Raw genomic sequence first — 56,558 nt, 5'->3', positions numbered from 1 at the left:
GCCTGCAGCGGTTCCTTCACCCCCGCACGGGGCAAAGTGTTCGCTGCCGTCGATGGTGACATGGGTCGGGTCCAGACCGATGATTCGGTCGTACGCGGCCAGTGCTTGCTCGAGCAGTTGATCGAACACCCCGGCGTCGATCCACTCGTCGCGACGGGACCGCAGGGTGGTGTCGGACACGGTGTAGCCCATCAAGAACTCGACGGTCTCCCACGATGCGCCCGTCACGAGACGAATCAACAGACCCCGCAAACAAACCAGGTCGTCGATACGGGGCCGATGACAACCCAACGGATGTTCGGGCCGGTCCGGGAGCAAGCCTCGGATCGTTTCGAACACCGCATCGTGGACTTCAGAATCGAGCGCGCGCATCATGTGGGTGACCTCCCCGGTCGGTTAGTTGGGTCGCACTCGGTATGAAAACCGAGCCAACCCACCGACCGGTGGATGGTCACCTATCCGCGCGACCTCCTGACACAAACCGTTACGGGTCGGCGAGTTCCCGGTCGATCTGGGCGGCTGCGGCACGGCCGTGCACGATCGTCCATCCCCAGAAGGCGACGAACGCGAGCACGCCGATGCCGACGCGCAGCTCGGTGGGCCACGGTCGCCCGGTGACGAAACCCTCGATCAGCCCCGCGACCAAGAACGCGATCACCAACCCGATCACGACGTTGCCGACCGCTCGGCCCTGCGCGGTGACGGCGTCCCAGCGCGACAGATCGCCCGGCGCGATGACCGACCAGCCGAGGCGGAGTCCCGCGGCGCCCGCCACGATCACCGCCGAGATCTCGAGGAGTCCGTGCGGAAGGATGAGGCCCCAGAACCGCTCCCATTCGCCGACGTGGGTGAACAGGCCGCCGGCGACGCCGACGTTCGCTCCGTTGTAGATCAGGATGAACACGGTGAACACACACAGCAGGATCCCGGCAGCGAAGGCCAGCACGGCGACGCGTACGTTGTTCAAGAAGACCTGGCTGGCGAAGTTCTGCGCTGGCTGACTCGAGTAGTACGCCTCGAAGTCGTTCTGGATGTACGCCTCGGTCACCGCTGGCTCGGCGGTGAGTTCGAAAGCCGTGGGCGAGACGCCGATCCACACCTGGAACACGAGCCAGGGAGCCAGCATGAAGAACGCTGACACCGCGATGAACCAGCGGATCTGCCAGGTCGCCGCCGGAAACGTGGTCGTGACGAACCGGAGCACGGCGCGTACGGGATCGGTTTCGCGGCGCCCGTGCAGCACGCCGTGTGCATCGGCCACGAGTGATGTGAGCCGACCGACGATGGCCTGGTCGCGGCCGTAGGTGATCCGTGCGTGCGCCAGGTGGCTGCCGGTGCGCTGGTACAGCCCGACCAACTCGTCGAGTTCGTTCGGCGACACCCGCTTGATGCGCCGAGCGCGTTCGGTCAGTTCCCCGAGGCGGGCCCAGGAATCCTGGTGCGTCGCGACGAACGCATCGATGTCCATCCGCCGCCTACGGTAGTGGGCTGATGAGCACCGCCGCCGAGCACACCGGGATCATCACCCCCGACGCCGTCGTGCTCGACATCGAGACGGCCGGGTTCGCGTCGCGGATCCTCGCCGGCGTGCTCGACACGCTCCTCATGTTGCTCATCTTGATCGTGTCGATCACGGTGGGGTCCGTCGCCGCCGGGTCGACGATCGGTGGCGGCGAATCGACCACGACGACGGTGATCGCGTTCGCATCGTTCTCGGTGATCTTCGGCTACCCGATCCTGTTCGAGACGCTCCGGCGTGGTCGCACGCCGGGCAAATCGGCACTCGGATTGCGCGTCGTCACGCTCGACGGCGCCCCGATCCGCTTCCGCGAGGCGACCCTGCGTGCGATGGGAGGCATCGTCGACCGCTTCCTCCCTCCCGGTGGCATCACCGGCGCCGTCTTCGTCACGATCACACCGAAGAACCAGCGCGTCGGCGACCTGATCGCCGGCACGATCGTGATTCGCGATCCGGCCAAGTTCGCTCCGAGCCCTGCGCTGTGGTTCAGCGCGCCTGCGGGGCTCGAGGCGTTCGCCGAGACGATCGACCCGACGGCCATCACCGTCGACCAGTACACCGTGATCCGGTCGTTCCTCACCCGTGGAGCGAGCCTCTCGCCGACGATTCGCCACGCGCTCGGCGTCGATCTCGCAGCGCGACTCGCTGCCACCGTCCGTCATCCGAATCACACCGCCGTCGCGCCGGAACACTTCTTGATCTGTGCGATGGCGCGCTACCAGCGTCGCAACGGCCCAGGCCGGCACGCGTCGCAGGGATGGGTCTCGGCGTAACGTTGACCTCATGAGCGTCACGTACCTCGATCACGCCGCCTCGACGCCGATGCGGCCCGAAGCCGTTGCCGCGATGCTGCCCTTCTACGACCAGGTGTACGCCAATCCGTCGGGGTCGCACCGCTTCGCCCGTCAGGCTCGCAAGGCGATCGACGAAGCGCGTGACCGGGTGGCCGAGGTGCTCGGCTGCCGCCCCAACGAAGTGGTGTTCACCGGCTGTGGTACCGAGAGCGACAACATGGCGATCACCGGTGCCCTCGCTCGGTCGGGCGGTGTGGCGATGTGTCCGGCGGTCGAGCACCACGCAGTGCTCGAAGTCGTCGAACGCAGCGGCGGGGTGATCGTCGGCGTCGACGGATCGGGTCGCGTGGACCTCGACGGACTCGCGTCTGCACTCGACGCCGTCGCCGCGGATTCCGGACACGTGTCGATCGTCAGCGTGATGGCGGTCAACAACGAGGTGGGCACGGTCACCGACATCGCCGAGGTCGCACGCGTCGTGCGTCGCCATGCGCCCGACGCACTGCTGCACACCGACGCGGTCCAGGCCGCGAGTTGGCTCGACCTGCGCGACGTGACTCCGCACGTCGACCTGCTCGCGCTCAGCGCCCACAAGTTCGGTGGACCGAAAGGCGTGGGCATCCTCGTCGAGCGGGGCGGCCCCAAGGTCGACCCGCTGATCGTCGGGGGCGGACAGGAGCGTGAGCGTCGCAGCGGCACCCACAACGTGGCGGGCATCGTCGCCGCCGCGGAGGCGCTCGTGTTGACCGACGCCGAGCGAGCCGACGAGCAGCCGCGCGTCGAAGCGTTGCGCAACCGTCTCGTCGACGGGCTGCTGGCCGAACTCGACGGCGTGATCGAGACGGTGCCCCGCGCCGACAAGGTGGCCGGCTCCGCCCACGTCTGCATCGCCGGGATCGAGTCGGAGGCACTGCTGTTCGTGCTCGACGAAGCCGACGTGTGTGCATCTGCTGCGTCGGCGTGCGCGAGCGGTGCGATGGAGCCGTCGCACGTGCTCGCGGCGATGGGTGTCAGCCGCGACGTGGCGCTCGGATCGCTGCGCCTCAGCCTCGGGCACACGACCACCGACGCCGACGTCGACCGCGGTCTCGACGTGATCTCGGCGGCGGTGCGCCGACTGCGCCGGTGAGCACCCCTAGCCTGGTCGTGTGAGGAACCGGCCATGAAGGTGATGTGCGCGATGAGCGGCGGCGTCGATTCGTCCGTTGCCGCGCTCCTCCTCAAGCGGGCCGGCCACGAGGTCGTCGGCGTCACGATGAAGCTCTGGGGTGGCGACAGCGACACCGGGTGCTGCTCGGTGTCGGATGTCGACGACGCTCGACGCGTCGCGCAACAACTCGACATCGATCATCTCGTGTTCAACTTCGGCGACGACTTCGACGAGCACGTCGTCGAGCCGTACGTGCAGGCGCACGCGCAGGGCATCACGCCCAACCCGTGCATCGAGTGCAACCGCTCGGTCAAGTTCGCCCGGCTCGCCGAGCGCGCCGATCTGCTCGGCTTCGACGCGATCGCGACCGGACATCATGCCAACGTCGGCCAGACCGCCGACGGCGTGTTCACGCTCGAACGCGGGCACGACATGAACAAGGACCAGAGCTACGTCGTCCACATGCTCGACCAAGCGCGACTCGCCACCACGATGTTCCCCGTCGGCGGCCTCGACAAGTCGGAGGTTCGCGCGCTGGCGGCCGAGATCGATCTGCGAACCGCGGACAAGCCCGACAGCCAGGACGTCTGCTTCATCACCTCCACCGGAGGTCGCACAGCGTTCCTCGGCGAGCGAATCCCGTTCCGCTCGGGCACGGTCGTCGACACCGGCGGCACCACCGTCGGCCACGTCGAGTCGGTCGAGATGGTCACGGTCGGCCAGCGCAAAGGGCTCGGGTTGCCCGGTGGCGGCCCGAAGCGCTACGTCGTCGATGTCGACGTCGCGAACCAACGGGTCACTGTCGGCGACGATGCCGACCTGCTCCGGCCGGGCATCGAGGTCGCCGCAACCACGTGGATCCATCAGCCCGTGTCGGGTCGGGTTCGAGTGCAGTGCAGCGCGCATGGCGAGACCCGCATCGCCGACATCGCACCCGGATCGGCGCCCGACTCGGTCGATGTGATCTGGACCGAACCGCAGCGCCGGATCGCGCCGGGTCAGAGCGTCGTGTTCTACGACCTCGACGATCGCTGCGTGCTCGGCGGCGGCATCTGCTGCTGACCCGCCGACGGCGCCGGCAGCTCAGGTGACCGGGAGGCCGCGTTCGGCGGCTCGACGCAAAGCTGCGCCAGGCCGACTGGGAGCGACCAGGAAGCTCGTCATGTGAATGGCTCGACCGTTGGGCTCCTTGGGCGTGAAGGCAAAGACCGTGGTGACTGTCTCGTTGGTCATCACCTCGACGGCGTAGCCACTCGCCGGGCCGGTGAGATCGGCCGCTTCGGTGTCGACGCGGGCGAGGCCGATGCCGATGAGCTGGTGGGATCTGACCATCACCGTGTCGGCGAGGACGACCGGGTCGTGGACGACGAGGCCGGCTGGCACGAGCACCAGCCAACGCTGTGCCATCCGGAACCAGCGGGGGCCGACGTACACCGACGCGGCGACGGCCACGATGGTGAGCGGGAGACCTGCGAGCAGGTTGCCGGCCGCGAGCGCCAGCGGGCCGATCAACAGCGACGATGACCACACCAACCACGTGACGACCGCAGCGGTGCCCGCCGGAACGGGGGTCCGCAGCGGCAGACGATCCTCGTCGCCGTAGGCCGACGCCTGCACCATCCAGCGGCCGACCTCGGGGGTGAACAGGGCACCGACGGCGACGAGCGATGGCATCGCGAGCAGAGCGACGTCGACGGCGTCAGCGCCGCCAACGATCGACGCGACGACAGCGACGAGTGAGAGCGGTGCAACCACGCGAGCCCAGGTCAGTGACAGCGTCGACGGGATGAGGAGCGCGACCAACACGGTGCCCCACACCGTCCACCCGCCGATGCCGACGAGCCAACGAACCGGATCGGAGCGCCCGTCGACGGCAGCTTCGAGGGCCGCGCCACCGGCGACCACAGCGAGCCAGGCGAGTCGTGCGATCCATGGCAACACACGAGTGATGGTCGATGTCGTCATCTCCCTCAGTATCGCCCGATGCCGTGCAATTTGTGGCAGAGGTGGTGAACCGGGCAACGTGACACGATGGAGATGTCCAGTCGGCCATTCTCCGATGGTCGCGTCGTCGGCATCGGGAGTCTGCCGCATCGCGACGCGGACGCCGCTGCGGCATTCGCGATCGGTGAGTTCGACATCGCCACGATCCCGACGCTGCCGAAGCGATCTCCCGCGGAGACCATGGTCGCACAGGCGATCGTCGGCCTGCCCGGTGTGTCGCTCGGGCAGTACGGCAGCCTGGCGGTCGATCCGACCCACCTCGCCGACGACGTCCCGATCGTCACCGACCTCGACGGCGATGCGTTCGTCGGTCTGCGGGCGTTCCTCGATCTCGCCCGCAAGGTCCGACTCGACGGCCAGGCGATCAAGTGGCAGTTCGTCGGTCCGGTGACGCTCGGCGTCGCGTTGCAGCGTGCCGGATTGCGGTCGGTGTCGGCGTTCACGATCGCCGCCGAAGCGGTGCGCCAGCATCTGGTCAACATCTCCGATCTCGTCACGTCGGTGCTGCCGTCGAGTCCGCAACTCGTGCTGCTCGACGAGCCGTGGCTGGTCGAACTCATGTCGGACGGGTTTCCCGTGCCACCTGGCGAGGCGGTCGATCTGATCTCGACGGCCATGGCGGCGCTCTCGTCGCGGGCGACGGTCGGTATCCACTGTTGTGGCCCCTGTGACGTCGCCACGATGCTCGCATCGGGGCCGTCGGTGATCTCCGTGCCCGTTTCCGACGACCTGCTGAACTACTCCGGCTATCTCGCGAGGTTTCTCCGCGACGGTGGCATCATCGCGTGGGGTGCGGTTCCGACCGGGGGGCCGGTGATGACCACAGCGACGCGCTTGACGAGATCGCTCGACGACCTGTGGGTCGACCTCGCCGAGCGTGGTGTCGACCCGGTGGCGCTTCGCCGGCAGAGCTTGATCAGCCCGGTGTGCGGTCTCGCTGGACATCAGGTCTCGGTGGCGCGTCGCCTGGCGCGACTGGCGGCCGACGTGAGGCGGTCGTTGACCATTCCGCCGACCATTCCGCCGACCATTCCGCCGGGCGTCCGTTGAAGCGGCCGGCGCTCTACCCTGTGCCCGGATGGCCGATGTAGAGGAACGCCTCGTCGAACTCCGAGCGCTGGTGCGGCACCATCTCGAGCGCTATCACACCCTCGACGATCCCGAGATCAGCGACGCCGACTACGACGAACTGATCGCCGAGCTTCGGTCGCTCGAGGAGCAGTATCCCGACCTGATCACGCCGGACTCGCCGACGCAGCAGGTCGGTTGGTCGATCAGCGCGACGTTCGACCCCGTCGAGCACGACGTGCCGATGATGAGCCTCGACAACGCGATGGACCGCGACGAGTTGCGGGCCTGGGCCGACCTGGTCGTGAAGGGGCTCGACGGGACCGTGCCGACCTTCGTGTGCGAGCTCAAGTTCGACGGGTTGGCCATGAGCCTGCGCTACGAGCAAGGTCGCTTCGTACGCGCGGCGACACGCGGTGACGGGCGCACGGGCGAAGACGTCACGGCCAACGTGCGAACGATCGCCGACGTGCCCAAACGCGTCGGAAGCGATGAGATGCCGGCCCCCGAGGTGATGGAGATGCGCGGCGAGGTCTACATGACTCGGTCGGCGTTCGATCGACTCAACGAGCGGGCCGCAGCGGCGGGGGAGAAGCCCTTCGTCAATCCCCGCAACTCGGCGGCAGGCAGCCTGCGTCAGAAAGACCCGGCGAAGACGGCGGAGCGCGAGCTGTCGTTCTGGAGCTATCAGCTCGGCCAGTTGATCGGCGGCCCGACCTTGACGAGCCACCTCGCCGAACTCGAGTACGCGCAATCGCTGGGGTTCCCCGTCGACTCACACGTGACGTCGGTGTCGACGATCGATGCCGTGGCCGACCACTGCCTGCACTGGCAGGAGCATCGTCACGACCTCGACTACGAGATCGACGGCGTGGTCATCAAGGTCGACGACATCCGCCAGCGGGAGATCCTCGGCTTCACATCGCGGGCGCCGAGATGGGCGATCGCCTACAAGTTCCCTCCCGAGGAGCGCACGACCAAGCTGCTCGACATCCTCGTGTCGGTCGGCCGGACCGGTCGGGCCACGCCGTTCGCGGTCCTCGACCCCGTGTTCGTCGGCGGATCGACGGTCGGGATGGCGACCCTGCACAACCAGGACCAGGTCGCGTTCAAGGACGTGCGCCCCGGCGACACCGTGATCGTCCGCAAGGCCGGCGACGTCATCCCCGAAGTCGTGGGCCCGGTGCTCGCCGACCGCGACCCGAACTCGACGCCGTGGGTGTTCCCGACCGACTGCCCGGTGTGCGACACGCCGCTGGTACGTCCGGAAGGTGAAGCCGACACTCGCTGCGTCGCTCCCGACTGCCCGGCGCAGCGCAACCAGAAGATCGCGTACTTCGCGTCGCGTGGTGCGATGGACATCGAAGGGCTCGGCGAGCAGATGGTCGAGAAACTCGCGTCGGCAGGGCTCATCAAGGATCCTGGCGATCTCTACTCGCTGACGGTCGAACAGCTCGTCGAGCTCGAACGCGTGGGCCAGACGAGCGCGCAGAACCTGGTGGCCGAGATCGAGAAGTCGAAGCAGCGACCGCTGCCGAAGTTCCTCACGGCGCTCGGCGTGCGGCATTTGGGCCCGGCCGCCTCGGCGGCGCTCGTCGCCGAGTTCCACACCGTCGATGCGATCATGTCGAAGTCGGTCGAGGAACTCGCCGCAGTCGACGGGGTCGGCGACGTCATCGCGAACACGGTCGTCACCTGGTTCGGGCTCGACGCCAACCGGGAGTACATCGAGAAGTTCCGGGCGGCCGGAGTGAACTTCGGCGACCCCGATGCGGCGCGGCTGGCCGCCGAGGCGCGTGCAGCGATCCCGCAGACGCTCGAGGGAAAGACGGTCGTCGTCACCGGGACGCTGGCCGGGTTCAACCGCGAGGCGGCCGAGGAGGCGATCACGTCGCGGGGCGGCAAGAGCCCGGGCAGCGTGAGCAAGAAGACGTTGGCGCTCGTCGTCGGCGAGTCGGCCGGTGCGAGCAAGCTGACCAAGGCCGAGTCGCTCGGGGTGCCGATCATCGACGAGGCCGGGTTCCTCACGCTGCTCGAGACGGGCGAGTTGCCGACGACGCCGGAGTAACGGGCGTCGAATCGTGCGGCGCTAGTTTCGGCGCATGGCAGAACGAGCCGATCGCCAGATCTCCCATCGCAGCTTCGTCAGCTACATCGACAAATCGCGCGAGTACTACGCCGCACACGGCTACGACCAGCCGTATCGGTGGGCGGCGTTCGACGACGTACCGCTCACGCCGCTCGCCAAGCCGCTCGCCGAGTCGACGGTCGCCGTGGTGACCACCTCGTTCCTGCACCATCACGACTCGCAATTCGGGGCGCCGGCGACCGGAAAGCAGGTGTATCACCACCCGGTCGCCGAGGTGCCGGAGCGCATGTTCACCGACGACCTGTCGTGGGACAAGGGTGCGACCCACACCGACGACACCGAGACGTTCCTACCGTTGCGCAGCCTGCATGCGCTCGCCGCCGCCGGCCGCATCGGCTCGCTCAACCATCGATTCTTCGGCGTGCCGACCGAATACAGTCAGCGCAAGACCGGGCTCGATGCCGAGGCGATCGCCGCGTGGTGTGCGGAGGACGGCGTCGACGTCGCGTTGCTCGTACCGCTTTGACCGGTGTGTCACCAGACCGTGAGTCTGGTCGCACGTCATCTCGAAGCGCAGGGGATCGTCACCGTGGTGATCGGGAGCGCCCGTGACATCGTCGAGGAATGCGGTGTCGCTCGATTCCTGTTCGTCGATTTCCCGCTCGGCAATCCATGCGGGAAGCCGGGTGACACCGAGATGCAGCGGTCGATCGTGTCGACGGCGCTCGACGTGGTCGAGTCGGCGGTGCTGCCGCGCACCACCGTGCAGGCTCGTGTGCAGTGGGGTTCGAACGACTGGCGCGACGCGTTCATGCCGGTGACCGACGAGAATCGCGCCGAGTTGTTCGCCGTCGGCGAGCGGCGTCGTGCCGCTCAGGCCGCAGCGAGCGCCGACCGATAGGAGCGGCTCGCGGTCGGCTCACACGACGTTGAACGTCCAGCGGTAGCTGCGGGCGCCGTTCTCTCGGCCGTCTTCGATCCGCCAATAGATCACCTGCGCGGTGTGCAGTCCTTGTGAGAACGACTCGATCGGTGCGCCCTCGGTCGGCTGGAAGCTGATCCGGGCGTTGCCCGGGTCGAACACGGCGGTGCGCGGGTCGGTCGTCTGCTGCTGCCCGGGTTCGAGGTCTTGGGTCGACTCACCGATACGGCTGGTCTCGAGTTCGATGCCGTCGATGATCAACACGGCCTCGTAACCGAACTGCAGATCGACGATGACGCTGCTCTGCTGCACCACTTGCACGGCGTTCTCCACCGGAACGAGATCCTCGATCGCGTCGGGTCGTTCGACGCCGTCGCTCCCGGTCAAGGCCGAGGTCATGCCCCAGATGATCAGGGCGAGGCCTCCGGCGATCACCAGGCACGCGATCAGCAGACCACGGTCGAACCGACGACGCACAGCGGGCTGGACATCCTCCATCAGGTCGCTCACGCTCTCAAGTCTGCCTGGCGGTGACGCCGATCGCGCAGGCGGTAGCGTTTCCGATCTGGTGGCGAACATGGATGACAACGACGACGTGCTGGCGGGTAGATACCGGGTCGCTCGGGTGGTCAGCGAGGGCGCGAACACCGTCGTGCTCGACGCCGTCGACCTCCAGACCGAGCGTCAGGTGACGGTGAAAGTGGTGCGCGCCGAGCACGCCGCCGACGATGAGTTCCGACGCAAGTTCGTGCGGATCGCGGAGTTGTCGAACGCGCTGACGCACCCGAACATCGCCTCGGTGCTCGACTTCGGTGACGTCGACTACGAGGGCGAGCCGACCGTGTATTGGACGGTCGAAGCGCTCGGCGGCGGCAGCTTGCGCGACCTGCTCGATCGGGGTCGGCTGCTTGCGCCGGGCCAGGCGCTCGTCGTCGGCCTCGAAGCGTGTCGGGCGCTCGACGCCGCGCATCAGAAGGGGCTGTTCCACACCGAGTTGACCCCGTCGAAGATGGTCTTCGGTGCCGACCGGCGCCTGCGGGTGGTCGACTTCGGTATGGCCCGTCTGCTCGGCGAGGCGGCGTGGGGCGACATGGCGTCGGTGCCGACCCATGTCGCGCGCTACGCATCGCCCGAACAGGCACTCGGGCTCCCCGTCGACGCGAAGACCGACGTGTACGCGCTGTCGCTGGCGCTCGTCGAAGCGGTCACCGGCAGCGTGCCGTTCGCCGGTGAATCGACCCAGTCGACCTTGGCGGCTCGCATCGACAAGCTGCTCCCGGTGTCGGCCGACTTGGGCTCGCTCGCCGCGGTGCTCGAACGCGCCGCCCGACCCGAGTCCCCCGATCGTTTCACCGCGGCCGAGTTCGGCCGGGCGCTCGTGCAAGCCGCCGGCAAGCTCCCCAAGCCCGACCCGATCCCGATTCTCGCGACCGGCTTGTTCGACACGACCTCGATGCGCCAACCCGGTGACCCCACGGGCCCGGTCGAGCGTCCCGAGCCGGCAGTCCCCGAGCCGGAACCCGCGTCCGAACCGGTCGTCGTCCCCGAGCCGGTGGTCGAGCCCGCACCCGAGCCGGTGGTGGATCCCGCACCCGAGCCGGTGGTGGAGCCCGTACCCGAGCCGGTGGTGGATCCTGAACCTGCCGACGCTCCTCTCGCCGCAGCCGGACCGCACGGGACGATGCAGATGCCGGTCGCGCCGGCGGCCGCCGTGTTCGAGGATCCCGACTTCGTGGAGCCGCGAGACGGCACCGGCGAGATCTACGACGACCGTCCGCGGCGTCGACGCGGCCCGATCGTGGCCCTCGTGCTGTTGTTGCTCGCTGGCCTGGGTGCCCTCGGGTACGCCGGGTCGCTGCTGTTGCAGACGAAGTCGTTCGAGATCCCCGAACTCGCGGGCGTGCAGGAAGGCCCGGCTCGCAACCAGATCGAAGGCAATGACTGGACGATCCTGGTCGAGCGTGAACGCAGCGACGAGTTCCCCGAACCCGACACGGTGATCCGAACCGATCCCCCTGCTGGCGTCGAACTCGACGAAGGGGAGACGATCACGCTCGTGCTGTCGGACGGCTTCGAGTTCCGCACGCTGCCCGACGTCACCGGTATGACCGTCGAAGCAGCGCGGGCCGAACTCGAGTCGTTGTTGCTGAGTGTCGGTGAGGTACCGGACCGCGTCTTTTCCGAGGAACTCGCCGCTGGCGTCGTCGAGTCCTGGCAGGTCGTGGGCGACGCGACGCTGCGCGAGGGCGCACAGATCCTTCCCGGCGAGACGATCCTGCTCACGCTGTCGGCCGGGCCGGAGCCTCGGGTGGTCCCCGACCTCGCGGGAGCGACGCTCGACGAGGCGACGAACACGCTCGCCGCCGACCAACTCGGGATCACCGTCGGCGAAGAAGCGTTCAGCGAGGACGTCCCGGTGGGCAGCGTCGTGAGTCAGACGCCCGCTGCAGGCGAGACGATCGAGCGCGACGCCTCGGTGACCGTGCAGATCTCCAAGGGGCCCGACATCATCGAACTGCCTCAGCTCGATGGGCTCAGCTACCGCGAGGCGGAAGCGCTCCTGATCGAGACCGGTTTCCAGATCGGCACGCTGTTGGGGACGAGCGACGGAACGTTCGTCCAGTTGACGGTGGGCGGCGAACCCGTCGAGCCGGGCACACAGTTCCGCCGCGGTCAAGCGGTCGACGTCGTCTTCCTCTGAACCGTCCTGTGAACCGCGGCGGCGCTGCCACTCGACACGACGCTTTCGTTCGCCGAGGTGCGAGTCGGTACGGTGGCGAGATGACGTCACTGGAAGGCAGGGTCGCAATCATCACCGGCGCGGGTCGCGGGATCGGGCGCGAGCACGCGCTCTATTTCGCCGAACTCGGTGCGCGGGTGATCGTGAACGACCTCGGGGGTGCCAACGACGGGTCGGGGTCCGACGAGACGCCCGCTGAGTCGGTGGTGGCCGAGATCCGTGCGAAGGGCGGCGAAGCGATCGCCAACGCCGACGACATCGCCGATTGGGGCGGTGCCGAGGCGCTGGTCCAGATGGCGATCGACGCCTACGGCGACCTCGACATCCTCGTCAACAACGCCGGCATCCTGCGGGACCGCACCATCGTGAACATGACCGAAGCCGAATGGGACGACGTCGTCAAGGTCCACATGAAGGGACATTTCGCCCCCACGCATCACGCCGCCGTGTATTGGCGCAGCGAGCACAAGGCGGGACGTGTCAAGCGTCGCAACCTCGTCCACACGTCGAGCACGTCCGGATTGTTCTCGAACCCCGGGCAGGCGAACTACGGCGCCGCCAAGTCGGGTATCGCGACGCTGAGTCAGATCGCTGCGAAAGAACTCGACCGCTACGACGTCGTCAGCAACTGCATCGCGCCGGGTGCGCGCACTCGGTTGACCCTGGCGACGCCCGGCCTCGAAGACATCATGACCCAGCAGTCGAATGGATTCGACGTGTGGGATCCGGCCAACATCTCGCCGCTCGTCGCGTACCTGAGCACCGCGGACTGCCCGTTCACCGGCGAAACCTTCTTCGTCCAGGGCGGCGTGGTCAAGCGGGTCGAGTCGTGGGAGATGAAGGAGACCGTCGAGCAGTCCGAACGCTGGACCGTCGACGACCTCGCCCGAGCGTTGGCCCCGATGGCAGGGATCGACGTCGACAACGTGGGCTGACCGCTCGGGGGCACTACCCTCAGCGAAATTATGGCGCACCCGTTTCTGTCCGAAGAGTGGATGACCGCAGCGCGGGCGATCCGTGAGCAGTACTCGAGCGAGGTGCCGCCCATCGAGACGGTGCTGCGCATCAACCAGGTGATCCAAGACGTCCCGTTCGGTGACGGGGAAGTGCAGAGCTTCCTCGACACCTCGTCAGGATCCGTCGTGATGGAACTCGGGTCGCTCGACGAACCCGACGTCACCATCACGACCGACTACGACACGGCCAAGGCGCTCTTCGTCGACCAGGACCCGGCGATCGCCATGCAGGCGTTCATGAACGGCAAGGTCAAGATCCAAGGCGACATGATGAAGCTGATGGCGATGCAGACCTCGATCCCATCGAACGACTTCACCGAGAAGATCGCAGCGGAGATCAAGGACATCACGGCATGACCGGGCTGCGCTCGCTGCTCGCCCTCGGCATCGCCGGTGCGCTCGCGTTGTCGGCCTGCGGTGCCGACACCGAGGAACTGAGCGACACCGACGTCGAGTTCGCGGATGATGAGTTCGCGGACGACGAGTTCGCGGATGATGAGTTCGCGGACGACGAGTTCGCTGACGAGACCGAACAGATCCTCGCCGAGTTGCAGGAGGGCGGGTTCTGCGACCCGGCCGACGTGGAGGACCTCGGCGAGGTCACCGCGATGCACTTCGTCGTCGGTGGGCAGATCCAACCGCCGTGCTTCGTCGACGGTGGCGTGGAGAACGACCCGCGTTTGCTCGACGCCTGGGAGTCGATGACGTCGATCACCCCGACGTCGCTCGTGTCCGACGTGAGCCTTCTCGCTGGGTTCGAAGCGTGCGCCACCTGCGACACGCTGGCCTTCGTGTCGGCGCTCGACGAGCAGGGCAGCTTCTTCCTCATGGCCGTCGACGTGGTGGCCGGCGACGCCGATCCCGACGAGTTGCGCTTGACGATGCAGCATGAACTGGCGCACGTGTTCTCCCAGGTGCCCGACGAGCAGTTGATCGTCGGCGACGATGGCGAGTGCGCCACGTACTTCAACGGCAGCGGCTGCTTCGTCGAAGGTTCCTACGTCGACCAGTGGATCGACCAGTTCTGGACCGCAGAGATGCTCGCCGAGCTGCCCGACGACGGCTCGCCGAACGATGACGAGGTCGCCGGCGAACGCTGCTCGCTCGATCCGGCGTTCACCGGTTCGTACGGTGCGACACACCCGGAAGAGGACTTCGCCGAGACCTATTCGGCCTACGTCTTCGGCGTGACCCTCGACGAGGCGATGGATGACAAGCTCGCCTTCTTCGACCAGTTCCCCGAGTTCGCCGAAGTCCGCGACAACGCGGCTGCGGCGGGCCTCGTCGACATCCCGAACAACTTCGACGGCTGCGGCTTCTAGGCTCGCCTGCGGCTCAGCCGTGGACGAGGGTGGTCGAGGCCGTGACCTCGTCGAGGAACGACTGATCGATCTCGAAGCCGAATCCCGGTGACGTCGGCACGGTCACGTGACCGTCGACGATCACGATCGGATCGGTGACCACATCGCGGGCGTAGAAGCGTGTCGATGCGCTGATGTCACCGGGCAGCACGAAGCCGGGAAGCGCTGCGAGCATGGCGTTCGCGGCTCGACCGATGCCGGTCTCGACCATCCCGCCGCACCACACCGGAATGTCGCGGGACCGGCACACGTCGTGGATGCGGACCGCTTCGAGATAGCCGCCGACTCGGCCGGGTTTGATGTTGGCGATCTCGCAGGCACCCAACTCGATCGCATCGACGGTGCCCGACGCCGAGACGAGCGACTCGTCGAGACAGATCGGCGTCACGACCTCGGCGGCGAGGCGAGCGTGTCCGATGATGTCGTCTTCGGGCAGCGGTTGCTCGATCAGCAACAGGTCGTAGTCGTCGAGCCGGGCGAGGTGGGCCCCATCCGTGCGCGTGTACGCCGTGTTGGCGTCGACCTGGAGCGGCATGTCGGGTCCGATCATGTCGCGAACGGCGGCGACGTGCTCGACGTCGGCGCCGGGCTCGATCTTCAGTTTGATCCGGACGTAGCCATCGTCGACGTAGCCCTGCACCGTTGCGAGCAAGCTGTCGACGTCGTCGTGAATCCCCACGCTGACGCCGCTCGGGATCGTCGTCGCGCTGGCGCCGATGTGCTCGCCGAACGAGATGCCCGCAGCGCGAAGCTGCGCGTCGAGGATTGCCATCTCGAGCGCGCCCTTGGCCATCGGATGGCCGTGGATCGGAGCGAGCAGCGTGCCGACGTCGGTTGCCGAGAGTGACGCGGCGCTGGTGAGGCGGGGCAGCAGATGTGACGTCATGACGTGTTGGGCGCCGTCGACGTACTCGGCGGAGTAGGTCGGCTCGGCGAGCGCGACGCACTCGCCCCAGCCTTCGGTCACCGCACCGCTGGCGGACTGCCATTCGACGCGCACGAGCAGGATGTCTCGGTCGGCCTCGACACCGAAGCTGGTGCGGAACGGCGAGACGAGCGGCAGGTCGATCCGTCGGAGTTCGACGCGGCGCAGCGAGCCGGGTTCGAGGGTCATGACGCCGGCACCAGGACGTAGTTGCCGTCGCGGGTGAACCCGACGACGCGTTCACCTCGGTCGAGTGCACCCGTGAGCGCCGCTCGACTCTCCTGGCGCCATCGGGCCACGTCGGCCGGATCGGTGCGCCGCATCGTGACGATGTCGGCGGGGGTGGGCACCAGCGTGTGCGGACGATCCGTCCCGATGATGTCGGTGCCGTCGCGCAGGGCCGCTTCGGGATCGGTGTCGACGCTCCACGCCACGAGCAGACGATCGGACTCGTCACCCTGGTTGATGGCGTCGTTCATCCTGCCGTAGAACGACGGGAGGTACTCGTGGACCTCGGCGCCGAGCACCGCGATGTTGAACCACGCGTTGCGGCGCACCAGCGGATCGTAGGTCCAGGTGATCCAGTCGATGCCCTGCTCGGCGGCCCAGCTTCGCTGGTGGAGCTTCATCGCGCGTCCGAGCCCGGTCTGGCGGGCGCCCGGCAGAAGACCGGTGATGTGGCTGTGCAACGCGGGCTGGTCGAGGTGGCGAGCGAGGATCGCAACCGACGCACCGAGGATGCGCTCGCTGCCGCTGCGGGATTCGTATGCGGCACTGACATAGCCGTTGGAGTGCGCGACGGCCATGAGCATCTCGATCGACACGAGCTCGGTGAGCGATCCCCACACCTGGCTGAACACCTCGACGAGTCCGACCATTTCCTCGGCGCGATGCAAGGTGCGGATCTCGACGCCGGGGTCGAGGTGGATGTCGGCCTCCAACTCCGGACCGGCGTCTTCCTCCGGCGCGCGAACGGCCGTGTCGGCGGCGGGTCGTGCCTGATCGTCGGGGACTGGTGGCGTGGTCATGCTCGTGGAACCTCGTTGTTCGTCGAGAGCGGGTGTGTTCGTCGAGCAATACGGTAGGCCGTGCGTACCGCCAGCGCCTCACGAATCTCGGGGGCGAGGTCGTCGGAGAACTCGCTGCGGTACGTCTCGTCGGTGGTGAGCACGACCGTGAAGTACATGCCCGAAAAGGCGCCGAGGAACACCGCGACGCGAAGCAGCGGTTCGGTGAGCACGAGTTCACGATCGCCGAGGCTGGTCGGCAGCCACGTATCGAGCATCTCGACGCGGGTCCAGGCGATCGTGGTCGCCTCGGTGATGCCGAAGAACCCGAAGCCGATGAAGAAGACGGTGAGGGCGACGGTGACGAGCGTGATCTGCAGCGCTTGCCCGAACAGGACGACGAGGCCGATGTTCAGTCGTTGGCGAGTTCGTAGCGGGTCGAGTGTCGGTGTGCTCGACGCACGACCGGCATCGCCGATGCCGAGCCTCTCGGCGGGCGTCCCAGCGAGCGACCGGCGGACCTCGTCCCACGACTCGAAGGTGTTCACCTGGCGGATCACCCCGGGGACGCGGCTCACGGCGAAGGTCGCCCCGAGCAGGAAGAACGTCACGATCACGATCACGTACGGCCACCCGTCGAGCGTCCCGGCGACCTCCCAGACTTCGGCGTTGATGAACAAGAACGTGTTGAACAGCAGCAGCAGCGGCAGGGCTCGTGCGACGAGCGAACCGAGCGCAGCGAACTGGTGACTGCCGCGCTTGGCCGCCCAGCGCAGCAGCGGCCCGACGCCGTAGGCGGACCACGCGTAGATCAGCGCGAGCAGCACGAGCGCCGTCACGACGTTCTCGGCAGCGTCGCGCAACTGTCCGACCAGCAGCACCGGCAGCGTCGGCCCGATCACGAACAGAGCGAGTTCGGGCGCATCGATGTCGGTCGGTCGAGCGAACGTCGGCACGCCTCGGAGACGGTTGGAAATCGCCCATGCCGACACCAGCGCAAGGATCACGATGACCGTCGCTCCGAGGTTCTGTGCGACCGACCAGTTCGTCAGGTCGAGTGCGTTGAAGCCGAGGAGGAGATACGCCGCGACCAGGAGCGGCAACGCCCGAGTCCACGCGTCGAGCATCGATCCGTCGCTCTTGCGCTCGACGAAGTGGGGGACGCCGCGCCCCACGAACCAGCGCTCGATGTTCTCCAGGTCTGTCGCCTTCGCCTCGTGCTCCGACACGATCGAGACCGTACCGTGTCGGCTGACCACTGAACGGTTCGTCAAACGGCGTGGAACGTGCGCTCGCGATCAGATAGGAACTGCGGGGTATGGCACGCATCTTGGTCACCGAAGAGATCGCCGACGGGGGCCTCGACCGCCTCCGCGCCGCAGGGCACGACGTCGACGTCTGCCTCGGGCTCTCGCCCGACGAACTGCTCGACGTCGTCCCCGGTGCTGCGGCGCTGATCATCCGGTCGGCTACTCAGGTCACCGACGAGGTACTCGCCGTCGCCACCGACCTGATGGTCGTGGGTCGCGCCGGGATCGGCCTCGACAACGTCGATGTTCCGAGCGCCACGGCGCGCGGCGTCATGGTGGTCAACGCCCCGCAGTCGAACATCGTGTCGGCAGCGGAGCACACGATGGCACTGCTGCTCGCGTCGGCTCGCAATGTGCCGCAAGCGCACGCAGCGCTCGTGGAGGGTCGTTGGGAACGCAGCAAGTGGGAAGGCGTCGAACTCGTCGACAAGACGCTCGGCGTCGTCGGTCTGGGTCGGATCGGCAAGCTCGTCGCCGACCGGGCGAAGGGCTTCGGTATGCGTCTCGTGGCGTACGACCCGTTCGTCTCCGACGACCGCGCCCGCCAGATGGGCGTCGAGTTGCTCCAACTCGACCAGCTCGTTGCGGAATCCGATTTTCTGACGGTGCACCTGCCCAAGACCCCGGAGACGCTCGGGCTGATCAACCGCGACCTGCTGGTCAAGGCGAAGCCGTCGCTGCGCATCATCAACGTGGCTCGCGGCGGCATCGTCGACGAGCACGATCTGGCGGAGTGCCTCAACGACGGCATCATCGCCGGTGCCGCCCTCGACGTGTTCTCGACCGAGCCGATGACGGAGTCGCCGCTCTTCGCGATTCCGTCGGTCGTGGTCACCCCGCACCTCGGTGCGAGCACCCGTGAAGCGCAGGACAAGGCGGGCGACACGATCGCCTCGATGGTCGAACTCGCGCTCGCGGGCGAATTCGTTCCCTTCGCCGTCAACGTCAACGCCGCCGAAGCGAACGAGACCATCCGACCGTATCTGCCGCTCGCCGAGCGCCTGGGCAGCTTGTTCGAGTCGCTGGTCGGTGGTGCGCCCGACGTGCTCGAGGTCTGCATCGAAGGCGAGATCGCGGGCTACGACACGCGGATCATCGAACTCGCGGTACTGAAAGGCTTCTTCGGCGCCATCTCCGACGAGGCGGTCACGTACGTCAACGCGCCGCAGTTGGCGAAGGATCACGGCGTCGAGGTGCGTGAAGTGTCGTCGGCGACCTCGCCCGACTACGTCAACTTGCTGACGATCCGCGGTGGCGGGCATTCGATTTCCGGCACGCTGTCGGGCCCGAAGGCCGAGCAGCGAGTGGTGAACATCGACGAGGTGCCCTTCGACGTGCCGCCGGTCGACGAGATGGTGATCGTGACCAACGACGATCGCCCGGGGGTGATCGGTACGGTCGGCACGCTGCTCGGTCAGGCCAACGTCAACATCGCCGACATGGCGGTGAGCCGCTCCGACGACACCACTGCCGTCATGCTGATCGCCCCGACGATGCCCGTGCCCGACGAGACCATCGCTGCACTGCGCGCCGCTCCCGGCGTCATCTCCGTCGAAACCCTGTCAGCCTGACGCCTGCGGCGCGTCAGCTGGGGAGAACGTCGGCGGTGCGTCGGGCTTCGGCTCGGGCGGCGTCGGCGAAGTCGTCGCCGCTGCTCGCGTAGAGAATCGCTCGCGACGAGTTGACGATCAGCCCGCGTCTGCCGGCCGACGCTCCGTGTTCCATCACGGTGGCCGCATCGCCACCTTGCGCCCCGACGCCGGGCACGAGCAGCGGCAGGTCGCCGACGATCGCACGTACGTCGGCGAGTTCGGTGGGATACGTCGCACCGACGACGAGCCCGCAGTCGCCGAGCTGCGACCACTGGTGGGCGACCCGTTCCGCGACGTGGACGTAGATCGGCTTGCCACCAGAGTCGGCGTCGGTGACGAGGGACTGCAGATCGTCGCCGCCCGGGTTGCTGGTGCGACACAGCAAGATGACCCCGCCACCTTCGCTGTTGTTGGCCGGATCGAAGAACGGCTCGATCGAGTCGGTTCCGAGGTACGGGTTGACCGTGACCGCGTGGGCTCCGTATCGACCGAACGCTTCGCGGGCGTAGTGGTCGGCGGTCGAGCCGATGTCGCCGCGCTTGGCGTCGAGGATCAGCGTGACCTCGGGATAGGTCTCGCGGATGTACGTGCAGATCCGCTCGAGTGCCGGCTCGGCGCGCTGACTGGCGAAGTACGCGATCTGGGGCTTGAACGCGCAGGCCAGATCGGCCGTGGCGTCGACGATCTCGCGACAGAACCGTTCGGTCGCATCGTGCGCGCCGTCGAGAATGCGCGGGTATCGCGCCGGGTCGGGGTCGAGCCCGACGCACAGCATCGAGCCAGCAGCGGTCCAGGAGCGCTCGAGTTGCGCGTGGAATCCCATTCGGGGCCGTTCAGGAGACGGTGATGGCGGCGGTCGGGCACATGTCGGCCGCCTCGTTGACCTTGTCGGCGAGTTCTTCGCCGGGCTCTTCCTGGAGGACGTAGAGGTAGCCGTCGCTGCGGACCTCGAAGACCTCGGGGCACACCTGCATGCAGGCGCCGGTGGAAGCGCAGAGATCGAAATCGACGGAGACCTTCATGATGTTGTTCCTCACTGCACGCGGGCGTGCTCGCTAGTTCTTGGCCTGACGGTAGCCGTCGGCGGTCGCCGCTGCTGCGGTCGAGTAGCACCGTTCGGCCTTGGTCCGATCGTAGAACCTGCCTCCGGGCACGTGAAAGATGCCGGAGTTGTCGTTGGCCTTGATCGGATGCGACAGCGGGCAGCCGCCTCCGTCGAGTGGCTCGACCCATTCGGGCAGCTCCACGGCCGGGACCGCCTCGACCGGCACCGCCGCGACCGGTTCGGGCTGCAGGGGTGGCCACTCGGGAGGCGCGGCGGGTTCGGGAAGCGAACGATCGCGCCACCACGAGTAGGCGGCTCCGCCCGCGGTCGCGACGAGCAGCAGCCAGAGTGACCTGCGCAGGGAGACGATGAGCACGCTCATGCTCGCACCCTACTGCCGTACGGTTTCGGCGCTGTTTCCGTTCAGGGCATGTGTCGTTCGAATGCAGCGAGCACTGCGCGCAGCGATGCGGTCGTGATGTTGGGGCTCTTGCCGACGCCCCAGCGAACCTGGCCGTCGTTGGCGACCGTTTCGAGGTACGCGACCGCCATGGTGTCGGCGCCCTGCCCGATCGCGTGCTCGGCGTAGTCGAGGACGTCGAAATGCCCGTCGACGCGATCGCCGAAGGCGGCGAGCAACGCTGCGACGAACGCCTCGACCGGACCTTCGCCTTCGCCACGGATCGAGGTCGCCGCGCCGTCGACGTCGACTTGCGCCTGGATCGTCGTCGTGCCGGTGTCGTCCTGGGAGTTGGTGATCAGTTCGTGTGATCGCAACACGAACGACGGTTCGCCCGGCAGGTACTCGCTCTGGAACTGATCCCACATCACGCCGGGGTTGATCTCCGTGCCGGAGTCTTCGGTGATGTGCTGGATCGTCTTGGAGAACTCGATCTGCAGGCGGCGCGGCAGGTCGAAGCCGTGCTCGGTCTTCATCACGTAGGCCACGCCACCCTTGCCGGACTGGCTGTTGACCCGGATGACGGCCTCGTACGAGCGGCCGACGTGCTTGGGGTCGATTGGCAGGTACGGCACGCCGAACATGTCGTACTCGCCGGTCTGCGGGTCACGCTTGCGGTCGAGCGCGTCGAGGCCTTTCTTGATCGCGTCCTGGTGGCTGCCGGAGAACGCCGTGTAGACGAGGTCGCCGACGTAGGGATGGCGCGGCGACACGGGCAGACGGTTGCAGTATTCGGCGACGCGGCGCAACTTGTCGATGTCGGTGATGTCGAGTTCGGGATCGACGCCGTTCATGAACAGGTTCATCGCCAGGTTCACGACGTCGACGTTGCCCGTCCGTTCTCCGTTGCCGAACAGGGTGCCTTCGACGCGGTCGGCGCCCGCCATGACACCGAACTCGGCGGCGGCCACGGCACAGCCGCGGTCGTTGTGCGGATGCAGCGACACGATGACCGAGTCGCGGTCGCGGATGGTGCGCCCGAACCATTCGATCACGTCGCCGTACACGTTGGGGGAGTAGCACTCGACGGTCGCCGGCAGGTTCAGGATGATCGGGTCGTCAGCGGTCGGGTCGATCACGTCCATCACGGCCTCGCAGACCTCGACGGCATAGTCCGGTTCGGTCAGCGTGAAGCTCTCCGGGCTGTACTCGTAGCGAATCTCGGTGCGGCTGCCGTCGGCGCGGTCGGGCAACGCGACCTCGGCGGCCTTGCACATCTTCGCCCCGGCGATCGCGACCTCCTTGATCCCGGCCTGATCGAGGTTGAACACGACCTCGCGCTGCAGTGGATTGGTCGAGTTGTAGAAGTGCACGATCGCGCGCGGCGCGCCGATCAGCCCTTCGTACGTCCGCTCGATCAACTCGGCGCGGCACTGCACGAGCACCTGGATCCAGACGTCGTCGGGGATCAGGTCTTCCTCGATCAACTGGCGCAGGAAATCGAAATCGGGCTGGCTCGCGGACGGGAAGCCGATCTCGATCTCCTTGAACCCCATGTCGACGAGTTCTTTGAACATGCGCATCTTGCGCGTCGGGTCCATCGGATCGATCAGCGCCTGGTTGCCGTCGCGCAGGTCGACCGAGCACCACAGCGGTGCCTTGTCGATGGTCACGTTCGGCCAGGTGCGGTCCGTGAGCACGAGCGGCACGAACGGCTGGTACTTCTCGAAGGGCATCTTCTTGGGGGTGACGGGTGTCGGTGGCATGTCGTGCTCTCTGTGCTGTGTCGCTGGTCGTGTTGCTGGTCGTGTTGCTGATGTCTGTATCGGTTGCTGGCCCGAAAAATGAAAGCGCCCCCGGCCGGGCGGCGGGGGCGAGGGCGAACGCGTCGAAGTGCGCTCGCCCTACATAAGGAGAAGCAGTCCGATCTGGATCACGTCGTCGAGCGTACCACCACGAGCACCGTCACACCAGGTGTCGGCATTGCACGGATACGATGGGAGCAACATGACACATGACACCTCTCGGCGGGGAGCGCCCCGCCGTCGACGTACGCGGCCCGATGAGCCCCATGACCGCGACCACGTGAACACGTCGAATCTCACCTCGTTCAACATCTTGCCCCCCGTCGAAGCGCCGACCGGGTTCGCCGAGCTCGGCGTGCCTCCTCGTATCGACGACGGCCTCGCCGCCTGCGGGTTCGCGCAGCCGTTCAACATCCAGACCGAGGCGATTCCGGTTGCGATGACCGGCGCCGACGTGTGCGGTCGCGCCAAGACCGGTTCTGGCAAGACGCTCGCATTCGGCGTGCCGATGCTCGCTCGGATCACCGACACCGCAGCGCCGATGAAGCCGCTCGGCCTCGTGCTCGTGCCGACCCGTGAGTTGGCGGTCCAGGTCGCCGAAGTGCTGCAGCCGGTCGCCGATCACGCTGGCATGAAGGTCCTGCCCGTCTACGGCGGCGCCTCCCGGCATCACCAGGTCGAGGAGATGGCCAAGGGCGTCGAGATCGTCGTCGCCACCCCGCTGCGCCTGATCGACCTGATCAAGTCGAACGAGATCGATCTCGACGACATCCAGATCGTCACACTCGACGAAGCCGACCGCATGGCCGACGACGGGTTCACCCCGCAGGTCGAGTGGATCCTGCGTCATTGCGTCAACCGCAACCAGACGATGCTGTTCTCGGCGACGCTCGACGGCGACGTCGGCCACCTCATCCGTGCGTACCAGGTCAACCCGCAGACGGTCGCGATCGACGAAGCGACCGACACCGTCGGCGAGATGAAGCACCTCTTCCTCGGTGTGCATCACATGGATCGTGACAAGGTGATCGGCACGATCGCCAAGGGCATCCCGAAGATCATCGTCTTCTGCCAGACGAAGCGTCAGTGCGACCGCGCCACCGAGAAGCTGCAGGATCTCGGCATCGACGCCGAGGCGATCCACGGCGACCTGCAGCAGAAGTCGCGCGAGCGTGTGATGCGCAAGTTCGCCGAGAACAAGCTGCAGATCCTCGTCGCCACCGACGTCGCGGCACGCGGCATCGACATCGACGACATCGGCGCGGTCATCCACTACGAGCCCGCCAAGGACGTCAAGGACTACCTGCACCGGTCCGGTCGCACCGCGCGTGCGGGCCGGACGGGCTGGGCGATCACGTTCGCCGAGTACAACCAGACCACCCAGGTCCGGATCCTGCAGCGGATGCTGAGCATGGCGCCGACCAAGCCGGTCGACGTGTTCTCGAACGATCAGCGCCTGCTGCGCCTCGACGAGTTCGGCGACGACGTCAAGACGTCGGCAACGCACCCCAGCAACGCCTGAGACACAGACCGACGTCGCACGGGCCGGTCATGCCGGTCGACTGAGGCGCCAGATGAGTTCGTAGCCGACGTCTTCGTTGTTGACGTTGGCGGTGCCGACGCCGACGGTTCCTTCCCAGTCGCTGGCGGACACGTCGATACGGATCTCGAAGTTGCTGAACGGCGTGTCCTCGTAGCGAAAGCCCGCCGCGGCGATGATGCCGCTCTCGAAGAGTGCTTCGAGTTCGTCGAAACGCTCGAGCGGGTAGAGCAGTCGGAGTTCGACGAAGCCGTCGTTCGCGAGGGTGCCGAAGTCCTCGACCAGCCCGCGGCCTTCGCGCAGCGCGATGAGTTCACCGCCATCGAGGACCGGGAGCCCGTCGAGCCAGGACGGCACGGGGATCTCCGTCGCGGCGATCTCGAACGCAAACGACAGCGGCGGCTGGCCGGGCTCGAGTTCGGTCTCCGACGACAGCAGCAGCCGATCGGTGGTGCCGCTGCCGTCGAGGGCGTCGGCGGTGAACAGGTCGTTGACGAACGCATCGCGCTGCGACGACGATCGGCTCCACCTCGACGGGCCGTCTGGCGGGAGTCCGTCGCTGATGGCGTCGAACGTGGCGGCGAACGCGGTGCCGTCGTCGGGTGCGTCGATGCCGACGATGCGTTCGTCGGAGATGTCGACGGCGTCGGTGATGCGGATGTCGCGGTCGAACGCGCGGAACGCACCGACGATCGTGCCATCCGGGTACGGGAAGTCGCCTGGGATCTCGAACAGCGGCGCCACGCCCTCGGCGGTCGCCGGCTGCCCGAACACTGCGGCGATCTCGTCCATGCGAGTGTCGACCAGCGCCACGAAGTCGCCGCCGTTCCACTCGGCCGTGGGTGCCGGCTCGGTCGTGCTGGTCGTGCTGGTCGTCGTGCTGGTCGTCGTGCTGGTCGTCGTGCTGGTCGTCGTGGTGTTCGTCGCGGTGGTGGCGGGGACGGTCGGGTCGGGGTCGGTCGTCGCCACCGGCGATTCGGGCACCGGAGTGGCCTGGGTCGCGTCGGACGAGTCACCGCACGCGGTTGTTGCGCTGGCCAGGGCGAGCGCGAGCAGTGCGCAGGCGGAGAGGGGAGGGAATCGGTGGTGTGGACGCATCGGGTGCCATCGAAGCAGGCGTCCGTCGTCCCAGCATCAACCTCGCCCCGATCGCGGTGCCGAATCAACTCGTGTCGAATCAGCTCGCGCAGATCTCCCCGCAGCGTGAGCGAGCGTGCATGAGTAGTCGATCGGAGCGGATGGGACCAGATTGAGTACTGCCGGGAGCGTTGCGGCGTCACTCGATGTGATGAGATGGCCAGATGAGCAGCAGTGTCGTGGTTTGCCCCAGTCGCGCCCCGAAGGGGATGGCGCGGATGGCGCGCGCGGTCAAGGCGACAGCGGTCGCCGGCGTGCTGCTCGGCGCAGGCCTGGCGCTCGATTCGTCGTCGGTGCAGGGCGCGTCGTTCGTGGTCACCTCGTCGTCGGGAGACCCGGCGGTGGCCGGCAGCCTGCCGTTCCAGGTCGCTGCGGCCAATGCGCTGCCGGGGCCCGACGTCATCACGTTCGATCCCTCGGTCACGGGCACGATCACCCTCGATGCCACCCTGGCGATCACCCATGACCTGACGATCACCGGGCCGGGGAGCGACACCCTGGCGCTGACGGTGGCGTCCGGACCGATCGTGACGATGACCCTGGCCAGCCCCTTGACCCCCTCGTACTCGATCTCCGGGCTGGAGTTGACCGGCGTGACGGGCCCCGCGATGACGGCGAACGCCTCCGGGGGCAGCGTCGCTCTCGACGACGTGGACTTCTCCGCCAACGAGATCGGGTTCCAGTCGAACAACCTCGCTTCGCTGGCCATCTCGAACTCGGTGTTCAGTGGGAACACCGGGCGCGCCATCGACCTCGGTCAGTTCCCGGGCAAGGCGCCGACGGTCGACTTCGACGGGGTCGTGGTCGACAACGGTGGTGCCCCTTCACCGATCGGTGACGGGATCCGGATCGAACGCACGACCGACATCGACATCTCCGACACGACGGTGACCGGGCAGGCCGGTATCGGGATCGAGGTGTTCATCGGAAACAACGGCACCCTGCCGGAGCCGGTCACGCTCTCCGGCGTCACCGCGACCGGCAACGAACAAGGCGTGTCGATCGTCGCGGTGAACGGCCCGATCACGGTCGACGGCAACTCCGTGTTCTCGAACAACGTGCGCTGGGGGCTGATCGCCAGTGGTTCCACCGACACCGCACCCGACCCCGACGACCAACTCACCAGCCTGGTGCTGTCCGACAGCGTGGCGGATGGCAACGGCGAGGAAGGTTTCCGCCTGGGTGCTTTCGACAGTGTCGACATCGACGACATCAGTGCCACCGGCAACCTCCTCGGAGCCGCGATCTCGAGCGTCGACACGATGGTCACCGTCGATTCGTCCGTCTTCGACGACAACGGAACGAATCCGACACAGGACGGGCTCCAGTTGTCACTCATCAGCGGGACCACGACGATCACCAGCGTGACAGCGTCGGGCAACAGCGGCGCCGGGGTGCGATTTCGCCAGCCGCTGTTCGGGACCCCGCTCGGCGCACTCACGGTGACCGGTGTCGCAACGACCGCCCCGACCGTCCTGACGAACAACGGGGTCGGATTGAGCGTGATCGACTCGATCGACGTCGACGTGTCGAACACCGTGGCGACCGGGAACGGCATCGGTCTGACGTTCACGCAGACGGGCCCGGTGGCCTTGACCAACGTGACGGCTGACGGCAGTGTCGGAACCGTCAATGGTTCCGGGGCGCAGATTCTCGCCGCTACCGGAGCGGTCGAGGTGACCGACTCCAGCTTCGACGGCAACGCTGCGTCCGGGCTGATCGTTCGCCCGAACGGATCTCCGCACCCGACGCCCAGTGTGGTCGTCGACGGGTCGACGGCGGACGGCAACAGCCTCGACGGGATGGAACTGAGCGCGCTCGGCGCGGTGACGGTGCGCAACGGGTCGTCGGCGTCGTCGAACGGCGAACGAGACCCCGGTGACGACTCGCCGATCACGCTCGCCGACGGCCTGACGGTGAACGCGGCGTCGAACTTGGTCGTGAGCGGATCGACGTTCGACGGCAACACCGCAAGCGGTGCGCGGCTCGGATCCACCTCGACGCCCGTCACCGGTGTCACCGTCTCCGCCTCGACGTTCGACGACAACACCGGCAACGGGGTGGCGATCGTCGGCCACACCGGAGTGGCCTCGATCACCGGTGGCAGTGTCTCCCGCAACGCCGGCGAGCCACTCGGCTCCGGGTACGGCGCCGGCGTGCTCGTCGGCCAGTCGGCGGCGACGACGGGTTCCGTGTTGGTCGACGGCGTCGCCATCGTCGACAACCCGGTCGGTGTGAAGACGTTCGGCGCGAGCGCGGCAACGGTTCGAGATGTCGACATCGACGGGCACACGGGCAGAGCGATCGAGATCACGCAGGCCGGAACCGACGTGACGCTGACTCGCATCACGGTCGACAACGGGGCGGCACTCGTGCCGACCGGCACCGGCGTGCTGCTGCAAACCGTCGGCTCGGTGGACGTCAACGAACTCGCAGTGACCGACCAGACCGAGACCGGCCTCGACGTCGACGGAGCGTCGGGCACGGTCGACATCGCCGGGTCCGACCTCACGGACAACCTCGGTGCGGGTCTCCTGATCGATTCGACGGGCGGCGACGTGGCGATCGCGTCGACCGATGTGAGCCGCAACCGGACCGTAGGCGTGCGGGTCGACACGACCGATGACGTCACGGTCACCTCGGTGACTGCCAACCTGACCGTGATGACACCCGGCCAGAGCGGCAACGGCATCGCGATCTCGACCTCGGAGAACGTCGTCGTCACGAACAGCGTGGCCAACGACAACGACGGGATCGGCATTCGCGTCGATCCACCCTTCGCCGGCACGCTCGACGCGGTGACGGTCAGCGGAGGCTCGTACTCGCGCAACGGCGGCCAGGGTGTGGTGGTCAGCACGGCGACCGGGCTGACCAGGGCCGGCGGCTTCTCCGCGAATGCCAATGCCGAGAGCGGGTTGCTCCTGTCCAACGTCGGCGACGTCGAGGTGCTCGCCGGCACCGTCGTCGACGACACCGACGCCGTCGGCGTGTCGATCACGACCTCGGGGTCGGTGAAGGTGACGAACACGACGGTCACGGACTCGGCCCAGACCGGGCTGCGGGTCGCCGGCGCGACCGATGTCACGGTCACCGGTTCGACGTTCGACCGCAACGGCGACTTCGCCGCTGGCGCCGGCCTCGACCTCGGCGACGTGGCCGGGCCGGTCAGCGTCCAGTCGTCGTTCTTCCGATCCAACGATGCTCTCGGGCTGTCGCTGAGATCGAGCACCGGCGCGGTTCGACTCGACGGGTCGACGTTCGCGCTCAACGTCGGGGCGGGAGCCGACCTCGGGACGATCTCGACCTCAGTCGGCAACGTGTCGTCCGTCGGTTCCACGTTCCGCGACAACGGCGAGACCGGCCTGACGATCGAGGGTGCGGGCAACGTGAGCCTCACCGACCTGACGGCGATCGGCAACTACCGCGCCGATGGCCCCGGTGGGGCGGCGGCACCGGTCGGCAGCGGCGCCGGACTGGAGCTCCGCTCGGTCGGTGACGTGACGATGGTGCGCCCGACCGTTCGGCTCAACGGCGGGCTCATCACGACCTTCCCGGGTGGCCCGGCTGTCGACATCAACACGGCCGCCGACGTCTCGATCACCGGTGGCTCGATCAGCGACAACCACGCCGGCGGTGTCCAGACGTTCTTCACCGGCGACATCTCGGTCAGCGAGACCGTGTTCGCCGACAACGACAGCGTGGGATTCCTCATGGTCATCGGTGGCGGGGTCGACCTCGACGGCGTGACCGTGGCGGGCCATCCGGGCAACGGGGTGGTCGTGAACAGCCCCAGCGACGATGTGTCGGTCTCCGGCTCCAGTTTCAGCGACAACGGGTCGACGGCACTCGACGTGTCGGGGCTCACCGCTGCGGAAGGTTCGCTGACGATCGGCGACACCGTGTTCACCGGCAACCAATCGGGCTTGCGGTTCAACGCGTCGAGCGCCGCGACGACGGTGACCGGCTCCACGTTCACGTCGAACCCGTTCGCACTGTATGGCGAGGTGGTCGGGGGCCTGACGGTGGTCGACAGCACGTTCGAGTCGAACGGGACCGCCGTCCGCTGGTACGGCGTGTCGGGTGGCCTCGACGTGTCGTCGTCCACGTTCAGCGACAACGACGGGCGTGCGTTCGAGTTCGTCGGAGCGACCGGCGGTGTCTCGATCGCCCGAACGACCGTGACGGGCGGGAATCAACCGTCGCTGTTCGACACGGTCACGGGCGCGGTCACCGTCGATCGGTCGTCGTTCGTCGAGAACGGCTCCCTCGCACGCGGCACGCCAGCTTCGGTCGGCAGCGGGGCGGCGTTCGAGTCGGCCGATCCGTTCTCTGGGCTCCTCGTGGCGATCGACGTCACCGGCGGGGTCGAGATCACCACATCGACCATCACCGACAACGAGGTGAGCACGCCGCTCATCGCCGCCGAAGGCACGGACATCACCGTGCGGCACTCGACGATCGCCGACAACGCCTCCCAGACCCAGATCGGCAGCGACGGAGCGGTCGTCGTCGATCACTCGATCGTCATGGGCCGAGCCGACCGGTCGAGTTTCGATGCCACCGACGTGACGGCGACGTACTCGGTGCTCGCGCCGGGCACCGGCCTCGGCGGATCGACCGTCGAAGCGCCCGATCCGCTGCTCGCGCCGCTTGCGCCCAACGGGACGGGAACGCCGTCGAGGTACCCGCTGGGGGTCTCACCAGCAGTCAGCTTCGGCGATCCGTCGATCACGGGCGCTCCGGCGACCGACCAGACCGGGGCGTCTCGCATCGAGTCCGTGATCGACGCGGGCGCGGTGGAGTTCGACCCGACTCGCGTGCAGCCCGACGACTCGATCGAACCGCTGTCGCCGGCTCGCTTCGTCGACACCCGCGACGTCGGCGACACCGTCGACGATCGCTTCGCCGGCGACGGCAAGCTCGATGCGGGCGACGAGTACCGGGTGACGATCGCCGGGCGCGGCGACGTGCCCGCGGACGCCGCCGGCGTCATCGTCAACGTCACCGCCGTCGGCGCCGAACGAAACGGCTTCGTCACCGTGCACCCGTGCGTGACGCCCCGACCGGTCACGTCGTCGCTCAACTACACCGCAGGCGTGAACCTCGGCAACGAGATCGTCGCCGGACTGTCCGACGCCGGCGAGCTGTGCTTGTTCACGAGTGGACCGGCCCATCTCACCGTCGACGTGACCGGCTTCATCCCGGCCGACACCGCCATCGAGCTGATCACCCCGATCCGCATGATGGACACCCGGCCAGGGGAGTCGACCTTCGACGACATCGGAGCGTTGGGTGCCAAGACACAACCCGGGTCCAACACGTTCCTGCTGCTGGCGACGCGCGGCGAGATCCCGCGGGGCACCTCGGCGGTGATTCTCAACGTGACGGCCGTGGGTGCCGAGTCCAATGGCTTCGTGACGGTGCATCCGTGCGTCGACCCGGCGCCGACGGCGTCGTCGCTCAACCACGTCGCCGGGGTCAATCGGGGCAACGAGTTGGTCGCCAGCCTGGACAGCGGTGGACGCATCTGCATCTTCACGAGTGCGTCGATCCATCTCACGGTCGATGTCGTCGGCTACGTCCCGCCCGACATCGGCGTCGAGCCGGTCGATCCGGCTCGTGTGCTCGACACACGTCCCGGCCTCGACACCGTCGACGGCGTCAGCGAGGGGGCCGGCAAGCTGGCCGCCGGCGAGGAGGTGACGCTGCAGATCGGTGGACGTGCCGGTGTGCCCGCCGACGCTCGCGCCGCGATCGTGAACGTGACGGCGATCGGCGCCGAGTCGAACGGTTTCGTCACCGTGCATCCGTGCGTCGACCCTCGCCCCCTGACGTCGTCACTCAACTACGTGGCCGGTGTCAACGGGGGCAACGAGATCATCGCGCTGCTCGACGACGACGGACGCATGTGCCTGTTCTCGTCGGGCGCAGCGCATCTCGCTGTCGACGTGGTCGGCTGGCTGCGCTGACCGGCACGGCCTCGCAACTCGCTTCGTTCATCGGTGGGTTCTGTGTGACACTGAGCCGATGTCCGCTTCGGCTCTGATTTCGGCGCGCTCGCTCGTCAAGCGCTTCGGCGATGACCCGGCGACCGCCTTCACCGCCGTCGACGGCATCGACGTCGAGGTGGCCAAAGGCGAAGCGTTCGGGTTTCTCGGCCCGAACGGTGCGGGCAAGACCTCCACGATGCGGATGATCGGCTGTGTCTCGCCGGTCACCGAGGGGGAGTTGCGCATCTTCGGCCTCGACCCGGCCACCGACGGTCGTGCCATCCGAGCCAGGATGGGAGTGGTGCCCCAGCTCGATCAGCTCGACAACGAGCTGACCGTGATGGAGAACCTGATGATCTACGGCCGCTACTTCGACCTGTCGCGCAAAGAAGCGAAGGCGAAGGCCGCCGAGCTGCTCGACTTCGTGCAGCTCAACGACAAGGCCAACAGCAAGGTCGATCCGCTGTCGGGCGGGCAGAAGCGTCGGGTCAGCATCGCGCGCTCGTTGATCAACGATCCTGAACTGTTGCTGCTCGACGAGCCGACGACCGGCCTCGATCCGCAAGCACGTCACGTTCTCTGGGATCGGCTGTATCTGCTCAAGGAGCAGGGGTCGACGCAGGTCATCACGACGCACTTCATGGACGAGGCGGAGCAACTCTGCGACCGTCTCGTGGTCATGGACGCCGGTCGCATCGTGGCCGAGGGGTCACCGCAGGGCCTGATCCGAGAGCACGTGCGCCGTGAAGTCCTCGAAGTCCGATTCGGATACGGCAAGAACGAACAGCACCTGCCGCTGCTCGACGGCGTCGGTGGCCGCATCGAGGTGCTGCCCGACCGGCTGCTCATCTACGACGACGACGGCGAAGCGGCCTTGTCGGAACTGCACCGACGCGAGATCGTGCCGGAGAGTGCCCTGGTGCGGCGCAGCAGCCTCGAGGACGTGTTCCTCAAGCTGACCGGACGGACCCTGATCGAATGAGTGAGATCGAGTGAGCACGCTCGCTCCCGTGCGTGTGTTCGCACGCGACTGGGTCTACTTCAAGCGGATCTGGCGGGCGGTGCTGATCGGCTCGGTGCTCCAGCCGATGATGTACCTCCTCGGTGTCGGTCTCGGCGTCGGCGCGCTCGTCGACGCGGGGGCCGACTCGGCCGAACTGCTCGGCGGCGTTTCGTACGCGGCCTTCTACGCGACGGCCGTGATCGCCACGACCGCCATGTTCGTCTGCGGGCAGGAGGCGCTGTGGCCGACGATGGATGGCTTCACGTGGTCGAACGCCTACCGGTCGATGATCGCGACGCCGATCGAGCCGCGCGACGTCGCGTTCGGGCTCATGCTGCACTACGGGCTGCGGGCGCTGGTGTCGACGACCGGCGTCGTCGTCGTGCTGTTGATGTTCGACGAGACCCGCACGCTCGGCCTGCTGGCCGCGATCCCGGTCGGCGTGCTCACCGGCTGGTCGTTCGCCATGCCCTTCGCTGCGTGGACGGCGACGCGCCAGACCGATTCGTCGTTTCCCGGCATCATCCGCTTCGGCATCATCCCGATGTTCCTGTTCGGCGGGGCGTTCTACCCGATCGAACAGCTCCCGGGCTGGCTGCAACCGGTGGCGTGGTTCACGCCGCTGTGGCACGGCGTCGAGCTGTGCCGTGGGGTCGTGCTCGGCGGCCTCGGGGCTGCGATGGCCGTCGTCCACGTGACCGCACTGTGCGTGTTCGTCGCCGGTGGTCTCGTCGCCTGCACGATCACGTTCGAGAGGCGGCTGCGGGTATGAGCGTGTCGACGAATCCCGCCGCCGTCACGCGGATCGTGCCGGCCGTCGTGTTCGACGTGCGGCGGCCACAGCGGATGATCGAGCGCAGCGCGTTCGTGTACCGGCGCACGTGGATGGTGCTGGTCAGTGGCTTCTTCGAGCCGTTGTTCTACCTGTTGTCGATCCGCATCGGCCTCTCCGCGCTGATCGGCGACGTCGAGACCGGTGGTCGCCTCGTACCGTACGACCAGTTCGTCGCGCCGGGCCTGATGGCGGCGTCGGCCATGAACGGTGCGGTGTTCGATTCGACGATGAACGTCTTCTTCAAGATCAAGCACTCCAAGCTCTACGACTCGGTGCTCGCCACGCCGCTGTCGGCCGGGGACGTCGCAGTCGGAGAGATCACCTTCGCCGTGATCCGCGGCGCGCTGTACTCGACGGCGTTCATGCTGACGATGTGGGCGATGGGCATGGTGTCGTCGCCGTGGATCCTGATGGCGGTGCCGGCGTGCGTGCTGATCGGATTCGCGTTCGCGTCGCTCGGCATGGCGCTCACCACGTACATGCGCTCGTGGGAGGACTTCGAGTACGTCCCCGCGCTCACGCTGCCGTTGTTCTTGTTCTCGGCGACCTTCTACCCGCTCTCGCAGTACGGCGACTACGCGTGGATCGTGCAGTTCAGCCCGCTGTACCACGGGGTCGAATTGGTCCGAGCGGCCAACCTGGGCGAGTGGGATCCCACGATCTTCGCCCACGTCGGCGTACTGGTGGGCCTGACCGTGGTGGCGATGACGGTGGCGGCACGACGCATCGAGTCGCTGCTCTTGCGCTGACCGGCGGGGCTGGTTTTCCCACGTCGCGGTGTCTGCGATGATGGAGTCATGGAGGCGCCATTCGCCATCACACCGACGCTGACCGGGACGCAGGTCGCGCTGGTTCCGCTCGGTCCAGAGCACGTCGACGGGGTGATGGAGTTGAACGCCGACGCCGAGGTGGGTCGACTCACCGGGACCCACGCCTCGTTCGAGCGAGCGGCGATCGAAGCGTGGTGCTCGAGCCGGGATGCAGCGACCGATCGACTCGACTTCGCGGTGCTCGAACTCGTCGGGACGTCCGCCGAGTTCGTCGGGGATCTGGCGGTGGTCGACCTCGACGTCGACAACGAGTCGTGCGCGTTCCGGATCGCGCTGCTGGCCGCGGCCTCGGGACCGAGGCGGTGCTGCTGATGGTCGACCATGTGTTCTCGGCCGGTCTGCACCGCATCTCGCTCGAGGTCTACGGGCACAACCCGCGTGCGCGGCACGCGTACGAACGTTGCGGCTTCGTCCACGAAGGAACGTTGCGCGAAGCGCTGCTCTGGGAGGGTGACCGCATCGATGCCCACGTGATGGCACGCCTGCGTGATGATCCGTTCCCGACGTGACCGCACGCTCATTCGGCGAGCCCCCCACCGAGCACATCGAGGGCGCAGCGACCGCACCGGAGCGGGGCAGCGGTCGCGACATCGCGTGCCTGCTCGTGACGGCGCTGCCCGCCCTCGCGATCATGCTCCTCGCTGCAGCACAGTGGGGTGACGACTGGACGCCTTCGCACGACCTGGCGCTGATCGACCTGCGGCTTCGTGATGTCGGTTCCTCCGACACGCCGCTGCTCGGCGCCTATTCGCGTTTCGGGTGGAATCATCCCGGACCGCTGATGTTCTGGCTGCTGGCGCCGATCATGCAACTCCTCGGGGGAGGTGCCTCGGCGGGGCTCGCGGCGGCTGGCCTGCAGAATGCGCTGTTCGTCGTGCTGTTCGGATGGTTGGCTCATCGCGTCGGGGGCAGACGGTTCCACCTCGTGTCAGGGGTCGCCCTCGCCGTGCTGTGCGCCTCGCTGGGCTCTGAGGCGCTGCTGTCGACGTGGAATCCCTGGCTGTTGGTGCTGCCGTTCGCAGCGCTCATCGTCGCGACGTGGGGCATGGCGAACGGCGATCTGGTGCTCGTGCCGGTCGTCGTCGGTGTCGCGTCGTTCGTGGCGCAGACGCATCTCGGGCTGATGCCGATCGTCGCAGGGCTCGTCGCGGTGGGAGCGGTGCTCGCGATCGATCATGCCCGATCGGCGGGGCCGACGACGTCGAATGTCGAGCCCGGTCGGCGTCGGCTGTTGGCGGCGAGTCTCGCCGTGCTGACGGTGGTGTGGATCGGGCCGGTCGCACACGAACTCTGGGGCGGGCCGAGCAACGTCGGGGCCGTCGCCGGTCATCTCCTCGATGCCGACGAACCCGCGGTCGGATGGAGCACGGCGTGGGGGATCACCACGCGTCAACTCGCTCCGATCGGTCCGTGGGCGGGTGGGTCGGAGCCGGTCGACTTTCTCGGTGCGGTCGAAGCGGGGTCGACGATCTTGGCCGCGCCGTTCGTCGTCCTCTTCGGCTGGGCGGGCTGGCGTGTGCGGCGTCGCGGTGACCAACTGCGCTCGCTGTGGATCCTCGTCGCCACCGGTCTCGTCGTCGGCGTCGTGGCGACCAGTCGGATCACCGGGCTCGCCTTCACGTACCTCGTGCGGTGGTGGTGGGTGCTGGCGATGGTGGGCTGGGTCGTCATCGTGCTGGTGGCCGGTAGGGAGATCTCGAGGCTGGTCGGCCGCGCGCCGCGTGGTGTGGGCGGCGGCGAGTACGCAACCGTGGCGGTGGTGGTCGCGGTGGCGATGGCCGCGGGGGTGCTGGTCGCGACGTCCTCACATCCGTCCGAGAACCAGGCGGCCGACGAGATCGTCGCCACGCTGGCCGCCGATGCGGTCCCACAGCTCGTCGGCGGTACATACGCCGTGCGGTATGCGGGGTCGACGTGGCCGCCGTACTTCTACGGGTTCGCGAACGAACTCGACCGGGCTGGCGTGCGTCTCGTCGTGTCCGACGAAGACACGCCGGCATTCGGACACGCACGTACGGCAGCCGCCGGATCGGAGTCAGGGTCGCGGGCGATCGACGGGGTCGTCATCGTCGCGACCGGTCTGGCGATCGACGATCTCGCTTCGCGGCCCGATCGCGAACTGCTCGCCGAGTACGAACCGCTCGCGGCCGACGATCGCAGCGAACTGATCGCGTTGCAGTCGGCCGCCATCGAGGCGCTCGAGGCGATGGGCCGTGACGATCCGACCGCGATCGTCGAGCGATCTTCGGTCGGGGCACTGGGCTGGCTCTACGAGGAGTTGGATCCGGCCGTCGTCGAACGGCTCGCCGAGTTGCTCGCGCCGGGCGATCGTGTCGCCGTGTTCCTGGTCGTCAGCTGAGCGCGTCGCTCGTCGGCACGGGGAGCCACATGTAGGTGGTCGTCGCGCTCGCTGCTCGCTTCCCGTCGGCGAGGTAGAGGTCGATCTGGCCGAACACCAGTGAGCGCCCCGGCTTGGTGACGAACGCGTCGAACGTGACCGTGCCGGCGCCGGCGGGAACCGCCCGTTCGAAGTTGGTGTTGAGCTGCACGGTGGTGAACGGTGCCATCTCGCCGTCGTTGAGCGACATCATCACGAACACCATCCCGGTGTCCATGCCGCCCATGATCGCCTGGCCGCACAGCACGCCGCCGCCGTGGACGACGTGGGGCGTGACATCGAGTTCGAAACGGACCCGTCCATGCATCGCCTCCGTGACGCGGAGACCGAGGTTGCGCATCATCGGCGGTCCACCCGCCTCGAACTGGGACTGGATCGACCCGACCAGAGTCGCGTCGGTGTCGAGTGGCTGCGTGACGGGCATGGTGACGTGCTGCATGATGGCCGGAAGTCTGGCGGGACTGCACCGCCCATGTCGACCCGCAGGTCACGGAGAGGTCATGGTGCCTGGCACGATGACCTTTCCGCAGTGAGCTCCCATGGTGGCCGTAGCCTGGGGGAATGCGGATCGTGGTGGTGGGGGCCGGAGCGGTCGGTGGCGTGATCGCAGCGAACCTGGCGTTGGCCGGGACGCCCGTCGTGGCCGTCGCTCGAGGCGAGCACGGCCGGGTGATGCGTGAGTCGGGGCTGCGGTACGAGTCGCCGAGCGGCACCAGAGTCGTGACGTTGCCGGTGGTGGCGGCGATCGATGAGCTCGAGTTCCATCACGACGACATCATCGTGGTGAGCGTCAAGAGCCAAGACACCGCGCAGGTGTTGGTCGACCTGCGCGCCGGCGGAGTCACCGATCAACCGATCGTGTGTTTCCAGAATGGCGTCGACAACGAACGCCAAGCGGCCCGCCTGTTCCCCAACGTGTACGGCGCCGTCGTGATGCTCCCGGCCGACCATCACGTTCCGGGTGTCGTGCGGGTCTGGACGTCGCCGAGTTCGGGTCTGCTCGATCTCGGACGGTATCCGTCCGGCATCGACGACGTCGCCGTGTCGCTCGCCGCGACGCTCGAGGCGGCGACGTTCGGCTCGATCCCGCGTCCCGACATCATGGCCTGGAAGTACCGGAAGTTGCTGATGAACCTCGGCAACGCCATCGAGGCGGTGTGCGGTCGATCGGGTTTTCGCTCGCTCAGCGACAGGGTGCAGGCCGAAGGTGAAGCGGTGCTCGCCGCGGCGGGCATCTCGGTGGTCAGCGCGGAGGAGGACCTCGCTCGACGCGGCGCCGCGCTCACCATCCAGCCGGTCGAGGGCGAGGAACGCCGCGCCGGTGGATCGACCTGGCAGAGCCTGCATCGCCGGACCGGCGCGATCGAGACCGATCACCTGACCGGCGAGATCGTCCTACTCGGTCGTCTGCACGGAATCCCCACGCCGATCAACGCCGCCTTGCAGTCGCTCGCCGCCGAGATGGCACTCGCCGGGGAGGCGCCCGGCTCACGTTCGGTCGACGACGTGCTGCGCGCGGGCCGCCCGAGCTGACGACCACGAACCGGTGACCGTGCGACAACGGCACGGCGTCGACATCCGTGGAAGGATCTGCGGGTGGACGCTGAGCCGGTGTTGGCGGCGATGTTTCGGCGGCGATGCCGATTCGTCGTGGTGGGTTCGGTCGCGCGTCAGTTGTCCGGCGAGGCAGTTCGGTCAGCTGACCTCGACATCGTGATCGACACCGCGCCTGCCGAGCGGGTGAAGATCGTCGCCGCACTGGCCGATCTCGAAGCTCGCGTCGTCGTCGACGGTCGCCTGCGCCCGGTGACGGCCTCCACGGCGTTGCCCTGGCGATGGTCGTGGACTGCGGTCACCGTGTTCGGCACGATCGACGTCATCGGCCAGTTCGTCGACGGGACCGGGTTCGCCGAGCATCGCGGCGACGCGTCCTCGGTGCCGATCGGGTCGGGAGCGACCGTGCTGTTCCATCCGACGAGGCACGTGGCGTGAGCGCAGTCACGGGGCTCGGGCCGATCGAGACGGGTCTGCTCGAGGCGTACGCAGCGGTCGGCGCCCGAGCCGGGCAGACGATGGTGAAGAACCAGCGCATTCTCGAGCACCTCTACCGTACGCAGCGGATCTCCCCGGCGTTCGGCTACCGCGCGCTCTGCGACCTCGCCCGCCCGTACGTCGGGGAGCTGCAACTGGTCAGCTTCAACGGGAACCACGGGTCTCCCGACTTCGGGCCCGCGTCGGCGAAGTACACCGAGTCGCGCCTGAGTGACCTCGGTGAGGCGGCGCTCTTGGCCGAGCGGGGCGAACGTCCGGCGCTTCCGATCGGTCTGATCAACGGCTCGACCCACCACGACGGGCCGACCCCGCCCTTCGACCCGCGTCGGATGGTCGCCGCGCTGCTCGCTGCGGCCGATGGAGCGTCGGACGCCGCGCTCATCGAGCTCGTCGGTCTGCCGAGCTTCCCGACCGGCTGTCACGTCGACGTCGATCTGGCAGCGTTGTTCGCAGGGCATCGCACCACGATCCGCTGCGAGGCCAACATCGAGGCCCGCAGCGACGGCTCATTGGTCATGTCGAAGCTGCCGCCGGGGTCGAGCGCATCGGACGTGGCGGAGATGATCGTGCGCCGACACCGCATCGTCGGTGGTGAGGTCTTCGGGCTGTCCGATGTCGACGACGCGTCGATCGGTGGACAGACGATGATCGTGGTGCGGCTGAGCGCGGATGCCGACGTCGAGGCGTCCGTCGCCCAACTCAGCGATCTGTGGGGTGTGCACACGACGATCGAGGTCCCACTCGACGCCCCGCTGCCGGCGTTGCTGCGCTCGTGGATCGAGACGCACGGCGACAGGCGCGAGGGCGTCGATACGAAGCGGTCGCTCGAGGCGCAACTTCGACCGATACTCGACGCGGCGTTGGGCGACGGTGAGGCGTGACGATGAGTCCGGGTGCTGCGGAGTTCGAGCAGGTGCTGTCGGGCGGGCATCCGAACTCGCTCGGGCGCACGCGGACTGGATCGTGTTGAACACCACGATGAAGGTCCTTGGAGCGTGGGCCGCCGGTGATCCGGAGCTCGCATCCTGGCTGCGTCCGCACGCTGCCCGTCTGACCACCGACGCACGCCGGTCCGTGGCGTCGCGCGCCCGCAAACTCCTCGACACCCTCGACTGACGGCGTCGCGCTCGCGGCGGTCGTTCAACGGTGGCGTGGATGGTTCGCCCGGTCGCGCTCGTTGCCGCGCTTGTAGTTTCCGGTGACCCGCGCCATCAACTCCTGGTCGTCACCCGCGTCGGCCTCGGCGACGAACTCGTCGGCTCGACGTCCGCGCAGGGTCGTGGCATGGCGGCCGTGATGCTCGATGACCACGTCGCCGTTCTTGCGACGTGTCCACGAGAACCCGTCGGGATCAGCCACGGTGCCCCGGATGCAGCCCATGGGGATGGTCCATCCCCGCAACGTAGCCCGCCCGCGTAACGGCTGGTGCCTGACCCTGGGCGTTACGGGTGGTCGTCGATGGCGATGAGGGCGGCGTTGACGATGCTGCCGGTGTCGATGCCGGCGAGTTCGTGGAGGTCGGTGATCGTGCCCGACTCGCCGAAGCGGTCGACCCCCAACGTGTACTGGCGCGTCCCGAGCGCGGAGCCGATCCAGGCGAGACTGTGGCTCGCGGCGTCGTGGACGCTCACGACCGGCCGACCCCGCTCGTCGGCGGGCACCAGTCGATGGAGATGGCTGGGCATCCGCACCACCCGGGCGGTGGCGGTCGACAGCGCGAACCCGGACCGCCAGCTCCGATACACCCGGTTCGGACTCGTCAGATGCACGACGCTCGCCTGGACGCCCTCGGCGTCGAGTTCGGCAGCTGCGCGCAGCGCCTCGGGTGCCATCACGCCCGTCGTCACGATCGTGACGCCCGGTCGACCGTCGGGCGGCGCGTCGAGCAGTCGGTAGCCGCCGGCCAGGACGTGCCGTCGCAACCGCTCCTCGCCCATCTCGGCGAGCACCGCGGCGAAGGGTGCCTGATCGATCGGTCGGGTCGACAAGCGGAGGTACCCGCTCGTCCCGTCCGGCTGCGAGAGCTGATCGAGCGCGTCGCACAGCAACCAGTCGACCTCGGTGGCGTACGCCGGCTCCGAGTAGTCGATGTTCGGCAGTTCGGCGCCGACCGACGCGGTGATCGTCGACTGGTGCGCGCCGCCCTCCGGCGCGAGGGTGACGCCCGCCGGCGTGCCGACGACGACGAAGCGGGCGCCGTTGTAGACGCCGTAGATCAACGCGTCGAGGCCGCGCAGCACGAAGGGGTCGTACACCGTGCCGATCGGGAGCAGATGCTGGCCGTGATGTTCGTGGCTAAGCCCGAGTTGGCCGAGCAGCATGAACAGGTTCATCTCGCTGATGCCCAACTCGATGTGTTGCCCGGACGGCCCCGGCGTCCACTTCAACACACGCTTCGATCCGCCGTGATCGGCTCGTTCCACGTGGGAGTAGACGCCGCGCTTGTTGATCCACCCGCCGAGGTTCGTGGAGATCGACACGTCGGGTGCCGTCGTGACGATCCGCTCGCCGACCCCGTCGACGTCGGCCAGGCTGGCCAGGACCCGCCCGAACGACTCCTGCGTGGAGTGGTACCCGTTGGTCACCGGTGGACGCGCTGCGGCGGGCACGGTCGGGATCGGACGCGGCGGGTCCGGCTGGTTGTTGATGTCGCCGCCGATGGCCGCGCAGAGCCGGCCGGCCTCGGAGTCGGGATCGAAACGATCCCACTCGGTGGTCGCATCGAGGCCGATCCGGGAGCGGAACTCGTCGATCTGATCCGGTGTGAGCAGCGCGGCGTGATTCATCGGGTCGCCCGCCATCGGCAGGCCGTACCCCTTGATCGTGTAGGCGAACACGACCGACGGCCGGTCGGGGACGGCATCGCACTGGCGGAACGTGTCGATCAGGAGCCCGAGGTCGTGCCCGCCGAGGTCGGTCACCAACGCGGCGAGTTGCGTGTCGTCGAGTTCGTCGGCGAGTCGTACGACGGCGGGATCGGCGCCGGTCAGAAACGCGCGACGCAGCTCGGCGGGGGTGAGCGTGAACAACTCCTGGTACGCCTCGTTGGAGAGCGCGTCGATGTGGGCCTGCAGGCAGTCGCCGCCGTCGCGTTCGAATGCGGCGGTGAGCCGGGACCCGTACTTGGCTTCGGTGACGTGCCAGCCGGCGTTGGCGAAGAACTGTTGGAGGCGGACGGCGGCGATGTCGGGGATCACCCGGTCGAGGCTCTGGCGGTTGAGGTCGATGACCATCGTGAAGTTGCCGAGGCCTTGCGTCGCCGGATCCGCGATCGCTTCCCACACGTTGCCCTCGTCGAGCTCCGCGTCACCGACCAGCGCGACGAAACGAGCGGGCTCCTGTGCCCCGAAGCGGGAGTCGGTGTAGCGGCGGGTGAGCGCGGAGAACAGGGGGGCGACCGCACCGAGCCCGACCGAACCGGTCGAGAAGTCGGACACGTCGGGATCCTTCGTGCGCGACGGGTAGGCCTGGAGTCCGCCGCGCTGTCGCAAGGTGGTGAGATACGACCGGTCGAGTTCGCCGGTGAGGTACTTGATCGCGTGATACACCGGTGACGCGTGGGGCTTGACGGCGACCTTGTCGCTGCCGCCGATGTGGCCGAACCACAGCGCCGTCATGATCGACACCATCGACGCGCTCGACGCCTGATGGCCCCCGACCTTGATCTGGCTGGCCGGGTCGTCGCTGTTCGGAACTCGCCGGTTGGCGTGGTCGATGATGCGCGTCGCCAACCAGAGCACGCGTTGTTCGATCTCGCCGAGGGTGCCGAGATCTGGCGTGCCGAGATCTGACGCGGGTTGGCTCATCGGGCGACCTCCTGTGATCTGAGGAAGCCGACGATAGACGCGGCTGCGCCGGTGAGGTGCCGGTCGAGCACGTCGAGCGCACGTTCGGCGTCACCGGCCCGACACGCGTCGAGCAGCGCGACGTGTTCGGCATCGGAGTCGGCGGCGGCACCGAGCCCCTGGGTGTAGAGCGCGACGTACGGAGCGACCGCCGCGTTGAGCGTTTCGGCGAACGCGAGCCCGCGCTGCCATCCCGACGAGCGATACAGCGCCCGATGGAAATGCCAGTTGGCCTCGGTCGGTGCGACCCGAGCGATCGGCCCGGTCAGCGCGAGCTCGGCTTCGGCCAGATCGACGACGTTGAGGTGGGGGAGTGCTCGTTCGAGCAGCAGGGGCTCGATCGCGCGGCGTAGCGAGAAGTGCTCGTCGGCTTCGGTCGCCGACAGTTCTGCCACGACGACGCCACGGTTGGTCTCGAAGCGAACGAGTCCGATCGCGGCGAGACGCTGCAGTGCCTCGCGGACCGGGATCTTGCTGACGCCGAGGCGGTCGGCGAGTTCATCCTGGCGAACCCAGCTGCCGGGGGTGAGCGCACCGCGCAGCAAGTCGGACATCACGAGCTCCTGGACCCGATCGACAGTTGACATGTTGATAATCGTATACGATTATGGCATGCGATGAAACTCTCCGATTTTCCCCGCACGCCCCTGCTTTTCGGTCCGTCGCCGATCCACCCGCTGCCCCGCTTGAGCGAAGCGCTCGGCGGCGACGTCGAGATCTGGGCGAAACGAGAGGACTGCAACTCCGGCATCGCCTTCGGTGGCAACAAGGTGCGCAAACTCGAGTACCTCGTCGCTGACGCGCTCGCGCAGGGGTGCGACACGCTGGTGTCGATCGGCGGCATCCAGTCGAACCACACGCGCCAGGTCACCGGCGTCGCGTGCCATCTCGGCCTGAAGGCCGTGACCGTGCAGGAAGGCTGGGTCGACTACAACGACATGGTCTACGACAAGGTCGGCAACATTCAGCTCACGCGCATCATGGGCGGCGACGTGCGGATCGACCCGGCGGGCTTCGACATCGGGATCCGCGACAGTTGGAAGCGGGCGATCGACTCGGTGATCGAGGCCGGCGGCACGCCCTACCCGATCCCCGCGGGCGCGTCCGACCATCCGCTCGGCGGACTCGGTTTCGCCAACTGGGCCGTCGAGGTCGAAGCGCAAGAGGCCGAACTCGACACGTTCTTCGACACGATCATCGTCTGCACCGTCACCGGCTCCAGCCACGCCGGCATGATCGCGGGCTTCGCGCTCAGCGACCGGCCGGGCCGCCGCGTGGTCGGTATCGACGCGTCGGGCACGTTGGAGCAGACGATCGATCAGGTCACCCGCATCGCCACGAACACCGCCGAGAAGATCGAACTCGGACGGCCGCTGCGCGACGACGAGATCACCGTCGTACCCGGCTACGAGGGGCCTGCCTACGGGGTTCCCGACGCCGGAACGGTCGAGGCGATCCATCTCGCCGCCCGCACCGAAGCGATGCTGACCGACCCGGTGTACGAGGGCAAGTCGATGGCCGGCTTGATCGGGATGATCCGCAGCGGCGAGATCCCGGCCGGTTCGAGAGTGCTCTACTGCCACCTGGGTGGTCAGCCTGCGTTGCCCGCCTATGCCGGTTTCCCCGGTCTCGGCTCACCCGAACGAGACCTGTCGCACTGAGTCGCCCGGAGCGTTTCGGCGCCGCGATTGGCGAGCGCTCACCGTGTTCCGTCAGCGCTCGGCGTGGCGGTGAGCACCTCCATATTCAGGATGCGCTCAACGTCCGATCACAGTGTCGACAAGATCCGAACCGAGGTCTTCCCCTCGATGTCTCGAAGTGTCAGAGTCTCCGTCACCACGAATACCGGAGAACGAGAGACACCCCCATGCACCGCTCCTTCATGCGAATCCTCACGGCGAGCGCCATCGCGACGACCAGCATCGTCGCTGCCAATGCGGCGACGATCAACGCCGACATGCCCTGCCAGGCTCGATCGACGCATCAGGCGTTCAAGCAGTGGGGCGACCACGGCGACTACTTCCTCGCTCAGAACGGTGATTTCGAGCAAGGCACCGCAGGATGGACGCTCGACCGGGCGAAGCGGGTGAATGACCAGGCGCCGTGGAAGGTGAACGGCAACCGACACTCGAAAGCACTGGAGCTTCGACCTGGTGGTTCGGCCACGGTGCGCATGTGCGTCACGGAGATCGAAGACGTGATGCGGTTCTTCTACGAGACCCCTGCCGGTGGCGGTGGACTCACGACGAAGATCACCGCAGCGACGACGAACGGATCGGGGAGCAGCAGCTGGGCGATGAGCACGTCGTCGAGCGGTTGGGATGTGACCCCGACGATCAGAATCCCCTCGGTACGCGACGGCGACGGCCGCGTGTGGATCACGATCGAGATCAGCAACTCCGGCATCCGTCCGATCATCATCGACGACGTGATGGTCGACCCCTGGCGGCCCCGCTGATCCACGCCACACGGCGACGTCGACCGGCTCACCTCGCGGGCGCGTCGGGCAACTCCGCGTTCGTCGCGGCGCCGTCGACAAGGGCTTGAGTACCAACGCCCCGGTGCCGATACGAAGTGGTGGACACCGAGACACTCGTCGATGAAGCTCGGGCGACGTCCGAGCTGCGCGATCGGCGCCATGACGTGTCTCGCTCCGACACTGTCACCGCTGTGATGCTCGGTGGCGGATTTCTCGTCGTGGTCCTTCTCGGGCTGCTCCGGACGCCTCAGCTCGATCCGGCCGAGTTCGGATTGCTGGCGGCCCTCGTGGTCGCACATGTTCTCGCAGGACGCGTCGTGTTCGAGTCGACCGCCGGCATGGCGGTCGCGACGCAGCCGATCCTCGTCGTTGCGCTGCTGGTGCTGCCGCCGCTGCTGGTCCCTGTCGTCGTCGCCGCGGGGATCCTCGTCGAGCGGCGACCACAGTGGTCGATCGACTGGTGGCATCAGCTCCTCGTCGGCGCCACGGGCGGATGGCACGCTGTCGGCGCCGCAGTCGTGTTCTGGACGGCCGACCCGGAGCTGTCGCTGTCGAGCTGGCGTTGGTACCTCCTTGCCCTCGTCGCGCAATTCGCTGCCGACTCGGTGGTCGCTGCGATCCGCTGCGCTGCGGTCGGTCTCTCGCTCGGGGTCCTGGTGCAGCCGCTTCGTTGGACCTACGCCATCGACTCGCTCCTGGCTCCGGTCGGTCTCACCGCAGTGCTCGCAGCCGGTGCGACCGGCTGGGCGGTGCTGCTCGCGCTGCCGCAGGTCGGCGTGCTCGCACTCGTCGCACGGGATCGAGTCGAGTCGTTCGAGCGGGTGGTGACCATCGGTTCGGCGTTCGAAGGTGAGATGACCGTCGCCCGCACCGACCCGCTGACCGACCTCCCCAACCGTCGCGCATGGGACGAGGCCGTTGCCGCCGCCGCGACCGCCGTGGCAGCCGACCCGTCGATCGAGGTCGTCGTGCTCATGAGTGACGTCGACGGGCTGAAGGCGCTCAACGACACCCTCGGCCACGAGGCCGGCGATCGCTACCTGTGCGCGGCCGCACGTCTCCTCAGCGAAGCCGCTCCCGACGATGCGCACGTCGCACGACTGGGCGGTGACGAATTCGGCATCCTCGTTGTGGGTACCGGCACCGGCAGCGACCGTCTCGATCTCGACTCGATCGTGGGCCGGATCCGATCAGCGCTCGTCGACGCGCCGGAAATCCACGGACGGCGGCTCTCGATGTCGATCGGCGTCGCCACGAACCGGGAAGTCGCTGGCCGGGAAGTCGCGAACCGGGACGACACGAACCGGGACGACACGAACCGGAGTGTCATGAATCTCGACGCCTTGCTCGCGCTCGCTGACGAGCGCTCCCTGGCCGAAAAGTCGGCCCGACGCGCCGGTCGTTGACGCGGCGCTGCCCGTGCGACCCCGTCGAACGAAAGCGTGTCAGCGGAACGAGAAGACCGGGGCCTCGGCGTTGCTGCTCGACGGTGCGACGATCCCGCGGCGCCGCAGTTCCGGGAGGAGCCCTTCGCCGGCCCACTGGGCCTCTTCGAGGTGCGGGTAACCGGAGAGGATGAACTCGCTGAAGCCGTGGTCGCGGTACTCCTCGATCCGGTCGGCGACCTCGGAGAACGATCCGACGAGCGCGGTACCGGCGCCGCCGCGAACGAGTCCGATCCCGGCCCAGACGTTGGGGTGGATGACCAGGCGGCCGCGTTCGGAGCTGTGGAGCTCGGCCATCCGGCGCTGGCCCTCCGACATCGTGGTCTCGAAGTCGGCGCGAGCCGCCGCGATGTCGTCGTCGCTGATGCCGGCCAGCAGTCGGTCGGCTTCGGCCCAGGCCTCCTCGGCGGTCGGGCGGCAGATCACGTGGAACCGGATGCCGAACCGCAGTGTGCGGCCGAATCGCTGGGCGCGGGCGGCGATGTCGTCGGCCTGGCGCTTCGCGCTCTCGGGCGGCTCACCCCACACGAGGTACACGTCGGCGTGGCGTGCGGCGACGTCCTTGGCCTCGTCGGACGCGCCACCGAAGTAGATCTCGGGCATCGGGTCGGGCACCGCTCGCGTGGTGGCACCTTCGATCGAGTAATGCGCCCCGTCGAAGTCGATCGGCTCGCCGCTCCACGCTCGACGCATCACGTCGAGGAACTCACCGGTGCGTTCGTAGCGGGTCGCCTTGTCGGCATGGTCGCCGAAGCGCTTGAGCTCGCGCGGCTCGGCGCCCGTGACGACGTTGACGAGCATCCGCCCACCGGACATGCGCTGGTAGGTGCTCGCCATCTGTGCGGCGAGCGTCGGTGACAGCAGTCCGGGTCGGAACGCGACGAGGAACTTCAGGCGCGTGGTGATCGGGATGAGCGATGCCGTCGCGATCCACGCGTCTTCGCAGCCGGTGCCGCACGGCGTGAGCACCGCCTCGAACCCTGCGGCTTCGGCAGCGAGCGCGACCTGAGCGAGGTACGCATGGCTCGGTGGGCGTGCCGACGTCGACGAGCCCGGGAGAACGTCTCGGCTGTCGCCGCCGGTCGGGAGGAACCAGTGCATCTTCACCGGTGACGGTGCGGCGGAGTCGGACATCAGTGGGCCTCGATCGGGGGTGGGTCGGGAGTGGACGTGCCGGGAGAGAACTCGTGGGAGACGGCGGGGTCGAGGGCGGGGAGCACCGTGATGAGCAGTTCGACGATGCGCTCGAAGCTCTCGTCGTTGTCGAGTGGGTGCGGATGGCCGTCACCGGCTTCGAGGTGGGCAAACCCGTGCAGGAAACTGCGCAACAGCCGACTGGCGTCGACGGCGGCCGCCTCGGGGAGGCCGTAGCCGCGCAACGCGGCGGCGAGGACGCCGACGACCGTGTCGACCGCGGCTTCGAGGTCGGGATCGCCGGCGCAGGGATACCGGTCGGTCGCCGCGTACAGCGCTCGGTGTTCGCGCGTGAACGTGAGCCACGCATGAGCGACCGATCGGATCGCATCGGCCCCGCTCCGACCGATCGCCGCGTGCATCAACGACTCGGCCAGTTGCTGGCGACCGACGAGTCCCAGCCCTCGCCAGACGTCGTCCACGCCGTCGACATGACGGTAGATGGCCGGCTGCGTCACCCCGAGTTCGTCGGCGATCCGCGTGCCGGTGAGCACGTCGAGGCCGTCCTCCTCGATGATCCGCAGTGCCGCGGCGACGATCGCCTCGCTGCTCAGGTCGCCACGAGTCGCAGTTCGGGTGTCGGCCATGCGCTGACGGTAGTCGCTTGTGATAGGCCATCACCAACTGCGATGACACTTCACGGCGCCCCTAGAATCCGGTCGTGCCGCACAGCGATCCTCCCCGTACCGGTGTCCCTCGTGCTGATCCGGTGCGAATCGGTCTGCTCCAGTGCGACCGTCTCGATCCCGAGGATGCGGCGGTCGACGGCGACTACGAGGTGCTCTTCGATCGCTTGCTGTCCGGCCGAGGTCTCGACCTCGTGCGATACCGCGCGGATCTCGGCCAGCTGCCGGCGTCCACCACGGAGGGCGACGGCTGGATCATCCCGGGGTCTCGCCTCAGCGTCTACGACGACGTCGAGTGGATCCACGGCCTCGCTCGCTTCACGGAGCGGGTGCTCGCCGACGATCGACCGCTCGTGGGCGTCTGCTTCGGACATCAGATGATCGGTCGGGTGTTGGGCGCGGCGGTCGAGCGAGCGCCGGGCGGCTGGAACATCGGCGCCATCGACTACCGGCTCCACCGCCCTGCCCCGGGGGAGTCGGTGATCGACGACGCCGTGCGTTCGGACGGCGGACATCTGGACGGGTTCCGGTTGGTGGCGAGCCATCGGGACCAGGTGCTCGAACTGCCGTCGGGCGCCGAGTTGCTGGCGAGCGCACCGACGTGCCCCGTGGCCGCGTTCACCGCAGGTCGAGCGCTGGCGATCCAAGGGCACCCCGAGTTCACCGCGGCGCTGGCGCGGTCGCTGCACCGCAAGCGCCTCGACGCGGTCGGCCCGCAACGAGTTGCCGACGCCGATGCGTCACTCGAAACGCCGCTCGATCGTGATCGTGTCGGCGCTTGGATCGCGGCGGCGCTGACGGGCATCGGGCCGGTCGAGTGAACTCAGCGGGCCGCTTCTGTAATGGAGAAAGTGTTGTAATCATGTAATTGGCTCGTAGGCTCACGGCATGACCGCCCACACGGAACCGTCCGCCATTCGTTCCTGGTTCGCTGCCCGTCTTCCCGACGAGTGGACCGCTACACCTCCGACCGTCACCATCGACCGCGACGAGATCACGGTCGACGTCACCATCTCACCCACACCGCTTCCCGACGACGCCTCCGACGCCGACCGGGCCGAAGCCTTCGACGGCGCGGTCACTCGCTTCCGCGAAGACACCCGCGAGCGTCGCATGGCGATCGCCCGGGAAGCCGAGCACCGCTTCGAGCGCAAGGTCGCGTGGGCGGTCACGATCGACGGACGCACCGCGCTGTTCACCCACCTCGCTGCGCCGGTGATGACCCGCCTTCGTCAGCCTGAGCGCCTGGTACTCGACACGCTCGTCGAGGCCAACATCGCTCGCTCTCGCGCCGACGCCGTCGCCTGGTGCGTTCGCCTCGTCGGTCGCAACGCCGAGGAATGGCTGACCGAGCTGCGCGACGCCTTGCGCAGCGTCGACGACATCCGCAACGCCGGCCCGGACGTGGCGTGACGCTCGTCGACGCGAGCAACTGACGCGACGCAAGGCTGCTGACGATGGCCGTTCCCCTTCCTTCCCCGTCCGACACCGATCTCGAACCGCCCGGCCCCGACGAGGTTCACTTCATCAGCCGGGGACTCGCGAGCGCGGTGCGAGACGGCGACCACCTCACCGAGCTGCAACGGCGGTTGTTCGAGGCGGTGACCTCGACGATCTCGACCTCTCCGCGTTCACCCCGCTGCGCACGCACGACGACAAGATCTACGCGTGGACGTCGACCGTCGACCACCCTGCGTTGGCCGACCGATGGCGCTCGCTCGCAGACCTCCCCGTCGGCACGGTCGGGCGAGGTGTCCACGACTTCTACGTCGCGCGCGGCTTCCGATTCCCTGGGGAGCCGGGCTCGGCCCCACCGCTGCTCGCCCAGCACGACTGGGTCCACGTCCTCGCCGACTACGGCAGCGTCGTGGCGTCGGAGTTGGAGGTGTTCGCCTTCATCGCGCGGGCCAGTGACAACCCGCAGGCGTTCACACTCCTCGCCATGGTCGTCAACCTGTTCCAGACAGGAGCGCTCCCCGGCGCAGCGGGAATCTTCGAAGCCGACCCCGGCCACCTCTCGTCGAAGGGGATGACCGATCGCTTCGCCGACGCGCTCCGGCGAGGCGCGCTCTGCAAGGGCAGTGTCGACTTCCTCGCCGTCGATTTCTGGTCGCTGGCCGACGAGCCGGTCGACGACGTGCGCGAGCGGTTCGGCATCGTCCCGAAGTCCGCGGCGGCCTTGGCAGCCGGGTCGCCCGGACCTTGGACCGCCGGAGGGATCAGTCCGTACCAACTCGATGCCGGACGGATGCTCGCCGCCGAACGAGGACGCCCCTACGACACCTTCGGCGCCTCCCTGTGAATCGTCGGCGCCGGCAACGGTGTCGCGGTCAGGCCAGACGGCGCAGCTCGGCGTTGCGTACGTAGGTCGTCGCGACGATCGAGAAGCCGAGGAGGCCGGCGGTGCAGATCGCGACGCCGGTACCGAACTTCGTCGCTGCGACGCCGATGATCAACGCTCCGAGCGGGAACAGACCGTTCGCGACCAGCGTGTAGACCCCCATCACTCGGCCCATCAACGCATGCGGCGTGTTGGCCTGGATGAGGCCCTGGTTCATGTTGATGAAGAACCCGCCGGCGAGTCCCATCACGCCGGCGAGGGCGACCACCTGCCAGAAGCTGTTGCTGAGTCCGGTCAGGAACGTGATCGACGTCCCGGCCATCATCGCCCGCTGGAACACAGCGCCCTTGTTGGCCATGTCGCCTTTGCGCATCAGGAAGAACGACGAGATCGCCATACCGAGCCCCATCGCCGCGAACGGGATGGCCGCGTCGCCGGCGCTTCGACCCAGTTCGTCTTTCACGTGCGCCTGCAACGTCACCATCACGGCCGGGTTGATCGTCAGACTGGCGGTGAGCAGGAGTCCGAACAGCGTCTTCAGGTGCCGGTCGTCGAGGATGTGGCGAGCGGCTTCACGGGTGTCGGCGAGGATGGACGCTCGCTCACGTTCGGCGTCGTGGGGCGGTACGTCGAGCCGGATCAGGAACATCGAGCCGAGCACGAGCAGACCGGCCTGGAAGAAGAACGCACCGTCGAATCCGAACTGGTCGCCCACCAGCTTGACGAGCACCGGCCCGAGGATCAGCGACAGGGTCATCGCGATGGCGTTCAGCGCGATCGCGCTGAAGAGCTGCTGACGCGGCACCAAGGCAGGGATCAGCGACGAGCGCACCGGCTGGCCGATCGCCGTCGCTGAGCCGGCAAGCAGCGTCGCGGCGACCAGCCAGCCGAACTGGAGGTCGCCGGCACGGATCCAGAATCCGGTGGCCGCCATGACGGCGGCCGACGCGAGCTGCGTGGCGATCAGCATCCGGCGACGATCCCATCGATCCGCCCACGCTCCGGCCTGCAGGACGAGGAGCGCGGTCGGCGCGCCGAGCGTGAACACGATGATGCCCTGGCGGCTCTCGTCTTCGAGCAACAGGTCGAGCACGACCCAGCCGAACGCGAAGCGTTGTGCGTTCATGACCAGGAAGAACGCGACGTTGCACGACCACAGCGCACGGAACGCCGGCACCGAGATGGCGTTTGCCGTGTGTTCACTCGGTGTTCGTACGGACGTCACCCGGAGAGTGTTGCAGCGCGACGAAACCGATCTCGTGTCGGCGCGCGCTCCCACGCGACGACCCAGGACTGAAACCGTCGCCACCACCGACCGAGTCGATACCCGTCACGGAGGTCAACCGATCTCACGTCGAAGACGAGGAGGCCGCCGACGACGGGAGGAATCGAGACGCACCACACCTGGATCAGAAACCGGGGCTCACTTCAGGGTCGCCCGCGCGCTGCTGCCTCGGCGGTCACCCGCTGGCGGTAGCGCCGAAACTTCCAGACCAAGAACACGGTCATCACCGCGGCGAAACCCGCCCAACCCCACGCGCCAGCGAGCGAAGCGACCACCATCAGCACCGGGCCGATGAGCACCAGCAACCAGTTGAACCTGAAGTCGGTGTAGCGGCTCGCCGCAAAGAATCCGCCGATCGGATGGCGGGCCTGGAAGCCGAGATCGTCCATCTCGCGGCCGTCCCTCAGGATTCCCATTGCCTCACCGGCTCTCCATCTCAGACATCGGCCGCCCCGATTCGGGCACCCTCGGCGATCGCCAGCAGCTCGGCATCGGACAACGTGCCCGGTGGGGTGTCGTCGCGCAGGTCGACGATGACCCCATCGAGCAAGAAGATGTAGCCGCGGGTCGGCGAGGTCTCGTCGTAGCGGAGCGCAGGCACACCGTTGACCTCGGCGTCGACCACGCTGCCATACCGATACAGGGTCATGGCGCCTGCGACCTCGGGGTTGGCGTAGATCGTCACCTCGCCGTCGGCGATGGGGTAGCGGGTGACGAAACCGTCGTCGAAGACCGGGATGGGCACCGAAGCAAGGACATCCCATCCGGCCCGGTCGAGCTCGAGATCGCTGCCGTCGATCGTGACCTGGCCGACCAGTGCGATCACATCGTCGAGATCGATGTCGGGATCGCTGGATCCGAGGTGGACGTACTCGCCGGCTGGTCCGAGGAAGGTCGCTTCGCGTCGGCGACGGGGCTCGTCGACGCTGTCGAGTTGCACCCACGCCCCGTCGTCGAGTTGGCGGTCCTGTCGAGGAACCTGGGCGCCGGCATCGAAGAACACCTCCACCAAGGCAACCGGGTCGTCGTCGCCGGCCGGCCCGAGGAGGTGCATCACGCCGCGTACCGGATCGATCGGGAGCTCGTCGATGGTCGGCTCGATGTCGGCGACGACGTCGGCGTCGGACACCACGGCGCGAAGTGGTGCGGTCTGCTCGTTGGCCTCCGATCCGCACGCAGCGACGACCGAACCACCGATCGCCACAGCGACCGCCAGGCGCCTCCACTGCGCCGACAACAGTGCGGTCACGAATCCGGTGCGTTCTCGGGATAGGCCGGGTACCCCGGGTAGGGCTTCCACTCAGCGCCTTGGTGTTCGAGGCGCCAACGATCCTCGTCGCGAACCTCGAGGTCGGGCGAGAGCGGCACGCCGTGGGTGTTCATGTGCGGCTGCGTCGGGCTGCGCGAGTCTTCGTAGACCATCGTGCCCGACCCATCGAGCACCCGTCTGGTCGAGATCGGCGCGCCCGACCCGAGTTCGAGTCGGCACAGCCCCAGGTCGGCAGCGGTGGCCGCCCAGCCGGCCGGACTGAGCAGCTTGAGCGGCGTGGCGCCTCCCTTCGCAATCGTCCACCCCATCATCCCCGCGTTGGCCGCGACCGCAGCACCACCGACCACCGACGGATCGGGCCGGGAAGGAATCAGCGAGATCGCCTGAATCGCCGTGCACGCCACGTTCTCGGGCATGAACGCAATCCCGCCTCCCTCGTTGTGCGGGTCTGCTCGCACCACGGCGTCGTGATCGGCGCCGACGGACGTGGCGGGTGGAATGGGCTGGCCGAGCCAATCGGTGTCGACTCCGGTGGTCGGCACCCGTGACCGGTATGGCGGGTGGAGCACGGCCACGGGTTGGACGAGCAGGGCGAGTTCCTCGATCTCGTCGAGGACGAGTCGTCCGGCCAGCACCTGGTCGCTCACCGAGCCGGGTTCGACCTGGATGACGGCGAACCGCTCGTCGGCGCCCAGCAGATCCCAGTAGTCGGCCACGAAATCCGGATCGAGCGTGTCGAGGACGACTGCGGTGACGGTGGCGGCGCTCCAGGCGTGGGAGCCGCCGGGCGCGAACACAGGGGGTTCGGGCACCCCATCGGGGAAGACCAGCGTTTCGATGAACCGCCGGCGGTCGTCGCCGGCACCGGGTCCGATTTCGTTGGCGAGGCGACGATCGAGATCGTCCAATGTGGCGTCGAGTCGGCTCATCAGATGCTCGACGCTGCGAACCGATCGTCCGGAGTCGGCGGCCTCGATCAGGTCGGCTTTCAGCTCGAGGATGACGGCCGTCGAATCGAGCTCGTGGATGACTTCCACCGAGCGCAACTGCGCCGCACTGGTCAGGTCGTGCGCTGCGACGCTCGACGCGATGCGGTCACACAACGCGCGGACGTTCTCGACGTGCTCAACCGCCGCTCGCAGTCGCTTCGCCACCCAACGGGCCTGGCCGGGGTCGGCGCCGACGAAACCGGTCGCGTCACCCACGGGTGACCCACGGCTCGGGTTTGGACGGTGGCGTCGGCATCGGCCCCGGGTGGCTGGCGCCGTCGTCGCCGTCGGCGAACCGCTCGTAGCGTGCGGCCCAGTTGCTGCGGGCGTTCAGGTAGTTGTCGTAGGCGAGGTTGTACTGATCGCAGACGGTCGCTCGGGCATCGAGTTCGATGGCCAGTGCGGCGCAGTCGTCCGCCAGCGACCGGGCGTTGAAGACCGACGAATCGAAGGCCCACTCGACCGACTCGCGGACGCGGCCACCGATCAGGCCGGTGTCATGGCGATACAACCTGCAGATCCGTTCGGCATCTTCGGCGTCAGCGATCGCCGAACGGGCGTCGTTTGCCGCCTGTCGGAACTGATCTGCCGTCGCCACCGGTACACCCCTTCGGTCTGCTCGAAACGATATCTCGACGGCGACGAGTCGTGCGGGCGTCGACGATGTCAGACGGTGACGTCGAGGCGGGCGACGCCGCGGAGCACCACGCGCGGCTCGAATTCGGGCTCGGCGGCGAGTGCCAGATTCGGGAACCGGCGGATGATGCGCGGGATGGCGATCTGGCCCTCCAGTCGGGCCAGCGCGGCGCCGAGGCAGAAGTGCGGACCGCCACCGAAGGGTCTGCTGCACGGTTCGGTGACAGGTTGGGTTTGTTGGGCAGCGGGTGCTTCGGGGGGTCTCCTCACCCCAACCGAATACGCTGACAAGTGGCGCCACGACCACGGACAGCCGAATCTGCCAGAACCCCGTGTCCAAGAAACCGGTGCAACATCACGCAGTCACCAACACCGAATTCGATCACAGATCAGCCTGGCAGGACACTAGGTTCTGACCGATGTCACCGGCATCACCCCCGCCGTCGGCGCGCTATCTCGCCGCGTTGCGCGAGTCGGCCGAGTCGATGCTCGGTGAGCCAGTCCGCCCCGGGACGATGGTCGTGGTCGACCGCGATCGAGCCGGAACCGGCACGGCGACGTGCTATCCGACGCCCGGCGCGTCGATCGTCTGGTGCGACGCCGACGTCGCAGAGCGGCTCTCCTCGGTCGCGTCGTCGAGCCCGCTGTCGGCAGCGGAGTTCGTCGCAGCGGCCGAGCGCCTCGGAGCCCAGCTCGTCGGGTACGGCCACAATCGCGTGCTCGACGCCGCGCCGCGCCGACCGGACGCCGACGCAGACGAACTCGTCGTCCGCCACGTCACCGGTGACAAGGCGATCGACAAGGCGATCGACGAGGCGATCGACGAGGGGATCGGCGGGAACGTTGGCGCCATCGAGCCGATCGGCGAGGAGGTGATCTCGATGCTGGCTGCGCTGATCGCCGACTGCGACCCCGACGACGTCGACGAGGCCGACCTCGACCTTGACCAACTCGATCCGGCGATCACGTTGCTCGTCGCGTCTGACGGCACGATCGCCGCGTACGCCAGCGGTCGGCCTCAAGAACTCGACCCGCTCCTCGACGACGTCGCCGTGCTCACTCATCCCGAGTGGCGGGGCCGGCGGCTCGGAGCGTTGGCCGTGTACGAGTTCGTCCGTCGGCGTCAGTCCGAAGGACGTCGCCTGCTCTATCGGTGCAACGTCGACAACCTGGCGTCGAACCGTGTCGCCGAGACGCTCGGCTTCACGCTCTCCACCACCATCGGCGCCGTCTCGTTCCCGACCGAGTGAGTGCTGGGCAGTCGAGGCGTCGTTCCAGCCGTCACCGATGAGATCCGGTGCGGACGGTTCCCACCGATGCTCATCGCAGCGGAGTGTCAGCCGAGGTAGCTGGGGCGGGCGGCTTCGTAGGCGTCGATGGCGTCCGCGCTGGCGAGGGTGATGCCGATGTCGTCGAGGCCGTTGAGGAACCGATGCTGGGTCGCGTCGGCCATCGGGAAGTCGGCGACGAGACCGGCGGCGGGCACCTCGACGGTTCGGCGTTCGACGTCGACGACGATCGCCGTCTGCGGGTCGGCTTCGATGGCCGCCCAGATCGCCTCGACGACGTCTTCGGGCACCGTCACCGGCACGAGGCCATTCTTGGTGCAGTTGTTGTAGAAGATGTCGGAGTAGCTCGGTGCGATGACCGCGTCGAAGCCGTACTGCTGGATCGCCCACACCGCGTGCTCGCGTGACGACCCGACACCGAACGCGGCGCCGGCGACGAGGATGTTGGCACCTGCATACCGTTCGTCGTTGAGGACGAACCCGGGCTCGTCGCGCCACGCCGAGAACAACCCCTTCTCGAAGCCGGTCCGCTCCACCTGCTTGAGCCACACCGCCGGGATGATCTGGTCGGTGTCGACGTCGCTGCGCTTGAGCGGCACCCCCGTTCCGTTGATGATCTGCACGGCC

The 56,558-nt window shown here is 67.8% G+C and carries 56 protein-coding genes (2 of these 56 cut by a window edge); 31 read left to right on the top strand and 25 right to left on the bottom strand.

What is annotated here, in order from left to right; translation table 11 throughout:
* Together ACE37B_RS17140 and ACE37B_RS17135 are read right to left on the bottom strand one after the other, a co-directional pair.
* A protein-coding gene (locus ACE37B_RS17140) for an IS5 family transposase (RefSeq protein ID WP_409921328.1) crosses the window boundary here: on the bottom strand, positions 1–375 show its 5' end (the start). The gene continues 468 nt to the left of window position 1, outside the view; 375 of the gene's 843 nt are visible here — the first part of the coding sequence; its start codon is at positions 373–375; the stop codon falls past the left edge of the window.
* A gap of 109 nt (positions 376–484) precedes the next feature.
* Positions 485–1,468: a stage II sporulation protein M gene (locus ACE37B_RS17135; RefSeq protein ID WP_409924553.1), complete on the bottom strand. Its 984-nt coding sequence runs from the start codon at positions 1,466–1,468 to the stop codon at positions 485–487.
* Between the two features lie 23 nt (positions 1,469–1,491).
* On the opposite strand from ACE37B_RS17135, the gene ACE37B_RS17130 reads away from it, so the two are divergent.
* From ACE37B_RS17130 to mnmA, 3 genes are read left to right on the top strand one after another with little or no spacing between them, the layout of a single operon-like run.
* Positions 1,492–2,292 (top strand): RDD family protein, encoded by an 801-nt coding sequence (locus ACE37B_RS17130; protein WP_409924552.1) that lies wholly within the window; start codon positions 1,492–1,494, stop codon positions 2,290–2,292.
* 10 nt (positions 2,293–2,302) lie between these two features.
* Positions 2,303–3,442, top strand: a complete 1,140-nt coding sequence (locus tag ACE37B_RS17125; protein ID WP_409924551.1) for a cysteine desulfurase family protein — start codon at positions 2,303–2,305, stop codon at positions 3,440–3,442.
* 33 nt (positions 3,443–3,475) lie between these two features.
* A complete protein-coding gene (gene mnmA / locus ACE37B_RS17120; RefSeq protein ID WP_409924550.1) occupies positions 3,476–4,525 on the top strand; it encodes a tRNA 2-thiouridine(34) synthase MnmA in 1,050 nt (349 codons plus the stop codon).
* A gap of 21 nt (positions 4,526–4,546) precedes the next feature.
* Here mnmA and ACE37B_RS17115 read toward each other — a convergent pair whose 3' ends face one another.
* A complete protein-coding gene (locus ACE37B_RS17115; RefSeq protein WP_409924549.1) occupies positions 4,547–5,428 on the bottom strand; it encodes a hypothetical protein in 882 nt (293 codons plus the stop codon).
* A gap of 66 nt (positions 5,429–5,494) precedes the next feature.
* On the opposite strand from ACE37B_RS17115, the gene ACE37B_RS17110 reads away from it, so the two are divergent.
* Genes ACE37B_RS17110 through ACE37B_RS17095 form a run of 4 tightly spaced genes read left to right on the top strand, consistent with a single transcriptional unit; the run spans position 5,495 to position 9,525 of the window.
* Positions 5,495–6,517 (top strand): hypothetical protein, encoded by a 1,023-nt coding sequence (locus ACE37B_RS17110; RefSeq protein ID WP_409924548.1) that lies wholly within the window; start codon positions 5,495–5,497, stop codon positions 6,515–6,517.
* Between the two features lie 28 nt (positions 6,518–6,545).
* A complete protein-coding gene (ligA, locus tag ACE37B_RS17105; protein WP_409924547.1) occupies positions 6,546–8,603 on the top strand; it encodes an NAD-dependent DNA ligase LigA in 2,058 nt (685 codons plus the stop codon).
* 34 nt (positions 8,604–8,637) lie between these two features.
* A complete protein-coding gene (locus ACE37B_RS17100) occupies positions 8,638–9,150 on the top strand; it encodes a hypothetical protein (protein WP_409924546.1) in 513 nt (170 codons plus the stop codon).
* Positions 9,151–9,168: 18 nt separating this feature from the next.
* The gene (locus ACE37B_RS17095) at positions 9,169–9,525 is read left to right on the top strand and encodes a hypothetical protein (protein WP_409924545.1); all 357 of its coding nucleotides are present in this window, start codon (positions 9,169–9,171) and stop codon (positions 9,523–9,525) included.
* 18 nt (positions 9,526–9,543) lie between these two features.
* Here the strand turns inward: ACE37B_RS17095 and ACE37B_RS17090 are convergent, their stop codons facing one another.
* The gene (locus tag ACE37B_RS17090) at positions 9,544–10,056 is read right to left on the bottom strand and encodes a hypothetical protein (RefSeq protein ID WP_409924544.1); all 513 of its coding nucleotides are present in this window, start codon (positions 10,054–10,056) and stop codon (positions 9,544–9,546) included.
* 67 nt (positions 10,057–10,123) lie between these two features.
* On the opposite strand from ACE37B_RS17090, the gene ACE37B_RS17085 reads away from it, so the two are divergent.
* The 4 genes from ACE37B_RS17085 (at position 10,124) to ACE37B_RS17070 (ending at position 14,624) form a co-directional block, all read left to right on the top strand.
* On the top strand, positions 10,124–12,247 hold the full coding sequence (locus ACE37B_RS17085) for a PASTA domain-containing protein (RefSeq protein ID WP_409924543.1): 2,124 nt from the start codon (positions 10,124–10,126) through the stop codon (positions 12,245–12,247).
* Positions 12,248–12,327: 80 nt separating this feature from the next.
* Complete coding sequence (locus tag ACE37B_RS17080; protein ID WP_409924542.1) at positions 12,328–13,221, top strand: SDR family oxidoreductase; 894 nt, start codon at positions 12,328–12,330, stop codon at positions 13,219–13,221.
* 30 nt (positions 13,222–13,251) lie between these two features.
* Positions 13,252–13,659 carry an SCP2 sterol-binding domain-containing protein gene (locus ACE37B_RS17075; protein WP_409924541.1) on the top strand — a complete coding sequence of 136 codons (408 nt, stop codon included), beginning with the start codon at positions 13,252–13,254 and terminating at the stop codon, positions 13,657–13,659.
* The gene (locus tag ACE37B_RS17070) at positions 13,656–14,624 is read left to right on the top strand and encodes a hypothetical protein (protein ID WP_409924540.1); all 969 of its coding nucleotides are present in this window, start codon (positions 13,656–13,658) and stop codon (positions 14,622–14,624) included. Before ACE37B_RS17075 ends, ACE37B_RS17070 begins: the two co-directional genes overlap by 4 nt.
* A gap of 13 nt (positions 14,625–14,637) precedes the next feature.
* Here ACE37B_RS17070 and menC read toward each other — a convergent pair whose 3' ends face one another.
* The 3 genes from menC to ACE37B_RS17055 are packed head-to-tail and all read right to left on the bottom strand — an operon-like array spanning position 14,638 to position 17,824.
* Positions 14,638–15,777 (bottom strand): o-succinylbenzoate synthase, encoded by a 1,140-nt coding sequence (gene menC, locus ACE37B_RS17065; RefSeq protein ID WP_409924539.1) that lies wholly within the window; start codon positions 15,775–15,777, stop codon positions 14,638–14,640.
* Positions 15,774–16,616 (bottom strand): GNAT family N-acetyltransferase, encoded by an 843-nt coding sequence (locus ACE37B_RS17060; RefSeq protein WP_409924538.1) that lies wholly within the window; start codon positions 16,614–16,616, stop codon positions 15,774–15,776. Before ACE37B_RS17060 ends, menC begins: the two co-directional genes overlap by 4 nt.
* Positions 16,613–17,824 carry a hypothetical protein gene (locus tag ACE37B_RS17055; protein WP_409924537.1) on the bottom strand — a complete coding sequence of 404 codons (1,212 nt, stop codon included), beginning with the start codon at positions 17,822–17,824 and terminating at the stop codon, positions 16,613–16,615. Before ACE37B_RS17055 ends, ACE37B_RS17060 begins: the two co-directional genes overlap by 4 nt.
* Positions 17,825–17,913: 89 nt before the next feature.
* On the opposite strand from ACE37B_RS17055, the gene serA reads away from it, so the two are divergent.
* A complete protein-coding gene (gene serA / locus ACE37B_RS17050; RefSeq protein WP_409924536.1) occupies positions 17,914–19,476 on the top strand; it encodes a phosphoglycerate dehydrogenase in 1,563 nt (520 codons plus the stop codon).
* 13 nt (positions 19,477–19,489) lie between these two features.
* On the opposite strand, the gene pyrF is transcribed toward serA, so the two are convergent.
* From pyrF to leuA, 4 genes are read right to left on the bottom strand one after another with little or no spacing between them, the layout of a single operon-like run.
* Positions 19,490–20,320, bottom strand: a complete 831-nt coding sequence (pyrF, locus tag ACE37B_RS17045; RefSeq protein WP_409924535.1) for an orotidine-5'-phosphate decarboxylase — start codon at positions 20,318–20,320, stop codon at positions 19,490–19,492.
* A gap of 10 nt (positions 20,321–20,330) precedes the next feature.
* Positions 20,331–20,519, bottom strand: coding sequence for a ferredoxin (locus ACE37B_RS17040; RefSeq protein WP_409924534.1), 189 nt, complete (start codon positions 20,517–20,519; stop codon positions 20,331–20,333).
* A gap of 33 nt (positions 20,520–20,552) precedes the next feature.
* On the bottom strand, positions 20,553–20,924 hold the full coding sequence (locus tag ACE37B_RS17035) for a hypothetical protein (RefSeq protein WP_409924533.1): 372 nt from the start codon (positions 20,922–20,924) through the stop codon (positions 20,553–20,555).
* Between the two features lie 41 nt (positions 20,925–20,965).
* A complete protein-coding gene (leuA, locus tag ACE37B_RS17030) occupies positions 20,966–22,708 on the bottom strand; it encodes a 2-isopropylmalate synthase (protein WP_409924532.1) in 1,743 nt (580 codons plus the stop codon).
* Between the two features lie 319 nt (positions 22,709–23,027).
* On the opposite strand from leuA, the gene ACE37B_RS17025 reads away from it, so the two are divergent.
* Entirely contained in the window at positions 23,028–24,269 is a 1,242-nt protein-coding gene (locus ACE37B_RS17025; RefSeq protein ID WP_409924531.1) for a DEAD/DEAH box helicase, read from the top strand.
* A 27-nt stretch (positions 24,270–24,296) separates the two neighbouring features.
* On the opposite strand, the gene ACE37B_RS17020 is transcribed toward ACE37B_RS17025, so the two are convergent.
* Positions 24,297–25,385 carry a hypothetical protein gene (locus ACE37B_RS17020; RefSeq protein WP_409924530.1) on the bottom strand — a complete coding sequence of 363 codons (1,089 nt, stop codon included), beginning with the start codon at positions 25,383–25,385 and terminating at the stop codon, positions 24,297–24,299.
* Between the two features lie 257 nt (positions 25,386–25,642).
* Between ACE37B_RS17020 and ACE37B_RS17015 the strand changes: the two genes are divergently transcribed.
* Genes ACE37B_RS17015 through ACE37B_RS16985 form a run of 7 tightly spaced genes read left to right on the top strand, consistent with a single transcriptional unit; the run spans position 25,643 to position 36,441 of the window.
* Positions 25,643–31,393: a beta strand repeat-containing protein gene (locus tag ACE37B_RS17015; protein WP_409924529.1), complete on the top strand. Its 5,751-nt coding sequence runs from the start codon at positions 25,643–25,645 to the stop codon at positions 31,391–31,393.
* A gap of 58 nt (positions 31,394–31,451) precedes the next feature.
* Entirely contained in the window at positions 31,452–32,396 is a 945-nt protein-coding gene (locus ACE37B_RS17010) for an ABC transporter ATP-binding protein (RefSeq protein ID WP_409924528.1), read from the top strand.
* Positions 32,397–32,406: 10 nt separating this feature from the next.
* A complete protein-coding gene (locus ACE37B_RS17005; protein ID WP_409924527.1) occupies positions 32,407–33,189 on the top strand; it encodes an ABC transporter permease in 783 nt (260 codons plus the stop codon).
* The gene (locus ACE37B_RS17000; protein WP_409924526.1) at positions 33,186–34,001 is read left to right on the top strand and encodes an ABC transporter permease; all 816 of its coding nucleotides are present in this window, start codon (positions 33,186–33,188) and stop codon (positions 33,999–34,001) included. The genes ACE37B_RS17005 and ACE37B_RS17000 overlap by 4 nt, the downstream gene beginning before the upstream one ends.
* Positions 34,002–34,049: 48 nt before the next feature.
* A complete protein-coding gene (locus ACE37B_RS16995) occupies positions 34,050–34,394 on the top strand; it encodes a GNAT family N-acetyltransferase (RefSeq protein WP_409924525.1) in 345 nt (114 codons plus the stop codon).
* Positions 34,394–34,591, top strand: a complete 198-nt coding sequence (locus ACE37B_RS16990) for a GNAT family N-acetyltransferase (protein WP_409924524.1) — start codon at positions 34,394–34,396, stop codon at positions 34,589–34,591. Before ACE37B_RS16995 ends, ACE37B_RS16990 begins: the two co-directional genes overlap by 1 nt.
* On the top strand, positions 34,588–36,441 hold the full coding sequence (locus tag ACE37B_RS16985; protein WP_409924523.1) for a hypothetical protein: 1,854 nt from the start codon (positions 34,588–34,590) through the stop codon (positions 36,439–36,441). Before ACE37B_RS16990 ends, ACE37B_RS16985 begins: the two co-directional genes overlap by 4 nt.
* On the opposite strand, the gene ACE37B_RS16980 is transcribed toward ACE37B_RS16985, so the two are convergent.
* The gene (locus tag ACE37B_RS16980; protein ID WP_409924522.1) at positions 36,434–36,919 is read right to left on the bottom strand and encodes a PaaI family thioesterase; all 486 of its coding nucleotides are present in this window, start codon (positions 36,917–36,919) and stop codon (positions 36,434–36,436) included. The two genes, ACE37B_RS16985 and ACE37B_RS16980, sit on opposite strands and share 8 nt — an antisense overlap.
* Before the next feature lie 122 nt (positions 36,920–37,041).
* Between ACE37B_RS16980 and ACE37B_RS16975 the strand changes: the two genes are divergently transcribed.
* From ACE37B_RS16975 to ACE37B_RS16960, 4 genes are all read left to right on the top strand, one after another.
* Entirely contained in the window at positions 37,042–38,013 is a 972-nt protein-coding gene (locus ACE37B_RS16975) for a ketopantoate reductase family protein (protein ID WP_409924521.1), read from the top strand.
* A 63-nt stretch (positions 38,014–38,076) separates the two neighbouring features.
* Positions 38,077–38,472, top strand: coding sequence for a hypothetical protein (locus ACE37B_RS16970; protein ID WP_409924520.1), 396 nt, complete (start codon positions 38,077–38,079; stop codon positions 38,470–38,472).
* Positions 38,469–39,413, top strand: a complete 945-nt coding sequence (locus tag ACE37B_RS16965; protein WP_409924519.1) for a hypothetical protein — start codon at positions 38,469–38,471, stop codon at positions 39,411–39,413. Before ACE37B_RS16970 ends, ACE37B_RS16965 begins: the two co-directional genes overlap by 4 nt.
* An 82-nt stretch (positions 39,414–39,495) precedes the next feature.
* Positions 39,496–39,648 (top strand): hypothetical protein, encoded by a 153-nt coding sequence (locus ACE37B_RS16960; RefSeq protein WP_409924518.1) that lies wholly within the window; start codon positions 39,496–39,498, stop codon positions 39,646–39,648.
* A gap of 24 nt (positions 39,649–39,672) precedes the next feature.
* Here the strand turns inward: ACE37B_RS16960 and ACE37B_RS16955 are convergent, their stop codons facing one another.
* From ACE37B_RS16955 to ACE37B_RS16945, 3 genes are all read right to left on the bottom strand, one after another.
* Positions 39,673–39,912, bottom strand: coding sequence for a hypothetical protein (locus ACE37B_RS16955; protein ID WP_409924517.1), 240 nt, complete (start codon positions 39,910–39,912; stop codon positions 39,673–39,675).
* A gap of 62 nt (positions 39,913–39,974) precedes the next feature.
* The gene (locus ACE37B_RS16950; protein ID WP_409924516.1) at positions 39,975–42,338 is read right to left on the bottom strand and encodes a transketolase-like TK C-terminal-containing protein; all 2,364 of its coding nucleotides are present in this window, start codon (positions 42,336–42,338) and stop codon (positions 39,975–39,977) included.
* Entirely contained in the window at positions 42,335–42,964 is a 630-nt protein-coding gene (locus ACE37B_RS16945; protein ID WP_409924515.1) for a GntR family transcriptional regulator, read from the bottom strand. Before ACE37B_RS16945 ends, ACE37B_RS16950 begins: the two co-directional genes overlap by 4 nt.
* A 30-nt stretch (positions 42,965–42,994) precedes the next feature.
* On the opposite strand from ACE37B_RS16945, the gene ACE37B_RS16940 reads away from it, so the two are divergent.
* The 3 genes from ACE37B_RS16940 (at position 42,995) to ACE37B_RS16930 (ending at position 46,262) form a co-directional block, all read left to right on the top strand.
* Positions 42,995–44,038 carry a 1-aminocyclopropane-1-carboxylate deaminase gene (locus ACE37B_RS16940; protein WP_409924514.1) on the top strand — a complete coding sequence of 348 codons (1,044 nt, stop codon included), beginning with the start codon at positions 42,995–42,997 and terminating at the stop codon, positions 44,036–44,038.
* A gap of 206 nt (positions 44,039–44,244) precedes the next feature.
* Entirely contained in the window at positions 44,245–44,835 is a 591-nt protein-coding gene (locus ACE37B_RS16935; protein ID WP_409924513.1) for a hypothetical protein, read from the top strand.
* Between the two features lie 119 nt (positions 44,836–44,954).
* Positions 44,955–46,262, top strand: a complete 1,308-nt coding sequence (locus ACE37B_RS16930; protein WP_409924512.1) for a diguanylate cyclase domain-containing protein — start codon at positions 44,955–44,957, stop codon at positions 46,260–46,262.
* A gap of 39 nt (positions 46,263–46,301) precedes the next feature.
* On the opposite strand, the gene ACE37B_RS16925 is transcribed toward ACE37B_RS16930, so the two are convergent.
* Both ACE37B_RS16925 and ACE37B_RS16920 read right to left on the bottom strand, forming a co-directional pair.
* Positions 46,302–47,435, bottom strand: coding sequence for an LLM class flavin-dependent oxidoreductase (locus ACE37B_RS16925; protein ID WP_409924511.1), 1,134 nt, complete (start codon positions 47,433–47,435; stop codon positions 46,302–46,304).
* The gene (locus tag ACE37B_RS16920) at positions 47,435–48,082 is read right to left on the bottom strand and encodes a TetR/AcrR family transcriptional regulator (RefSeq protein ID WP_409924510.1); all 648 of its coding nucleotides are present in this window, start codon (positions 48,080–48,082) and stop codon (positions 47,435–47,437) included. The genes ACE37B_RS16925 and ACE37B_RS16920 overlap by 1 nt, the downstream gene beginning before the upstream one ends.
* Positions 48,083–48,156: 74 nt before the next feature.
* Between ACE37B_RS16920 and ACE37B_RS16915 the strand changes: the two genes are divergently transcribed.
* From ACE37B_RS16915 to ACE37B_RS16905, 3 genes are all read left to right on the top strand, one after another.
* The gene (locus ACE37B_RS16915; protein ID WP_409924509.1) at positions 48,157–48,942 is read left to right on the top strand and encodes a type 1 glutamine amidotransferase; all 786 of its coding nucleotides are present in this window, start codon (positions 48,157–48,159) and stop codon (positions 48,940–48,942) included.
* Positions 48,943–49,009: 67 nt separating this feature from the next.
* Entirely contained in the window at positions 49,010–49,534 is a 525-nt protein-coding gene (locus tag ACE37B_RS16910) for a hypothetical protein (RefSeq protein ID WP_409924508.1), read from the top strand.
* A 283-nt stretch (positions 49,535–49,817) separates the two neighbouring features.
* Complete coding sequence (locus tag ACE37B_RS16905) at positions 49,818–50,423, top strand: hypothetical protein (protein WP_409924507.1); 606 nt, start codon at positions 49,818–49,820, stop codon at positions 50,421–50,423.
* 28 nt (positions 50,424–50,451) lie between these two features.
* Here the strand turns inward: ACE37B_RS16905 and ACE37B_RS16900 are convergent, their stop codons facing one another.
* From ACE37B_RS16900 to ACE37B_RS16875, 6 genes are all read right to left on the bottom strand, one after another.
* Positions 50,452–51,687 (bottom strand): MFS transporter, encoded by a 1,236-nt coding sequence (locus tag ACE37B_RS16900; protein ID WP_409924506.1) that lies wholly within the window; start codon positions 51,685–51,687, stop codon positions 50,452–50,454.
* Positions 51,688–51,890: 203 nt separating this feature from the next.
* On the bottom strand, positions 51,891–52,163 hold the full coding sequence (locus tag ACE37B_RS16895) for a hypothetical protein (RefSeq protein ID WP_409924505.1): 273 nt from the start codon (positions 52,161–52,163) through the stop codon (positions 51,891–51,893).
* Between the two features lie 20 nt (positions 52,164–52,183).
* Positions 52,184–52,996 (bottom strand): hypothetical protein, encoded by an 813-nt coding sequence (locus ACE37B_RS16890; protein ID WP_409924504.1) that lies wholly within the window; start codon positions 52,994–52,996, stop codon positions 52,184–52,186.
* A complete protein-coding gene (locus ACE37B_RS16885) occupies positions 52,993–54,222 on the bottom strand; it encodes a hypothetical protein (protein ID WP_409924503.1) in 1,230 nt (409 codons plus the stop codon). The genes ACE37B_RS16890 and ACE37B_RS16885 overlap by 4 nt, the downstream gene beginning before the upstream one ends.
* Positions 54,215–54,604 (bottom strand): hypothetical protein, encoded by a 390-nt coding sequence (locus ACE37B_RS16880; RefSeq protein ID WP_409924502.1) that lies wholly within the window; start codon positions 54,602–54,604, stop codon positions 54,215–54,217. The genes ACE37B_RS16885 and ACE37B_RS16880 overlap by 8 nt, the downstream gene beginning before the upstream one ends.
* A 68-nt stretch (positions 54,605–54,672) precedes the next feature.
* On the bottom strand, positions 54,673–54,912 hold the full coding sequence (locus ACE37B_RS16875; RefSeq protein ID WP_409924501.1) for a cytochrome P450: 240 nt from the start codon (positions 54,910–54,912) through the stop codon (positions 54,673–54,675).
* A gap of 149 nt (positions 54,913–55,061) precedes the next feature.
* Here ACE37B_RS16875 and ACE37B_RS16870 point away from each other — a divergent pair, with 149 nt between their 5' ends.
* Positions 55,062–55,892, top strand: a complete 831-nt coding sequence (locus tag ACE37B_RS16870; RefSeq protein ID WP_409924500.1) for a GNAT family N-acetyltransferase — start codon at positions 55,062–55,064, stop codon at positions 55,890–55,892.
* Positions 55,893–55,978: 86 nt separating this feature from the next.
* Here the strand turns inward: ACE37B_RS16870 and leuD are convergent, their stop codons facing one another.
* Positions 55,979–56,558, bottom strand: the 3' portion of a protein-coding gene (gene leuD, locus ACE37B_RS16865) for a 3-isopropylmalate dehydratase small subunit (protein WP_409924499.1). It continues 5 nt past the right edge of the window; only the last 580 of its 585 coding nucleotides appear in the window; its start codon lies off the right edge, out of view — the gene reads right to left on this strand; its stop codon occupies positions 55,979–55,981.

This window comes from Ilumatobacter sp. (assembly GCF_046290335.1).
Lineage (GTDB): Bacteria > Actinomycetota > Acidimicrobiia > Acidimicrobiales > Ilumatobacteraceae > Ilumatobacter_A.
This window is presented reverse-complemented; position numbering and strand designations above follow the sequence as displayed.

Bases quoted from the DNA above. Each gene is read 5' to 3' on its own strand.
- ACE37B_RS17135 (WP_409924553.1), bottom strand. From the start codon at position 1,468: ATGGACATCGATGCGTTCGTCGCGACGCACCAGGATTCCTGGGCCCGC.
- ACE37B_RS17130 (WP_409924552.1), top strand. From the start codon at position 1,492: ATGAGCACCGCCGCCGAGCACACCGGGATCATCACCCCCGACGCCGTC.
- ACE37B_RS17125 (WP_409924551.1), top strand. From the start codon at position 2,303: ATGAGCGTCACGTACCTCGATCACGCCGCCTCGACGCCGATGCGGCCC.
- mnmA (WP_409924550.1), top strand. From the start codon at position 3,476: ATGAAGGTGATGTGCGCGATGAGCGGCGGCGTCGATTCGTCCGTTGCC.
- ACE37B_RS17115 (WP_409924549.1), bottom strand. From the start codon at position 5,428: ATGACGACATCGACCATCACTCGTGTGTTGCCATGGATCGCACGACTC.
- ACE37B_RS17110 (WP_409924548.1), top strand. From the start codon at position 5,495: ATGGAGATGTCCAGTCGGCCATTCTCCGATGGTCGCGTCGTCGGCATC.
- ligA (WP_409924547.1), top strand. From the start codon at position 6,546: ATGGCCGATGTAGAGGAACGCCTCGTCGAACTCCGAGCGCTGGTGCGG.
- ACE37B_RS17100 (WP_409924546.1), top strand. From the start codon at position 8,638: ATGGCAGAACGAGCCGATCGCCAGATCTCCCATCGCAGCTTCGTCAGC.
- ACE37B_RS17085 (WP_409924543.1), top strand. From the start codon at position 10,124: ATGGATGACAACGACGACGTGCTGGCGGGTAGATACCGGGTCGCTCGG.
- ACE37B_RS17080 (WP_409924542.1), top strand. From the start codon at position 12,328: ATGACGTCACTGGAAGGCAGGGTCGCAATCATCACCGGCGCGGGTCGC.
- ACE37B_RS17075 (WP_409924541.1), top strand. From the start codon at position 13,252: ATGGCGCACCCGTTTCTGTCCGAAGAGTGGATGACCGCAGCGCGGGCG.
- ACE37B_RS17070 (WP_409924540.1), top strand. From the start codon at position 13,656: ATGACCGGGCTGCGCTCGCTGCTCGCCCTCGGCATCGCCGGTGCGCTC.
- menC (WP_409924539.1), bottom strand. From the start codon at position 15,777: ATGACCCTCGAACCCGGCTCGCTGCGCCGCGTCGAACTCCGACGGATC.
- ACE37B_RS17060 (WP_409924538.1), bottom strand. From the start codon at position 16,616: ATGACCACGCCACCAGTCCCCGACGATCAGGCACGACCCGCCGCCGAC.
- serA (WP_409924536.1), top strand. From the start codon at position 17,914: ATGGCACGCATCTTGGTCACCGAAGAGATCGCCGACGGGGGCCTCGAC.
- pyrF (WP_409924535.1), bottom strand. From the start codon at position 20,320: ATGGGATTCCACGCGCAACTCGAGCGCTCCTGGACCGCTGCTGGCTCG.
- ACE37B_RS17040 (WP_409924534.1), bottom strand. From the start codon at position 20,519: ATGAAGGTCTCCGTCGATTTCGATCTCTGCGCTTCCACCGGCGCCTGC.
- ACE37B_RS17035 (WP_409924533.1), bottom strand. From the start codon at position 20,924: ATGAGCGTGCTCATCGTCTCCCTGCGCAGGTCACTCTGGCTGCTGCTC.
- leuA (WP_409924532.1), bottom strand. From the start codon at position 22,708: ATGCCACCGACACCCGTCACCCCCAAGAAGATGCCCTTCGAGAAGTAC.
- ACE37B_RS17020 (WP_409924530.1), bottom strand. From the start codon at position 25,385: ATGCGTCCACACCACCGATTCCCTCCCCTCTCCGCCTGCGCACTGCTC.
- ACE37B_RS17015 (WP_409924529.1), top strand. From the start codon at position 25,643: ATGGCGCGCGCGGTCAAGGCGACAGCGGTCGCCGGCGTGCTGCTCGGC.
- ACE37B_RS17010 (WP_409924528.1), top strand. From the start codon at position 31,452: ATGTCCGCTTCGGCTCTGATTTCGGCGCGCTCGCTCGTCAAGCGCTTC.
- ACE37B_RS17000 (WP_409924526.1), top strand. From the start codon at position 33,186: ATGAGCGTGTCGACGAATCCCGCCGCCGTCACGCGGATCGTGCCGGCC.
- ACE37B_RS16995 (WP_409924525.1), top strand. From the start codon at position 34,050: ATGGAGGCGCCATTCGCCATCACACCGACGCTGACCGGGACGCAGGTC.
- ACE37B_RS16990 (WP_409924524.1), top strand. From the start codon at position 34,394: ATGGTCGACCATGTGTTCTCGGCCGGTCTGCACCGCATCTCGCTCGAG.
- ACE37B_RS16980 (WP_409924522.1), bottom strand. From the start codon at position 36,919: ATGCAGCACGTCACCATGCCCGTCACGCAGCCACTCGACACCGACGCG.
- ACE37B_RS16975 (WP_409924521.1), top strand. From the start codon at position 37,042: ATGCGGATCGTGGTGGTGGGGGCCGGAGCGGTCGGTGGCGTGATCGCA.
- ACE37B_RS16955 (WP_409924517.1), bottom strand. From the start codon at position 39,912: ATGGGCTGCATCCGGGGCACCGTGGCTGATCCCGACGGGTTCTCGTGG.
- ACE37B_RS16950 (WP_409924516.1), bottom strand. From the start codon at position 42,338: ATGAGCCAACCCGCGTCAGATCTCGGCACGCCAGATCTCGGCACCCTC.
- ACE37B_RS16945 (WP_409924515.1), bottom strand. From the start codon at position 42,964: ATGTCAACTGTCGATCGGGTCCAGGAGCTCGTGATGTCCGACTTGCTG.
- ACE37B_RS16940 (WP_409924514.1), top strand. From the start codon at position 42,995: ATGAAACTCTCCGATTTTCCCCGCACGCCCCTGCTTTTCGGTCCGTCG.
- ACE37B_RS16935 (WP_409924513.1), top strand. From the start codon at position 44,245: ATGCACCGCTCCTTCATGCGAATCCTCACGGCGAGCGCCATCGCGACG.
- ACE37B_RS16925 (WP_409924511.1), bottom strand. From the start codon at position 47,435: ATGTCCGACTCCGCCGCACCGTCACCGGTGAAGATGCACTGGTTCCTC.
- ACE37B_RS16920 (WP_409924510.1), bottom strand. From the start codon at position 48,082: ATGGCCGACACCCGAACTGCGACTCGTGGCGACCTGAGCAGCGAGGCG.
- ACE37B_RS16910 (WP_409924508.1), top strand. From the start codon at position 49,010: ATGACCGCCCACACGGAACCGTCCGCCATTCGTTCCTGGTTCGCTGCC.
- ACE37B_RS16895 (WP_409924505.1), bottom strand. From the start codon at position 52,163: ATGGGAATCCTGAGGGACGGCCGCGAGATGGACGATCTCGGCTTCCAG.
- ACE37B_RS16870 (WP_409924500.1), top strand. From the start codon at position 55,062: ATGTCACCGGCATCACCCCCGCCGTCGGCGCGCTATCTCGCCGCGTTG.